At 35.2% G+C, this 57,671-nt stretch carries 62 protein-coding genes and 2 riboswitches (2 of these 64 running past the window's edge); of the genes, 52 read left to right on the forward strand and 10 right to left on the reverse strand.

All coding sequences use genetic code 11. The features are described from left to right. From IQI_RS04750 to IQI_RS04765, 4 genes are all read left to right on the forward strand, one after another. On the forward strand, nt 1–422 hold the final stretch of the coding sequence (locus IQI_RS04750; RefSeq protein ID WP_064091535.1) for a J domain-containing protein. It extends 805 nt beyond the left edge of the window; only the last 422 of its 1,227 coding nucleotides appear in the window; the start codon falls outside the window, past its left edge; the stop codon is at nt 420–422. 16 nt (nt 423–438) lie between these two features. Then, nucleotides 439–870, forward strand: a complete 432-nt coding sequence (locus tag IQI_RS04755) for a YHYH domain-containing protein (RefSeq protein WP_064091536.1) — start codon at nt 439–441, stop codon at nt 868–870. A 416-nt stretch (nt 871–1,286) separates the two neighbouring features. After that, a complete protein-coding gene (locus IQI_RS04760; RefSeq protein ID WP_328585729.1) occupies nt 1,287–1,952 on the forward strand; it encodes a potassium channel family protein in 666 nt (221 codons plus the stop codon). Nucleotides 1,953–2,143: 191 nt separating this feature from the next. Further along, nucleotides 2,144–3,082: a DNA/RNA non-specific endonuclease gene (locus IQI_RS04765; RefSeq protein ID WP_064091538.1), complete on the forward strand. Its 939-nt coding sequence runs from the start codon at nt 2,144–2,146 to the stop codon at nt 3,080–3,082. A gap of 239 nt (nt 3,083–3,321) precedes the next feature. On the opposite strand, the gene IQI_RS20520 is transcribed toward IQI_RS04765, so the two are convergent. Beyond that, a complete protein-coding gene (locus IQI_RS20520; RefSeq protein WP_156509838.1) occupies nt 3,322–3,918 on the reverse strand; it encodes an excalibur calcium-binding domain-containing protein in 597 nt (198 codons plus the stop codon). Between the two features lie 640 nt (nt 3,919–4,558). Here IQI_RS20520 and IQI_RS04775 point away from each other — a divergent pair. From IQI_RS04775 to IQI_RS04810, 9 genes are all read left to right on the forward strand, one after another. Beyond that, entirely contained in the window at nt 4,559–4,747 is a 189-nt protein-coding gene (locus IQI_RS04775) for a hypothetical protein (RefSeq protein ID WP_064091539.1), read from the forward strand. Between the two features lie 229 nt (nt 4,748–4,976). Then, nucleotides 4,977–6,527 carry a recombinase family protein gene (locus IQI_RS04780; protein ID WP_064091540.1) on the forward strand — a complete coding sequence of 517 codons (1,551 nt, stop codon included), beginning with the start codon at nt 4,977–4,979 and terminating at the stop codon, nt 6,525–6,527. Nucleotides 6,528–6,785: 258 nt separating this feature from the next. Beyond that, on the forward strand, nt 6,786–6,965 hold the full coding sequence (locus IQI_RS04785) for a hypothetical protein (RefSeq protein ID WP_064091541.1): 180 nt from the start codon (nt 6,786–6,788) through the stop codon (nt 6,963–6,965). A 10-nt stretch (nt 6,966–6,975) separates the two neighbouring features. Then, a complete protein-coding gene (locus IQI_RS20525) occupies nt 6,976–7,125 on the forward strand; it encodes a hypothetical protein (RefSeq protein ID WP_156509839.1) in 150 nt (49 codons plus the stop codon). A 76-nt stretch (nt 7,126–7,201) separates the two neighbouring features. Next, nucleotides 7,202–7,384 carry a hypothetical protein gene (locus IQI_RS20800; RefSeq protein ID WP_064091542.1) on the forward strand — a complete coding sequence of 61 codons (183 nt, stop codon included), beginning with the start codon at nt 7,202–7,204 and terminating at the stop codon, nt 7,382–7,384. Then, the gene (locus tag IQI_RS04795; protein WP_064091543.1) at nt 7,374–8,795 is read left to right on the forward strand and encodes a recombinase family protein; all 1,422 of its coding nucleotides are present in this window, start codon (nt 7,374–7,376) and stop codon (nt 8,793–8,795) included. Before IQI_RS20800 ends, IQI_RS04795 begins: the two co-directional genes overlap by 11 nt. A gap of 1 nt (nt 8,796) precedes the next feature. Continuing rightward, nucleotides 8,797–10,437, forward strand: a complete 1,641-nt coding sequence (locus tag IQI_RS04800) for a recombinase family protein (RefSeq protein WP_064091544.1) — start codon at nt 8,797–8,799, stop codon at nt 10,435–10,437. A 778-nt stretch (nt 10,438–11,215) separates the two neighbouring features. After that, the gene (locus tag IQI_RS04805; protein ID WP_064091545.1) at nt 11,216–11,992 is read left to right on the forward strand and encodes a hypothetical protein; all 777 of its coding nucleotides are present in this window, start codon (nt 11,216–11,218) and stop codon (nt 11,990–11,992) included. Between the two features lie 391 nt (nt 11,993–12,383). After that, nucleotides 12,384–12,593 carry a hypothetical protein gene (locus IQI_RS04810; RefSeq protein ID WP_064091546.1) on the forward strand — a complete coding sequence of 70 codons (210 nt, stop codon included), beginning with the start codon at nt 12,384–12,386 and terminating at the stop codon, nt 12,591–12,593. 393 nt (nt 12,594–12,986) lie between these two features. Here IQI_RS04810 and IQI_RS04815 read toward each other — a convergent pair whose 3' ends face one another. The 3 genes from IQI_RS04815 to IQI_RS04825 all read right to left on the reverse strand — a co-directional run bounded on the left by IQI_RS04815 (nt 12,987) and on the right by IQI_RS04825 (nt 15,307). Continuing rightward, the gene (locus tag IQI_RS04815; protein WP_064091547.1) at nt 12,987–13,529 is read right to left on the reverse strand and encodes a GNAT family N-acetyltransferase; all 543 of its coding nucleotides are present in this window, start codon (nt 13,527–13,529) and stop codon (nt 12,987–12,989) included. 579 nt (nt 13,530–14,108) lie between these two features. Next, the gene (locus IQI_RS04820; protein WP_064091548.1) at nt 14,109–15,059 is read right to left on the reverse strand and encodes a hypothetical protein; all 951 of its coding nucleotides are present in this window, start codon (nt 15,057–15,059) and stop codon (nt 14,109–14,111) included. Then, nucleotides 15,056–15,307, reverse strand: a complete 252-nt coding sequence (locus IQI_RS04825; RefSeq protein ID WP_064091549.1) for a helix-turn-helix domain-containing protein — start codon at nt 15,305–15,307, stop codon at nt 15,056–15,058. The genes IQI_RS04820 and IQI_RS04825 overlap by 4 nt, the downstream gene beginning before the upstream one ends. 1,314 nt (nt 15,308–16,621) lie before the next feature. On the opposite strand from IQI_RS04825, the gene IQI_RS04830 reads away from it, so the two are divergent. The 3 genes from IQI_RS04830 (at nt 16,622) to IQI_RS04840 (ending at nt 19,806) form a co-directional block, all read left to right on the forward strand. Continuing rightward, a complete protein-coding gene (locus tag IQI_RS04830; RefSeq protein WP_064091550.1) occupies nt 16,622–17,950 on the forward strand; it encodes a hypothetical protein in 1,329 nt (442 codons plus the stop codon). 226 nt (nt 17,951–18,176) lie between these two features. After that, nucleotides 18,177–19,145: a ComEC/Rec2 family competence protein gene (locus IQI_RS04835; protein ID WP_064091551.1), complete on the forward strand. Its 969-nt coding sequence runs from the start codon at nt 18,177–18,179 to the stop codon at nt 19,143–19,145. Nucleotides 19,146–19,209: 64 nt separating this feature from the next. Beyond that, complete coding sequence (locus IQI_RS04840) at nt 19,210–19,806, forward strand: hypothetical protein (RefSeq protein ID WP_064091552.1); 597 nt, start codon at nt 19,210–19,212, stop codon at nt 19,804–19,806. 718 nt (nt 19,807–20,524) lie between these two features. On the opposite strand, the gene IQI_RS04845 is transcribed toward IQI_RS04840, so the two are convergent. Next, nucleotides 20,525–21,016: a hypothetical protein gene (locus IQI_RS04845; protein WP_064091553.1), complete on the reverse strand. Its 492-nt coding sequence runs from the start codon at nt 21,014–21,016 to the stop codon at nt 20,525–20,527. Between the two features lie 364 nt (nt 21,017–21,380). Between IQI_RS04845 and comGC the strand changes: the two genes are divergently transcribed. From comGC to IQI_RS04880, 7 genes are all read left to right on the forward strand, one after another. Further along, the gene (gene comGC, locus IQI_RS04850; RefSeq protein ID WP_064091554.1) at nt 21,381–21,650 is read left to right on the forward strand and encodes a competence type IV pilus major pilin ComGC; all 270 of its coding nucleotides are present in this window, start codon (nt 21,381–21,383) and stop codon (nt 21,648–21,650) included. Continuing rightward, nucleotides 21,650–22,090, forward strand: coding sequence for a competence type IV pilus minor pilin ComGD (gene comGD, locus IQI_RS04855; protein WP_268874476.1), 441 nt, complete (start codon nt 21,650–21,652; stop codon nt 22,088–22,090). The genes comGC and comGD overlap by 1 nt, the downstream gene beginning before the upstream one ends. Beyond that, nucleotides 22,074–22,397, forward strand: a complete 324-nt coding sequence (locus IQI_RS20805) for a hypothetical protein (RefSeq protein WP_064091556.1) — start codon at nt 22,074–22,076, stop codon at nt 22,395–22,397. Before comGD ends, IQI_RS20805 begins: the two co-directional genes overlap by 17 nt. Further along, nucleotides 22,360–22,824, forward strand: coding sequence for a competence type IV pilus minor pilin ComGF (gene comGF, locus IQI_RS04865; protein ID WP_064091557.1), 465 nt, complete (start codon nt 22,360–22,362; stop codon nt 22,822–22,824). Before IQI_RS20805 ends, comGF begins: the two co-directional genes overlap by 38 nt. A gap of 157 nt (nt 22,825–22,981) precedes the next feature. Further along, nucleotides 22,982–23,173 carry a hypothetical protein gene (locus IQI_RS20530; protein ID WP_156509841.1) on the forward strand — a complete coding sequence of 64 codons (192 nt, stop codon included), beginning with the start codon at nt 22,982–22,984 and terminating at the stop codon, nt 23,171–23,173. Nucleotides 23,174–23,176: 3 nt separating this feature from the next. Beyond that, a complete protein-coding gene (locus IQI_RS04875) occupies nt 23,177–23,677 on the forward strand; it encodes a shikimate kinase (RefSeq protein WP_064091559.1) in 501 nt (166 codons plus the stop codon). Between the two features lies 1 nt (nt 23,678). Further along, nucleotides 23,679–23,915, forward strand: coding sequence for a YqzE family protein (locus IQI_RS04880; RefSeq protein ID WP_082892585.1), 237 nt, complete (start codon nt 23,679–23,681; stop codon nt 23,913–23,915). A gap of 49 nt (nt 23,916–23,964) precedes the next feature. Here IQI_RS04880 and IQI_RS04885 read toward each other — a convergent pair whose 3' ends face one another. Together IQI_RS04885 and IQI_RS04890 are read right to left on the reverse strand one after the other, a co-directional pair. Beyond that, nucleotides 23,965–24,756, reverse strand: coding sequence for a YqhG family protein (locus tag IQI_RS04885; RefSeq protein WP_064091560.1), 792 nt, complete (start codon nt 24,754–24,756; stop codon nt 23,965–23,967). Further along, on the reverse strand, nt 24,725–26,425 hold the full coding sequence (locus IQI_RS04890; protein ID WP_064091561.1) for a DEAD/DEAH box helicase: 1,701 nt from the start codon (nt 26,423–26,425) through the stop codon (nt 24,725–24,727). Before IQI_RS04890 ends, IQI_RS04885 begins: the two co-directional genes overlap by 32 nt. Before the next feature lie 173 nt (nt 26,426–26,598). Further along, nucleotides 26,599–26,689, forward strand: a riboswitch (glycine riboswitch). A gap of 3 nt (nt 26,690–26,692) precedes the next feature. After that, a riboswitch (glycine riboswitch) is annotated at nt 26,693–26,773 on the forward strand. Nucleotides 26,774–26,859: 86 nt separating this feature from the next. Here IQI_RS04890 and gcvT point away from each other — a divergent pair. Genes gcvT through gcvPB form a run of 3 tightly spaced genes read left to right on the forward strand, consistent with a single transcriptional unit; the run spans nt 26,860 to nt 30,790 of the window. After that, nucleotides 26,860–27,966 carry a glycine cleavage system aminomethyltransferase GcvT gene (gene gcvT / locus IQI_RS04895; protein ID WP_064091562.1) on the forward strand — a complete coding sequence of 369 codons (1,107 nt, stop codon included), beginning with the start codon at nt 26,860–26,862 and terminating at the stop codon, nt 27,964–27,966. Nucleotides 27,967–27,981: 15 nt separating this feature from the next. Beyond that, on the forward strand, nt 27,982–29,328 hold the full coding sequence (gcvPA, locus tag IQI_RS04900; protein ID WP_064091563.1) for an aminomethyl-transferring glycine dehydrogenase subunit GcvPA: 1,347 nt from the start codon (nt 27,982–27,984) through the stop codon (nt 29,326–29,328). Further along, a complete protein-coding gene (gcvPB, locus tag IQI_RS04905; protein ID WP_064091564.1) occupies nt 29,321–30,790 on the forward strand; it encodes an aminomethyl-transferring glycine dehydrogenase subunit GcvPB in 1,470 nt (489 codons plus the stop codon). The genes gcvPA and gcvPB overlap by 8 nt, the downstream gene beginning before the upstream one ends. A gap of 118 nt (nt 30,791–30,908) precedes the next feature. Here the strand turns inward: gcvPB and IQI_RS04910 are convergent, their stop codons facing one another. Beyond that, a complete protein-coding gene (locus tag IQI_RS04910) occupies nt 30,909–31,292 on the reverse strand; it encodes a rhodanese-like domain-containing protein (RefSeq protein WP_064091565.1) in 384 nt (127 codons plus the stop codon). 177 nt (nt 31,293–31,469) lie between these two features. Here IQI_RS04910 and IQI_RS04915 point away from each other — a divergent pair, with 177 nt between their 5' ends. From IQI_RS04915 to IQI_RS04925, 3 genes are all read left to right on the forward strand, one after another. After that, complete coding sequence (locus IQI_RS04915) at nt 31,470–32,306, forward strand: lipoate--protein ligase family protein (RefSeq protein ID WP_064091566.1); 837 nt, start codon at nt 31,470–31,472, stop codon at nt 32,304–32,306. Between the two features lie 349 nt (nt 32,307–32,655). After that, on the forward strand, nt 32,656–35,220 hold the full coding sequence (locus IQI_RS04920) for a vitamin B12-dependent ribonucleotide reductase (RefSeq protein WP_064091567.1): 2,565 nt from the start codon (nt 32,656–32,658) through the stop codon (nt 35,218–35,220). Nucleotides 35,221–35,326: 106 nt separating this feature from the next. Then, nucleotides 35,327–36,208 (forward strand): patatin-like phospholipase family protein, encoded by an 882-nt coding sequence (locus IQI_RS04925; RefSeq protein WP_064091568.1) that lies wholly within the window; start codon nt 35,327–35,329, stop codon nt 36,206–36,208. Between the two features lie 142 nt (nt 36,209–36,350). On the opposite strand, the gene IQI_RS04930 is transcribed toward IQI_RS04925, so the two are convergent. Continuing rightward, nucleotides 36,351–36,716 (reverse strand): SA1362 family protein, encoded by a 366-nt coding sequence (locus IQI_RS04930; RefSeq protein WP_082892586.1) that lies wholly within the window; start codon nt 36,714–36,716, stop codon nt 36,351–36,353. 311 nt (nt 36,717–37,027) lie between these two features. Between IQI_RS04930 and IQI_RS04935 the strand changes: the two genes are divergently transcribed. The 12 genes from IQI_RS04935 to IQI_RS04990 all read left to right on the forward strand — a co-directional run bounded on the left by IQI_RS04935 (nt 37,028) and on the right by IQI_RS04990 (nt 45,621). Then, the gene (locus IQI_RS04935; protein ID WP_064091570.1) at nt 37,028–37,597 is read left to right on the forward strand and encodes a YqhR family membrane protein; all 570 of its coding nucleotides are present in this window, start codon (nt 37,028–37,030) and stop codon (nt 37,595–37,597) included. A 93-nt stretch (nt 37,598–37,690) separates the two neighbouring features. After that, the gene (gene aroQ, locus IQI_RS04940; protein ID WP_064091571.1) at nt 37,691–38,149 is read left to right on the forward strand and encodes a type II 3-dehydroquinate dehydratase; all 459 of its coding nucleotides are present in this window, start codon (nt 37,691–37,693) and stop codon (nt 38,147–38,149) included. Then, complete coding sequence (locus tag IQI_RS04945; protein ID WP_064091572.1) at nt 38,139–39,203, forward strand: M24 family metallopeptidase; 1,065 nt, start codon at nt 38,139–38,141, stop codon at nt 39,201–39,203. Before aroQ ends, IQI_RS04945 begins: the two co-directional genes overlap by 11 nt. Before the next feature lie 40 nt (nt 39,204–39,243). Further along, a complete protein-coding gene (efp, locus tag IQI_RS04950; RefSeq protein WP_064091573.1) occupies nt 39,244–39,801 on the forward strand; it encodes an elongation factor P in 558 nt (185 codons plus the stop codon). Between the two features lie 628 nt (nt 39,802–40,429). After that, nucleotides 40,430–41,353, forward strand: coding sequence for a stage III sporulation protein AA (spoIIIAA, locus tag IQI_RS04955; protein WP_064091574.1), 924 nt, complete (start codon nt 40,430–40,432; stop codon nt 41,351–41,353). Continuing rightward, nucleotides 41,354–41,869 (forward strand): stage III sporulation protein SpoIIIAB, encoded by a 516-nt coding sequence (gene spoIIIAB / locus IQI_RS04960; RefSeq protein WP_064091575.1) that lies wholly within the window; start codon nt 41,354–41,356, stop codon nt 41,867–41,869. A gap of 54 nt (nt 41,870–41,923) precedes the next feature. Beyond that, nucleotides 41,924–42,130 carry a stage III sporulation protein AC gene (gene spoIIIAC, locus IQI_RS04965; protein WP_034758004.1) on the forward strand — a complete coding sequence of 69 codons (207 nt, stop codon included), beginning with the start codon at nt 41,924–41,926 and terminating at the stop codon, nt 42,128–42,130. Nucleotides 42,131–42,142: 12 nt separating this feature from the next. Next, nucleotides 42,143–42,535 (forward strand): stage III sporulation protein AD, encoded by a 393-nt coding sequence (spoIIIAD, locus tag IQI_RS04970; protein ID WP_156509842.1) that lies wholly within the window; start codon nt 42,143–42,145, stop codon nt 42,533–42,535. Between the two features lie 24 nt (nt 42,536–42,559). Beyond that, the gene (gene spoIIIAE, locus IQI_RS04975) at nt 42,560–43,753 is read left to right on the forward strand and encodes a stage III sporulation protein AE (protein WP_064091577.1); all 1,194 of its coding nucleotides are present in this window, start codon (nt 42,560–42,562) and stop codon (nt 43,751–43,753) included. 29 nt (nt 43,754–43,782) lie between these two features. Continuing rightward, nucleotides 43,783–44,406 (forward strand): stage III sporulation protein AF, encoded by a 624-nt coding sequence (spoIIIAF, locus tag IQI_RS04980; protein WP_064091578.1) that lies wholly within the window; start codon nt 43,783–43,785, stop codon nt 44,404–44,406. Beyond that, the gene (gene spoIIIAG, locus IQI_RS04985; protein WP_064091579.1) at nt 44,396–45,049 is read left to right on the forward strand and encodes a stage III sporulation protein AG; all 654 of its coding nucleotides are present in this window, start codon (nt 44,396–44,398) and stop codon (nt 45,047–45,049) included. Before spoIIIAF ends, spoIIIAG begins: the two co-directional genes overlap by 11 nt. 14 nt (nt 45,050–45,063) lie before the next feature. Next, a complete protein-coding gene (locus tag IQI_RS04990) occupies nt 45,064–45,621 on the forward strand; it encodes a SpoIIIAH-like family protein (RefSeq protein WP_064091580.1) in 558 nt (185 codons plus the stop codon). A gap of 101 nt (nt 45,622–45,722) precedes the next feature. Here IQI_RS04990 and IQI_RS04995 read toward each other — a convergent pair whose 3' ends face one another. Further along, on the reverse strand, nt 45,723–47,204 hold the full coding sequence (locus tag IQI_RS04995) for a methyl-accepting chemotaxis protein (RefSeq protein ID WP_064091581.1): 1,482 nt from the start codon (nt 47,202–47,204) through the stop codon (nt 45,723–45,725). A gap of 220 nt (nt 47,205–47,424) precedes the next feature. On the opposite strand from IQI_RS04995, the gene accB reads away from it, so the two are divergent. The 11 genes from accB to IQI_RS05050 form a co-directional block, all read left to right on the forward strand. Next, entirely contained in the window at nt 47,425–47,943 is a 519-nt protein-coding gene (gene accB, locus IQI_RS05000) for an acetyl-CoA carboxylase biotin carboxyl carrier protein (protein WP_064091582.1), read from the forward strand. A gap of 15 nt (nt 47,944–47,958) precedes the next feature. Beyond that, nucleotides 47,959–49,311, forward strand: a complete 1,353-nt coding sequence (gene accC / locus IQI_RS05005; RefSeq protein ID WP_064091583.1) for an acetyl-CoA carboxylase biotin carboxylase subunit — start codon at nt 47,959–47,961, stop codon at nt 49,309–49,311. A gap of 23 nt (nt 49,312–49,334) precedes the next feature. Further along, the gene (locus tag IQI_RS05010) at nt 49,335–49,745 is read left to right on the forward strand and encodes an Asp23/Gls24 family envelope stress response protein (protein ID WP_064091584.1); all 411 of its coding nucleotides are present in this window, start codon (nt 49,335–49,337) and stop codon (nt 49,743–49,745) included. Between the two features lie 331 nt (nt 49,746–50,076). Further along, nucleotides 50,077–50,460 carry a transcription antitermination factor NusB gene (gene nusB, locus IQI_RS05015; RefSeq protein ID WP_064091585.1) on the forward strand — a complete coding sequence of 128 codons (384 nt, stop codon included), beginning with the start codon at nt 50,077–50,079 and terminating at the stop codon, nt 50,458–50,460. Nucleotides 50,461–50,480: 20 nt separating this feature from the next. Beyond that, nucleotides 50,481–51,347, forward strand: a complete 867-nt coding sequence (gene folD, locus IQI_RS05020; protein ID WP_064091586.1) for a bifunctional methylenetetrahydrofolate dehydrogenase/methenyltetrahydrofolate cyclohydrolase FolD — start codon at nt 50,481–50,483, stop codon at nt 51,345–51,347. 208 nt (nt 51,348–51,555) lie between these two features. After that, complete coding sequence (xseA, locus tag IQI_RS05025) at nt 51,556–52,923, forward strand: exodeoxyribonuclease VII large subunit (protein WP_064091587.1); 1,368 nt, start codon at nt 51,556–51,558, stop codon at nt 52,921–52,923. Then, a complete protein-coding gene (xseB, locus tag IQI_RS05030; RefSeq protein WP_064091612.1) occupies nt 52,910–53,143 on the forward strand; it encodes an exodeoxyribonuclease VII small subunit in 234 nt (77 codons plus the stop codon). The genes xseA and xseB overlap by 14 nt, the downstream gene beginning before the upstream one ends. Nucleotides 53,144–53,147: 4 nt before the next feature. After that, a complete protein-coding gene (locus tag IQI_RS05035) occupies nt 53,148–54,038 on the forward strand; it encodes a polyprenyl synthetase family protein (protein ID WP_328585728.1) in 891 nt (296 codons plus the stop codon). Nucleotides 54,039–54,749: 711 nt separating this feature from the next. Beyond that, complete coding sequence (locus IQI_RS05040; RefSeq protein WP_064091588.1) at nt 54,750–55,382, forward strand: CNNM metal transporter family protein; 633 nt, start codon at nt 54,750–54,752, stop codon at nt 55,380–55,382. 21 nt (nt 55,383–55,403) lie between these two features. Then, nucleotides 55,404–57,296 (forward strand): 1-deoxy-D-xylulose-5-phosphate synthase, encoded by a 1,893-nt coding sequence (dxs, locus tag IQI_RS05045; protein WP_064091589.1) that lies wholly within the window; start codon nt 55,404–55,406, stop codon nt 57,294–57,296. Between the two features lie 2 nt (nt 57,297–57,298). Further along, nucleotides 57,299–57,671, forward strand: the beginning of a protein-coding gene (locus IQI_RS05050; RefSeq protein WP_064091590.1) for a TlyA family RNA methyltransferase. It continues 461 nt past the right edge of the window; 373 of the gene's 834 nt are visible here — the first part of the coding sequence; its start codon is at nt 57,299–57,301; its stop codon lies off the right edge, out of view.

The following is a 57,671-nucleotide window of genomic DNA, read 5'->3' on the forward strand; positions in this document are numbered from 1 at the left end:
GAGTAAGCACAGAAGTAATTGCAGAAGTAACCGAACAAATCGGAACGGAAGAGACTTCACAAGAACTAGCGGAATACTTTACCTTAGGCTCAGTTATTAATGAAGTAAAAATGGCTATGGGTAGCCCACCTGATGGATTAAGTGATTATTCACTTTCTTATGACTTATCTAGAATTTCTATTGAGGACGGGGTTGTCACTGGATGGAATAATATTAGCGATAATTTAAGAGTTCACATGCCCAAAACGCAAGAAAGTGACTATTTCGGACAAGGTAGTACGATTCAGGAAGTTATAAATGCGATGGGCACTCCAACAGGATATAGTGATTATTCACTTTCCTATGACTTATCTAGAGTTTCTATAGAGGATGGGATTGTCACTGGATGGAATAATATAAGTGATAACTTAAAAGTTCGATAGATTAAGGAGATTTAATTTGAAGAAAATAACTTTATTCTCGGTATTCTTTTTATTTTTATTTTTGGGTTCTACTACATCTGCCCATAGTGGAAGGACTGATAGCAGAGGAGGACACAATAAAACGGCTAATGGAACTTATCACTGCCATAGTGGAGAATGCTTAGAAAACGCAAAAGAAGAAGCATTTAATGTATGCTACCCCCTGGGAAGAAAAGATGGGCCTCAGAGAATAGATCACTCCAATGAGTTAGAGCAGAAAATTAATAAAAAATATGATAGTGACAATGCTGAATACTTAGTACCTTTTTGTTTAGATGCCTATGAGCAGGGATATGAAGAGACCTATATCCCGACATTTTGGGAGAAATATTATTGGATTTTCATTTTGGCTTCATTTGTTTCTATTTGTATTGGGGTTTTTATCAATCATAAAAAAAGGACAACTTAATTCAAGCTGTCCCTTCTTCATATGCTTTTCATCATTCCACAGTTACGACATTCTCTAAGAATTTGACAGCGGAAGTAATAACATTGCCTCCAGTTGGGATGGAGACTATTTGATATTTATGCAATGGAATGCTGTGCGTTTATCTTATATATCCTATTTTTCATTCAACATAATTAACGTTATATGAATTAAGCGGGAGTTTCTAAATCCGCTTTTTAAAATTTATGGATGAAGATCTTTATTGTTATTTAACTAAAGGGCCATTTAATGGAATAAGAGTATTGCTCAAAACTTCATAATTTGAAATAATTGGTATTAAGAAAAAGGATGGAAATGTGGGAAAAATACTATGTTAAATTCCTTCCTTTTTAGGGGGGATATTCATAAAGAAAAATATTGTCTATTTTACATATGAAATTGTAGTGGCAAGTTTAATCATTTATTCATTATTTGTTAAGCTGCCTAATGACCAGGAGGAGGTATTGTCTTGGTTTGTCTGGGGATTATTTTTAGTTGATTACACTGTCCGCTTAGTAGTTAGCAAAGATAAGTGGGAGTATGTAAAGAAACATCCATTAGAATTGCTGGCAATCATACCTTTCGATCAGGTATTTAGGGCATTAAGGTTGGTACGAATTATCAGATTACTAAGACTTGTAGTTTTGTTGAAAAGAAAAGATTCTTTTCTCGAGGTTTTAACACAAAAATACAAAGTAGATCGAATATTTGTAATTGTAATTGCTTTATTGTTTTTAAGTGCGATTTCAATGTACTGGATAGAACCGAGTTTTAACACGTTTGCAGATGCTCTTTGGTGGTCAATTGTGACCACTACGACTGTTGGGTATGGAGACTTGTATCCTGAGACAGCTGTGGGTAGGATAATTGCTTCTTTTTTAATGTTTGTAGGAATTGGGTTGATTGGTACAATCACCGGAATGGCGGCCTCTTTCTTTTCACAGAACAAGGAACTTCCAGAAGAACTAAGATATGTTAGAGAAAGAATTGATAATTATTCTTCACTTAGTAATGAAGAAATCGATTTGATAATCAGAAAGTTGGAAAACTTGAAAGTGAAATAGTGTTTAATTACTTTTGTTGGTATAGGGTTTCTCTTCGGTTTAAATATTGAGGAATTAAGATGTTAAGGATCAATAAATCGATCTGGCTTTTGCCCTTCTTCAATTATTGGGCAGTTTAATTGAATAGGTATCAAATGTTTATTAAACAAATTTTGGTAATCTTTATGAAACTATTATAGGAGAGTCCTAAAATGAAAAAGAAAATAAACTATTTAATCTTACTTTTAACGACCATCTTTATGGTCGGTTGTACCAACTTAGAAGATGCACCCATTACAGATAAAGAAACAGATCCACAAGTAGTAACCACAGTTAATACAAATAAGAATAGTGAAAAGGAGGAAGCTACCACTACGGTTGTTGATGAACCAGTAGTAGAGGAAGCCTCAACTGAAACAAATAATGACCCGTTCTCAGGGTACAAACTTATTGAAGTTGATGGTGGTGATTTGTCTGGATATCGTGAATCTAATGTCGCTGTTGACATTGGTTATGGGGATCGTAAATATTGGGCATTTACTAATGAATATGGGCAACTCGTACGTGTCATTGCAGACGAAATCATTTTACAAGATGACCGTAACGAACCTGTATTATCGTCTGGCAGATACTACTCTGATGAGGCAAAGGTTCCTGGTGTAGAAAGTGACGTTTTAGATGAAGGACATATTATTGCTGATTCTCTCGGAGGGGTATCGAATGCTTATAATATTACCCCACAAGAAAGTACGCTCAACCGATATGGTGATCAAGCTTATATGGAAGACGCAATCCGCAAGGCAGGCGGAGCCACTAATTTTGAAGCCATTATCACTTATCCAAATACGGAAACGCAGATTCCTTCAAGTTATCAGTATACCTATACTTTAATGGGGAATGAAATCGTCGATACATTTGACAATGTGAACCCTGATGAAGTAAACGAATCACTTGGTTTAACAGATAGTGAGCCTTCCAATTCAACGAGTTCTAATACAAATGGTGATATTTCTAGCATTGATACCAACGGTAATGGACAGGTGACCATTAAAGAAGCAAAAGCAGCTGGTTTCAGTATGCCAATAACGAGTGATCACTGGCTCTATAAATATATGGACGATCGAGATGGTGATGGACTAGTAGGTGAGTGAACATTTGCTGCGTAGTAAAAATATAATGTTGAAAAATTACGGAGACGATTGCTTAATAAGTAATCGTCTCTTCTTCATATATAACTAAATAATGTGCAGCAACTATTACTATAATTTTAGAAAATATTACTAACAATTCGTTCTCTTCTATTATGATTTAGTTAGAAGATATGTGATATTGTGAAGCTTCTTACTTAAACTAAAGGCAGTTTAGTAGTGAAAGATGCACTTGGTGATGTTTAATTACAAGCGATTCCATCTTTATTATAATCCAAACGATGATCTCCAAATCCAGCCGCTTTGGAAGCTTTCATAAAATTGGTTGCTTCTGTTGAATTGCTAAAATCACTACAATCCTTGTCTTCACTAAAGTCATAGATAGAAGTGCTTTTCCTTTCTTTATTTGTTTCTTTGGTGTCGTTTTTGTTTTTGGATTCTTTATCCTTTTCACGTTCTTCGTTAATTTTATCTTGGAGTTCCTTGTTTTCTTTCTCCTGATTCTCCATTCTTTTTTGTGCTTCCATCTCTTGTTGTTTAAGGTCTTCTTCTGATTCATTTACTATGTCTAAATGTGTTTCCCAAAGACAAGGGAAGACATTCCATATTAAAATTAGCGAGAGGATGAGAGCTAAAATGATTCCTATTGTAGAGTGTCTTTCTTTTGTTTTTCTTAAAAATGACCATACTATTATGCATAGGATAAGTAAAAAGACTAAGATGTTAAACCAAGAATGGATGATACATTGGAATAGTAAAAATAGTAGATAAAGAGCCAAGATAAAAACCATAAGCCTTTTAGAGTGTTTCTCTTCCTTGCTGGTGCTTTCTGTTGCCATTTATGTTGTTCCCCCGACCATCTTTTAATTCACGCTACTCTATTTTACTCTGTAAACGGACAAGGTTAAAGTAATAATGTAGAACCGGATGAATTGTTCCGTGTATATGCTTTATATGTTCTAGAGATTAACGATCTAATTGAAACTGTTTTTTGATTTTTGTAGTGCAATTCTTATTGATTAGCTCAGAAGGGCATTAGGGAGACTGTTTCTCCACTTGGCCACTTAGATGGAACAGAGAGAACCTTTTTTGTCTTTATTAGGGAAAAAGCTGAGATGTGAATTGGAATAATCAACACCTGATTTGAGTGCAGTATGACCATGTAGATTGAACAAGGTGTTAAAAGGGGAGAATTTCCTAAAAAGTGTTGTTTTTGCCCTCCAAAATAATTTGTTTGTATTTGTACTTGCAACTATTTTTCTGTTGTGATAATTTAATATTATCAAAGAAAAATACTATCAATTTAGCGAACTATAACTTAAAAGCTAATTAATTACATATAAATGCTTTCAGGAAGCACCTGGAACAAATAAGATTCCAAATTAGATTTATTCTAATTTACTGAATCTTGTTTGTTCTAGGTGCTTTTTTTGTTCTGCTAATGAAGATTGTATTAATCCATCTTATAGGAGTGTTGTTATGAACAAGCATCAGCTTCCAATTTGCCGAGATACATTACGAAAACGTCAAGCAATACCAATGAAATTAGCTCAGTTATCTTACACAAAACCCGATGCTGCAATTTCCTTCTTGAGATTATGGGGAGAGAAGAAAATCCCGATTTCACCTCTTTACGAGGAAATATTAACTCATTTAGAGAGTGAATAACATAGCAATTAGCAATCATGAAACTTATAAGTTTCATGATTGGTTTTCTATAAAATTAATTAGGAGCTGAAAATTAAAGGTGAAAGTAAGCGAAGAATAGATTTATAGATTAAAGCTTTAAATGCCCTGATTCATCTTATTTAGTACAACTATACAGAATGATAAAGAATGTTTAATAAAAAATATAAGTTGTAATAATGAATATAAATAATGTTAAGGGGGCCTAAGGTTGAGTGAAATTTTAAATGCAATTTTAAGAGTGATTATTTATATCCGCGTATCTACAAAGCTACAGGAGACTAAGTACTCTCTCTCTGCACAGAAAGAGGAATTGACTAAGTATGCTAAAGACCAGGGTTGGAATATTGTAGCAACATACAGAGACATTGAAAGTGGAGGGAAATTAGAAAAAGAAGGAATGGACCAACTCCTGAATGATGTTGAAGAAGGAAAAACTGATGTAGTTTTGGTTATGGATCAGGATCGACTTTCGAGACTTGATGTAGCAGAATGGGAATTTCTTAAGTCAACTTTACGAGATAATAAAGTGAAAATTGCAGAGCCAGGGAATATGGTCGATTTGGATAATGAGGATGACGAATTTATTTCCGACATCAAAAATTTAATTGCTAGAAGAGAAAAGCGAGCAGTTGTTAAAAGAATGATGAGGGGAAAGCGCCAACGAATGAGAGATGGAAAGGGGTGGGGAAAAGCTCCACTTGGATACATCTTTAATAAAGAAACTAAAGTATATGAAATTGATGATGATTGGGCATGGGTGATCCCAACTATTGATGAAATGTATCTGGAGAAAAATATGGGGATGAAGGCTATTGCTGATAAATTGAATGAAGTTTCTAAGACCCCTTCAGGGACTCATTGGAATGAAACGTTGGTATACAGAAGACTGGTATCAAAAGCCTTTCATGGAGTAATGGAGAAGAATTTTGCAAATGGTGAAACGATTGCTATTTCAGATATCTATCCAAAGTTGAGAACAGTAGAAACCTGGGAGGAAATTCAGGAAGAAAGAGAAAAGAGGGCAAAAGTATATAAAGCTGATCAAAGACAAAATGATAATATCCACATGTTAAGAAAGACGTATATTAAATGCGGTATGTGTAATCGGAAGATCCATGTAGCAAACCATGGTGGTAAAACAACACCAAGATATTACTTGAAACATGGGAGAAAGTTATGTCTAAAAGATAGATCAGTATGTAACATATCAATAAATACAATAAGACTTGATGATAATATTATCCGTGCTGTTAAAGAGATTTTGACAAATGAAGAGCTGGCTAAGAAATACATTATGATAGACATAGATGAAGAAGAAATTCCAAAGTTAAAGTCTCAAATTAAGAAAAGCCAAAAAGTCATATCTCAAATAGAAGAAAAACAAGATAGACTTTTAGACCTTTATCTAAATGGGGTACATTCGAAAGAAAAATTAGCAGAGAAAGATGAAGAATTTAAAAGGCAATTAGATCATCAGAAAAAAATATATAATCAACAAAAAGCCAAGCTGGAGACACTTGAAAAACAAGAATGGAATTATGATTTGCTCTATCAGTATTTAGAGATTGCAGAATCAATGGAATATGAACTAACACCAAACGAACGTGTTCAGATGATTGGTGATTTGTTCCCTGAAGCAATATTGTATGAAGATAGAATTGTTTTAATTGCTGAACTTCATTTGGGTTTTCCAATTGAAATAGAGGTGAAAATTGATGAAGACCCATATTTGTGGCACCATACGAAAGAGATGAGTTAGAGGTACCCTGAAAACCAAGTTTTAATGGTAGTATTTCATAAGCAAATTTTTATAATTATTTTGGGGAATAAGGCCCGCAAATATAGAAAAAGGAAGCACCGATTCTATATAAAGTTAAGCCTACCTACAAATATTAGCTAATAAATTAAAGTAAAACATAAGAAGAAGCACTTCTTGACGTTTGAGTTGTTACAGGTTTATTTCCTGTTTCAATTCTGGCGGCAAGAAGTGCTTTTTGCTTTATAAGGGAGAGGCGTAATGCGAAAAGTACTGGAACACAAAAATCAACCTCAAATTATGGAGAAAGAGGAAATTATTAAAGAGGACATTGCTGCAAATCATCCTTGGGTGCTTGATGTCCTTTCCAATTGTGAAGAATGTGAGATTCCTATCTTCACAATTCAAAGATTTATTAAATATTATTTGGGGAAAGAGTAGGCGAATTAAGATGATACCATTATTCAGACTCTTAAGAGAGATCGAAGTGGAAATTGATTCGGGAATTACAGCGGTGTCCCGTAATCAGGAAGATCATAATAATAGTGAAGTTTGTGAATACCAGGCAGAGCTTGATTTTGAGGAACTGCAGTCGTCCTAATCAAACTAATTGGTATAAAACTTTCCTTCTCTGTACATCATGTTATTACCAATTATGTACATAGGAGGAAATCTTTATGAGTAAAGTGAGGGTCGTAAGGTCTTCATATAATGAGCACTTGCAAAAAGAATCCTATTTATTTTTACAAAGATTAATTGAAAAGGCTTTATTAGATGAGCTTAACCTTAATCCAATTCAAAAAGGAGTGTTATTGGAGAGTACTGATAAGAAGGAGGAATTTAAACATTTTGGGAATTGATATGTCATTATTAAAGCGCATGAATCAATTATATGAAGATTTTGTTTATACCTATGCAAGAGTTAGTACAGCTTCGCAAGATATAGAGCAACAGACTATCAAAATCAAACAATATCTGAAGCGTAATAATATCCCCTTAGATAAAGTTAAGTTTTTAAAAGATAATGATATTTCTGCGAATAAACTCTCTTTAGATAAAAGACCAGGTTTAGAGGAACTTCGAATGCTCATAAAGCAAGGGAAGGTAAAAACGTTAATTGTGTATCATCGGGATCGACTCGCAAGGAATTTTTATGAATACGCTCTTCTTGTAAAAGAATTATATAAATACAATGTTGAAGTAATCTTTGTAGCAACTAATCATCCTGCTTTTTCAAAGGACTTTTTCACGGAAGCGGTTCATGGAATGTTAGCACAAAATAATGGTTTAACAATCAGTAGCCGAACTCTGGATGCTATGGAACAGTTTCCCGCAACACCCTGGTTAGGATATAGCAGAAAAGGTAAAAAATCAGAAACAAAATACTTTCCTGACCCCAAAAAGGCCCCTCAAATCAAGGGATTCTTTCATGAAGTGGCTAAAATTAAAACTGCTGAAGAATTAATCGAACTACTTTCTGAAAAAAAAACAGTGTTTCACGGTAAAAGATTTGATGAAATACTGAATTATTTATGCAACCCTTTTTATTGCGGCCATATAAGAAAAGGCGATCACTATTATAAACTTGACCACGTAGAGCCTATTATTGACTTGAATATATTTTTGAAGGTGGCTTCTAATTTAGAGAAGGTAAAGAGAAGAGTTCTAGATGCAATTAATGCTTCACTTGAACGTTCGAGCATCACACCAGTTTGCTCAAAATGCAAAACGCAAATGAAATTTAGGACCGGAAAATTAGGAAATAGTGGGTACTACGTTTGTTCAAACAAACACTATCAAATTAAGATTCAAGTTGATGAACTTAATGGAGATTTTGAGAAACATTTTAAAGAAATTATGCCTCGTCTTGACCTAGACCTATTAAGAAAAGAAATCAGAGTTATTCTAAATAGAAAAAAAGAAACATTAAAAAATAAATTCCAGAGCATAGAAAAAGTGATAAATAAACTTAATGATGATTTAGGTCTTTTATCACCTACTGAATCTGATCAAATTAAGTATTTATTTAATCGCATTGATATATTGAAGGATGAACTGGAACAAGTACATTCTTCCTTGACTAGAATAGATGATGCCTTTAGTGAGTTAAAACAGCTTTCTGTTCTGATAAAAAACTATTTAGTTGAGGAATTAGAGCAGTATGAACTCTATTATATGTACCAGTCTTTCATTGAAAAAATTGAGGTGGATCGAGATAAGATTATATATTTTAACCCATTTGCAAGATTTTTTCGGGAGGAGTTAGAATAGGATGAACAATTATTATAGAGTTGAAGATATCTATCTCATTTCAAGTTGCACTGAACTGAAAGGGATAAAAATTGACCATGTACCCTTTAATATCTTCAAAGACCCAATCAGAATTACTGTCGCATATATTCGTTGGTCAACTGCAGGACAAACCGATAAACATACTTTAAGTATTCAACAGAATGCTATCATATTAAAAGCTCGCTCATTAGGCTACAAAGTAATCGTTTTCTTTGTGGAAAAGCAAACATCTGCCTATCATGTAGAAGCTTCTAAGAGGAAAGAAATGAAGGCTTTAAAAAAGTTTGTTATTAGTAATTCTAACATAGAAAGTATTATTTTCTGGAAAGATAGTCGGGTTTCTAGGCTGATTTTTGATTTTCCTCTGGATATCTTGGCTCCGATAAAAAATGAACATCCGAACATAAAAGTTTATTCAACTGACATGGATGGAGAATGGGATGAAAAGAATCCACTCGTTCAATTACAACTAACCATGAGTAATCAGGAATCAGAAAAGAAATCTAATGAATCCAGACAATACCAAGAATCGAAACTTGAAAATCATGAAAGACCAGAAGGAAGACCTCCATACGGATATGATTTTAAAGATGGTAGAATGGTAAGGAATAAGTACAGTTCTGTTGTAAGGTTTATTTTTTATCTTTATAGTTTTGGGTATAGGGAAAAGAAAATTTGCGACATTCTTAACAAGACAGAAATTCCTACTCCTGATGAATATCTTGACCAAAAGAACAATAAGGATGATGTTAAATCATATAAATGGAATGAAAAGTCTATTGCTTATATTTTACAAAATGCCTGGTATGTTGGTGACTTTTTATTCTTTTCACGCATGAGTAGAGATAATAGTAAGAAGAAACCCCGTGAAGAAATAGAATTATTTAAAGTAGAATATGAAGCAATTATTCCCCTGTACTTGTGGGAAATCGTCACTTATTTGAGAAAAATAAAAGGTGATAAACGTAACAAAAGGAAATTATCTACTGATTTTATTTTGGAGGGTCTATTAAAATGCAAGAGCTGTGATAGTCCGTTGAAAACTAGAAACTCTACTCCATCCAATTCAAAAAGGGATTATAAGTATTATTTTTGTCCAAATTGTAAGAAAAAGTTAGACATCAAGGTAATCCATGCAGAAGTCCTTACTGACTTTAAAAAGAAATGGTCTCGCTCAATTCAGCAACACTCAAAAGAATCTTTGAAATTCTCAAAAAGTTGGATTAAAAAGCTGAAGATAAAAAAAGAAGAGATTAAGCAACAGATCCAAATAATTAAATATAACGAGAATATGCTTCATCAAATAGAGAGCGAATTTGAGAAAAAATTGAAACAAACCTATAAGTTACAGGTTCGAAACAAAAATAACCAGATATCAGAGATTCAGTTATTAATTGATCGAATAGAAAAGACTTTGACTCAAAACACTGATGAGTTGATAGAACGTTTTGTGCAGAATTTCGAGTCGTATTCGAACGAAGAATTGACTTCCACATTATTACTTTCTATTCAAGAAATCTTAGCAGACTTTGAGCAAGAAACTCCCGAGCTCTATATAGATTACCGATTAACCCCTTATGTTGAACTTGAGAACCAGTCGAATTATTACAATTCAATATAGTACATTAAAAGCTATTGTTCTTAGGAATGATAGCTTTTTATTTTCCCGCATATTTGGGGTGTGATTACAATACCGAAATAATTTTTAAGTAACTACCTATAACACCGAAGCTTTACTTTAATTATGTTTTAGAGAAAATATTGGTTTTTGCAAATCCCTTGATATCAAGGCTTTTCTTGGTTTTTTCTTAGGTATTATAAGTATCTAGCGATCGCTAGATGACTTTAACACCTAATGGGATATTACCTTTATAACCATAATACCTAATGTTTATACATTCTTCCTGTTAAATTTAAATTTTGTTTATAAAAAGTGGTTTACATGTTAGTTCCTTATATCAAACTCTTGCAAAACTCGCCAATCTTTATGTCATTAATGACAAGATCTGTAAAGCAATCAAAATTTGTTTTTTCTTTACTGATAATTACTAATTTTGCACCTTTATCTTTTACGATTAAGAAAATGATTTGGGGATATTACATTAAAGGATGAGATCAAAACAATAATAGCTCTTCCTTTCTTAGATTAGTCTAAAACAAAACGAAAAGATATTTCTGGCAACATTTCACTGAAAAATACATTGGGGCCGTGTCTTATTTTTAGGGCCAGATTGGGGAGTAATTATTCTATTGAACAGTAGACCTATACTGCGCAATAAATAACAATCGCTTTCTAAAATATCGGAAGTATAAAAAATGAAGTTTTTACAAAATTAATTTACAATTGGTTATAAGACGTCTATAGAAGAAGTGCTTTTTCTTATAAAAGGGGAATGTAAATGATACCGAATGATCATGCAGTGTTACTCTTTAAGTTTGGATCGCTAAAATGGATGGAAAAAATCAGAAAAGGAAGTATGAGCTTTTCTTGCCCTGGTAAATACATTGAGATAGCAAAGAAAACAGGAAATGATGAACAAGGTGATGTAAATGAAGGTGTTTTTGCTAGGTTAAGAAAAGGTGACAAGAAAATAAAAGAAATGCAAACAAAATTAAAAGATGATTTAGAGATAATTGATGATGGAGAATATGTAAAGTTAAGAAGGTGGTCCTCTTACTACATCCCAACATTTTGTTTTTATTCTTATCGAATAGCCGATATGTTAGATAATAGTATTACTGAAACCGGCTTTCAAACCATACATCATTATTTTGACGATAAAATGTATAACGAATTTGGTCCCAGAAGTGTTAGAAATGTTTTAAGTACAGATAACTCCCCTGCATATTTAATATTACAGGTCAAGCCGTTCATAGATAATCTCATGAAGAATCTGGCTTTAAATGCGATTGGTGCTGAAATCAGAAACATTAACTATAGTGAATTTCAGAAGGAAGAGTTTTTCATTTATCCAACCGAACGAAGGGATGAGCTGTTTTACAAGTTTCCGAAATATGCATATCAAAAAGAAGCAAGAGTCTGCCTTGTAAGAAGGCCATTAACAAATATACACGAAAGATTAAATATTAATATTAATCCTATGAATGAAAAAGATGCCTTTATCACAAATAATGAGTTTTATTTTGGTGTTACAGCAGATGTTCAAGAAGAATGAATTTATTTTATCTTTGGTAAAAGGATAAATTTTGCAGACCAATAGACAGGTCTATTTAATTCGCAGTATAACGATACTTTGTATAAAAAAGGCGGTCACTTTTTTAGTGTGATTGTCTTTTCGTATTAGACTGTATACTGCGCAGTAAGGGGTGGAATAATTTAGGCTAAATTAAAACCAATTTCTGTTATTTCATGATATTATTTTAGTGTGAAGATTTCTGATGTTTTGAATGTTTTCTCTTAATCTACCGGGTGAGTTTAATTGAAGATTTAAGTCATCAATCTTAATAGTTATAGACTCAAAAACCACAAGATAGAAGGAGGATAAAACTAAAAATTTAATGATATTTATTTTAAATTAAATTTAAAGTTGGACGGTGAATTTAATTATGAAAAGATTAGATATTGATGAATGGGATGATATTTTTTGTAATATGGAACACAAGGAAGGTTATTCTCATTGGGATTGGATTAAAGTTGTATGGGTAGATAATTCAAATAAATGGTGTATATGTTATGGCGATGAAATACTTGAAAATGGATTTAAAACAGAAATGCAAGCACTTGACAGATGTGAATATTTGGAAAGTATATTATAACTTATAAGACTCTGAATAAAATAAGGTTTTTATACCCTTCTTTAACTAAGCCCCCTTATTTTGAAAAAGCGCCCTTGTTTTAATTGGATTTCTTGTTGAGTAGTACAAATATACTAAAATGGAAAAGAATCCTTATAGGCGGTCACTTTAAAGTGATCGTTTTTCATACTTGACTATTATCGCGTTAGCTTGGACAGAAAAGGCTTACTGCTCCTTCCGTAATTAATATCCTTTTTTAAAGAAATAACATAACCCTTGGACCTATTGCAATATGTCCTATACCTGTATACCAAGTGGATTTTTGTATTGGAATGATTGCTAATTTTTATCTTATCAGTTGAAACAGGTCTATCGAGAAAGTAAAAATATTATGTTCATAATTTAAACCTAACATCAACCTTTAAAATTTAACTTATTGCCAATGTTTCTATATCTAATGTTTAATTCTAAATCTTTCTTAGGAAGTCTATTGTTAAATAAAAACATAGATGGCATTCCTGAATAAGGAGGCTTTTCTTTAAATGTGAAGCCCTGTTTTTCCCAAAAGCGTCCTGCACGTTCACTTTCAGCCTTTAATATAATCTTTTCGAATTTGGTTTTTCTGAGTGTTTCTAAAAATAGTTGTATTATTTTTGTACCTATACCTTCACCTTTGGGATAAATTAAGAAGTCATGTATGTCTACTATTGGGCAGTCAATGTCAAAACCACTTGCAGAATATTTAAAATTATGATTATGATCATGAAGGCTAAACCAAAGATGGCTGCCTCCAAAGTTACAATATACCATCCAATATTCTTCGTATTTTATAATGTTAAGTTCGGATTCTTGACTTACCTCTTCACTAATTGCGGCTCTGAATTCTTCAAAAATAGACTCTTTTGTATTTTTTAATACTGTAGTTAACTTTGGTTGCCAAATGTCCCAGTAATACATTTTTGACAATCCCCTTTCATCATACGTTTTTAACATTATATTTTTATAAAATTCCGCTTATTCTTCATATGATTTTTAAAAAAAACAGTTTGGTGTACTAAAACAACAAAATGAGGTTGATTGTTAAAAGTGAGGTTGTAGAATAGAGTTGAAAAAAGGAATAAAACTATGCAGGAGTAAGCTATTGACGATCCACGAGGATGTAAGGAAGGAAAACATGGGCCATTAGTATCAATGTTGGATACAGTACTATAAGAAAGGAAATTTAATCTTCCACAATTATGTGCTATTCTAAAAAAACTAATAAATTAATCATTGAATGCTGAACAGTACAACCATACTGTTCAATGAATGTCTTCTTTTGGTGTGAATTTATAAAAAGAATCTATCCTTATTTAGCTTGTGATGCAGGTTTCTTAAAATAAGCAAAAGTATAAACAAATACAAAAACCTTCCGATTCAGGAAGGTTTTTGTAATATTCAGTTATTATAAAAATAGAGTGTGGAAATTAAAGATTCTTCATAATTTTTATTGAATGAACAACTGTGTTACATGTGTTTCTATATTTTAGTGAAACCTTATTTATATGTGAATGGAGAAAAAAAGAAAATCATTTTAGAAAATATTTTTGAAGCATAAGAAAAGCATTCATCGTTGTTTTCAAACACTGGTAAATTGTATCTAATTGCGTTTTTCTTCAAAATAATGTTTGAATGAATTTTTTCTTTTAAAATAGGGATATCCTTTGTTATTTCTTCAAAGGTTTCAATTGCATTTTTCTCGAATACTATCTCTATAAACCCTCTATACTTATTATCACTTAATGAGAATTTATATTTGATATCTTCTTTCCCTGCTCCAATAGAAACAATTCTATTTATTATGTTCGAATTAGACTTAGATCTATGAAAATTTAAGAAGAAAGGTATGGTTTTTCTAAGATATGAAATAAATTGTCTGTTTTTCTTTTCATAACCTTCGTTACTATATAAATCAATTTTATTCATGAGGTGAAATACTTCTAATTTTTTTACAGGCATATCTACAATATGCTTAAAGACCAACTTATTATGAGGATGTACATCGCTGATACTATTTAGATTTGAATAAATATCTAATATATACAAGTTGTTTAGTTTTTTAACAGTTTCAATTACTTCTGGATTTAGTTCCAATGCATAGAAACATATATTCTTTCTATTACTATGAAGAGTTTCCTTTATAATTCTAAGATGTTTTTCTTGGAATTTAAGGGATTGCCATATAATAATACCTTCTTCAATATTATCTATAATATTGAGAATTCCTTCTAAATGGGTATTATCACTCTTGGTGAGTTGGTTTTCAAAATATACTTCTACACCTTTACTATAGTCAATTGCTAAAAGGTCAATGTATCTTCCAAATCTTTTAACTTCTAACTCAATATTCGTTAGTTTACTTTCAATAATATCTTCAAGCAAATGCTTATTATTTAAACTATACGTAAAGGTTAATATAAATTCTTTTATTGAGCCATTGATACTCATTTCCAACCACTATGTGTATTTACTTTCTTAACAAACTCTTTAACTTGCTCAAATGGATATCCATATGCATTTACAAGTAAAATTAGTTTTTTGATACTTGGGTTATCTCTGTTTCCTCTTTCGAGTCGATTAACATAAGAATGGTCGATTCCTGTTAAACCCTCTATAGCTTTCAATGACATTCCATTACTTTTCCTCTCCTCTTTTAGAAACTTCGCAAATTTTTCATTATCAAAGTATTCTTTCATAATTAATACTCCTCCTGTTTTTTTTATGAATTAGTAAGCTGTGGAGCTTGTTTATATTATGTTGTAGTAGAATTATTAAATTAGTGGTAAATAATTCCTTTTTGGTGCAACTACTTAGTTTGTGTAATTTAAAAAACTTTATGTAAAAAATTTTTTACCAAATCATAATTTCATATTGCTATTGAAAATTCTTATTCAGGATTATTAATAAACACCTACGGAATTAACTATAAATTGGAAAAATTTTAGAGTAGTTATCACTGATAACCATCTATAAGTTAATATGCAAAATATATTCCAATTTAACTTAATCCCTGATTTGGGAAAGCCTTGTTGAAATAAATCTTGACCGGCTGGAATATAGCCGTTATACATACTTAGATATACAAAGTAAAATATATCTAAGAGATGACTAATGGATCTAGCTAGAGATTAGATAGTAAAACATTATTAAAGGAGATAATATATTAGGTATTCACTTCATGAACAAGAAACTACTATCAATATTATCGAGGAGATGGGCGAGTTCATGATGTAATCTTGTGCGCCGCTATATTTAGAACAAATGATAGATGTAGTTAATTAATGGTTATCCAAGTGCGGCTAAGCATACAGAAAGTAACTATAAAATTATCAAATGGAACAAAGTTATTTTTACTTCAAAAAATAACATAATTAACGTTATATGAATTAGAGCGGAAGTTTTGTTAACTTTTGCTCTTTTTAATTTAAAGACAATATTACTATGTTCTAATTCTATTAATGGGCTAATATGGGAGTAATGTAATGTTAAATAAGATTTTTATTACCCTTGAAAACTAAATTTAGAACTCCCCTTACATTATTGAAAATAATGGAGAGAATGTAATGAAACAATCAGAAATAAACAAACAATATTACAAGAAAAAATGCATAATCTACAACATGAACAAGCAAAGGCAATGCTAATTTTATAATTGCCCTCTCTTCCATACCTGGACATGGGGAAAAAACAAAAATATTACATCTATTTCTGAAATTAGACAAAAGAAAAATAGCGAACTGCTTGATTTTTAAGCTTAACTAGATAGATGTTCATTTTTCACTTTTCTAGTTTTACTTTTTGATTATCTGCTTTTTTGTTGGAAATAAGATATTAAATGGTGTTGATAAAAGAAAGATTAGTTATTATCATGAAGATTTGAATTCGAGATAAAATCATAAAAAACACATACAATTGAGTATAAAAATATTCAATAAAAGCTGTACATAAATTGTATTTTTAAACAACTTTACAGCACTACACATGTTAAAATATGGGTAGGGAGTGTGGTTATGAAAAATATAATTGATGTGGCTGAATTGAAACAGAAAATCTTATATGGGAGTAGTGCTTTTTTAACTGGTAATGGATTTAGTATTAATTTTGATAAAGATTTCTTTAATATCTACGGTAATCTTTATTCTGCTCATAGAAAAGTCTTGAAAGAATCCCAATATAAGGTTTTATCAAATAAAGCTTTTAAAAAAAGATTTAAGGATAATTATAAATTTGTATTAAATCATGTAGTAAACTTCAAAGAAGAGGACTTAATGAACATATTTGAAGAAGGTTCTCAATTTGCTATTTCTATTATAGATAACGAGGAATTAATCGCATTTTTAAAAGAAAACAAAGTGATTTCTGAATTAAGCTTTGGAGTAGGGCATTTGGAACCACTATATCAAATATGTAAAACCTATAATGAGAATGGTATTAAGTCGGTAAATGTTGAACATTGGACAATATTGATTTATTTTTATGTTGCTATAAAAAGATTGAAACCAAAGTGCTATATCATGCCAAGTAATAATTTATTCTTAACCTTATTAAGGCAAGGTGATAGAAGCCCTATAAGACTATTTTCTGAAAGTGAATCTCTACATACACATCTCCATAATGATGTTATTTCAAATGGCTTTACAACTTATTTTAGAATGCTATTCTCAATAGCAATATTATCAAATGGTAAATCGGTAAACCTCTTAGAATTAGAAAACAAATCTAAATTGAACGTTACTAATATATGTGCATTTCTTAACAATTTTGATGTGTTAATATCACTCAACTATGATCGAATTTTAGAAGAAGTGTCAGGCGGAAGAAAAGTTGAACATATGCATGGAGAGTTCGTGGTTGATAAAGAGGAATATGTGTACAATCAAAGTTTAGGAGTTAGAATTGGTGACACTTATATAAGCTTTTCAGATATTCTCATTGGAGATTACTTTGTTTTTAAATCGTTTCTTCCAAATGTGAATAATTTCAGTTCTAAGAAGAACCGATTTAATAAACAGACCTCACATTTTTCTCAAAAAATGAACAATATAATTCATAGGCATTCAATAGATACAGTATTGATATTTGGTATGAATATAGAAAATGACTTTCACGTTTTAAGGAACTTAATGCTTGAATTTCATTCTTTAGGTGTAAATACCCCTCAAATAATTTACAGTTATTTTAATGAAGTTGAGAAACGAGAATTTATTGAAACCTATGATAAAGTCATTACATTTAGAGAAGACGTAAACAAATATTGCAGAGAAAATATTAAGCTTAGTTTCATAAAAACTCAAGATATCCTAGAAGCTCATTTCAAATCAGATTCAGAATCAGAATGAAATGACAGCAACAATGTTCTACAGTCGAATATATTTTAGTGATATTAATAAGAAAACAATTTTTCATGTTAAGGGCACACTTCAGGAAGAAGGGTGTCTTTCTTTCTGCCTTGTTCCAGATTGTGAAGTAAATCCCAAAGAAGTCAAGATAAGTGAAAATCCTTACTAACCATAATATGGAATTGTGGTATGATAGTACTAGTTATTATTTTTTGGGGGGATTTTTATGTTGAAAATTCATTTTTTAAATGTTGGACACGGTGACTGTACATTAATAGAATTTCCAAGTGGTAGGACAACCTTGATTGACATAAACAACTCTAGAGTAGTTGACGAAAAAACAAAGGAAGAACTATTATCAACTTCTGGTACATATAGCCTATATGAGTCAATAGGCTATCAAGGAATAGAGCTATTGGAAAAAAGTGTTACTGATTTTGTGGCTCCTGTAGACCCTATAGATTATATAAACGATAATTTAGCGGATTCAGATAACATTTTTAGGTTTATTTTGACCCATCCTGACATGGACCATATGAGCGGTTTATACAGATTAAAAGATGAGAAAAAAAGCATTATGAATTTCTGGGATACAGATAATAAGAAAGATGTAAAAGAAAGTGAAGTTTCGAGTAGGTTTGATTATAGAGACTGGGAAACTTATCAAGAGTTAAGGAAAACAACGGAAAATCCGAAAGTTCTGAAAGTTTTAAAGGGTGAGCAAAGAGACTTTTTTAATGAAGATAGCATAAAGATACTTTCTCCATCTGAAGATATCATTAAGAGGGCGAACGAAAAAGGAAAATGGAACTTACTCTCTTATATTCTATTGATAGAATATGCAGGGCATAAAATAGTTCTAGGTGGAGATGCTGACACAGAGATATGGGATGAATTAGCAGAATCAGATGATGATCTTCTTAATAATGTATCTATCCTAAAGGCTCCACATCATGGTAGAGGTTCAGGTTATAGCCAAAAAGCAGTGAGTATTATGAACCCTGATTGGACAATTTGTTCAGTTGGAAAAAAACCTGCACAGGACTCATCTAATAAATATAGACATTATACTAATAAAAAAGTGCTCTCTACAAGGTTTAGAGGGAATATAGTAGCTGAAATATCAAGTAGTGGTGATCTGAAAATGTACTGTGAGGATAATTATAGTGAAGACGATGAACTTTATCCGTTATAGTAAACGTACTCTCTTTAATTAATAATCTATACATCTTGCATACGGCTATTCGTGGAGGTCAAAAATGGGGAATTTGAAAAATTATAATGCAACTCTTTTCTCTTTTGTGATTTTAAATTTATTATTAGTAGGATTGGATAGTTATTTAGCTTTAAGTATGGAGAAGTTGAATGCTGAAACGCTAATTAAATTGCTCCCTGTGTCTTCAATCGTTATATTATCTACAATCATTTTAAATGGATTTTTATCAAGCAATTTTAAATATATGTTAGTATTTATGAGGATGAATAACCCTCTTCCTGCATCTCGATTACAAGAGACATTAAGAAATGACCACAGAGTTTCAATTGATCAGGTTTCAGAAAAATTTGGTCCGATACCTAATGAACCAAAACAACAGAATATATATTGGTACCAAAAATTATACAAACCTAACCAGGATTCAGAAAAAGTGCGTGATATCCATAAAAAGTTTTTAATGACTAGAGATATGACTGCAATCTGTTTTATGATTTTGATCTTTTCTATACTAAATACATTATTGCTGACTGGTACTTGGTTACACATCTTTATTATTTTAGGTGAGTATTTAATTATAAGATTAGTGGCTACTAATTATGGGAAACGTTTTGTGGCCACTGTTGTAGCAGAGTCTATTTAATAAATTTCCAATTATTGTTTACCTATGGAATCAAAATTAATTCTACCCTATGCTGCACAATCGGGCGCGATCATGCAAAAAGAAAAGGATTGTATTTTAAAAATGGTTTGAACTTAACTTATTAAACATTTATATATGTACATTTTCTTAAAAATCAACTCTACTTTCTAACATAGCCAAATAAATTTACACCTCTTATGATTATTAGGATGTTTTGAGCAAAATCGAATAATAACAAAAAGGTGAAAAATGAGCGTTCTTAAAAAGTTGAATGTCGGTGATGGTGTCGAGGTAACAGGAACCGGAAATGATATTTATGTGGGGACAATGGTTGAAATTGATATTGATGCCAAGGGTTTTTGGTTGTCGCATTATACATAATTGAAAGGTATGGAGGAATGGGCTTTCAAAAAAACTACCTGCTTTTATGAGGTTGATATTGCTAGATTAATATCACATTATATAGTGTGAATAATTAAAAAGAAAATGGTTTGGTAAGTTGTATGGAAATTGTTAAGATGAAATAGACCATAACAAGTTCAGAACATAAGACTACACATCAAAATATTTTAGAAAGACGGGTTAGGATTTTTCGTAAATCCAAATCCGTCTTTTTTAAATACTATATATATTTTTATCAACTGTTTTTGATAAGAATAAATATAGTATTTATTTATCAACGTTTTAGTGATTTTTATCAATGAATTTTTTAGTATAATCAGATATCTATTTCTGTATGATTACTTGGAATGTGAGGTTCAAAAATACGATCATTCCAGATCCTAATAACATTAACTTCTGTTAGGTACTGTAATGACTTCATTATTCTTGAAGGATTATACATATGAGTATCTGAAATATATCTTGTTTCTGCAATGCTTCCTCCCTTGATTTCACCATTCAACAGCAAGACTTCCTGACTCTGGCTGTCTAAAAGATTAAGATAATTATCATATAAGTCTGGTCTTTTCTCTAACAAAAGTTCAGTGACATTATTAAAGAAGTATTTATCTACAGTCGATAGGGCAAAATAAGGAGTTATGGTTCCGTCTTCTGGATTCACATAAATGTGATTTAAGAAATCGATATCAACAATACAACCGTGTATTGTTCCAGTGCCTCCAATTTTTTTAATATAATCAGAGATAGATTTTAGTGTTCCATTGTATCCTTTTAATAACTCTCTGATGACATTTGAATAATACAGCATTCTCTCAAAGTAATAGTTGAGAGAATGGTGTTCTAATTTAATGATTTTACCGCCATTTAACAGATGTTTTTTACCTGTGTTCGGATTTTCGTGTATAAAACAGTATACATTTAATTAATTCGCTCTTTAATAGCTTCCCGAGGTAGTGGTCAACAATAACATGACTTAATTATCATTATGTATAGCTAAAAAAACGCTAAGGCTTAATTAAGTAATTGTTAATGCTTCTAAGAGATATTTTTAAAATAAGCCAAAATATCATAGACAAATCCAAAAACCTTCCGGTTAAGGAAGGTTTTTATTATATTCAGTTATTGAAAAAATTAAGTGTCGAAAGTAAAGGTTCTTCATACTCTTTATTGAAATGATGATTGTGTTACTTGTCATTTCTGTCTTACTTTTCATTACCATTCCAAATGTAACCGATCAAAGCAATACAATAAACTCTAAAGGATGTGAGGCGTTTATCCACATGGTAGAAGGGCAAATTGAAGCATATAAAATGGATAAAAATGCTGCTCCTGATAGTATTGCTACTTTAGCCACTGAGGGTTATTTGAACGAAAGCTACCAATCGTGTCCGGATGGAAGCTCATTAACGATTGACACAGAAGGTAAGGTGGTGAAGAACTGATTAAGGATTATACTCAAGGAGGCTATACCCTTATTGAGATGCTCATTGTCCTCATGGTGATTACTACTCTTCTTTCCTGGGTGATTTTTTCTATTGTCCCGTTGCAGGTGCAAACGGATAAACACTTATTTATTACACAACTACAAGCGGATTTGTATAAAATTCAAAGTCATAGTATTCATCATGAAGTAGCAGTAATCTTAACCTTTTATCCAGTTTCTAATAAATATGTGGCACGAAGCTTAACCGGAGAAATTGTTGTTTCAAGAAATGTTTCTTCTGCCATTCAATTTGACCAAGCGGGGACAATAAAAGAGATTGTCTTCCTTGCATCCGGTAATACAAATCGATTTGGAAGTGTTCATTTTAGGACGGAGGATGTCTTGATTAAATTGACGTTTCAAATAGGTCAGGGGAGGTTTTATGTACAAGAATTCTAAAGGCTTTTCACTTCCGGAAACCTTATTAGCATTTAGTTGTTTTACTGTAATGGCAGGGGTTTTTCTACCATTTCTTATTCGATATTCTATCCAACTTCAAGTGCTGCTTTACGAAGTGAGCGCTCTACAATATCTTGAAGAAGGCTTGGAGAAAGCGCTTGTGACTCATGAATTCACTTCTCAAATTCGTTATTTCAAAGGAGTTAGGTATGAACTGGAATGGAAAGAAGGGAATGAGGTATGTGTTCAATATGAAAGAGAACCTCAAGGTGCAAAAGAAATCTGCGTGTCTAAAAGAAAACCATAAAGGGTACACCCTTTTAGAAGTACTTCTCTCGTTTATGGTATTTAGTATGATTTCTTTTTGCATTCCCTTTTTTATGAAAGGCTTTGACACTATAAAAAATGAAATGGTTCCACCTTACTATTACGAATGGACATTATTTACACAAAGTTTAAAAAGGGAGTTATGGAATGGGAAAGATATTGTTATTGAGCCAAATAAAATATCTTTTACTATTAACGATGAGCAAATTACTTATGAGAAATATCAACAGTCTATTCGAAGAAGGGTGAATGATAGTGGCCATGAAGTGGTTCTTCAATCAGTTAAATACTTTTCACTCTCTCCTCTTCCCCAAGGGATGCATATTGAATTGGAATTCATTAATGGAGAAAAAGTGGAAAAAGAATTTTTTTATTATTATTATCAAACAGCAGAAGAACCCCTTTAATAATAAAGGATTTATTTTACCGTATACTTTAATGTTACTTATGGTAGTGATAGTGTTCTCCATTGCGACTAAAGAGATTTTTGTAAGTAAATATCATTATTTAACGAATATAATGAGTCTCTCGGAAAGAAAGATAAGCGTCTTACAGGGCGTATTGATGCAAATGGAAGAAAACTCCATATCTTCGCAGCAATACGAAGGGAGCTTTGGTGAAATCACCATGAATACCCAAGTGGTAAATGATAAGGAAATCAAAATTGAAGTTCTCTTTAAACAGGAGGATGAGGTTTTTCTTCCTGTCACAGTTGTGTATAATAGTGAAACGAAAAAGATTATAGATTGGAAGTAGATTATGAAACCAATATTCTTCATCGGATTTATGGGTGTCGGTAAAACAACGATTGGAAAACGACTGAGCGAGGTCATTCAGTTACCCGTTATCGATATGGATCAGTATATTGAAGAAAAAGAAAAACAATCCATTAAAGAGATCTTTGATCAAAAAGGAGAAGCATATTTTCGTGACCTTGAGACAAAAGCGTTAAATGAATTGTTGGTGGAAGAAGGGATTATCACAACAGGTGGAGGCGTTATCGAGAGGGAAGAAAATCGGAAACTCCTTGCTGGTAACCCATTAGTGGTTCATTTAACTTGTCCTTTTGATGTACTTTGGGGTCGTTTACATGGGGATGAAAATCGCCCATTAGTGAAAAAAAATTCACAAGAAAATTTGAGAGCGCTATACAATCGTCGTATTCCTTTTTATACAGAATCTAGCATGATTGAAATTGACACAAAAGACAAGACCGTTGAAACAATCGTAGAGGAGATACTTCTACAATTGAACCCATAACATGTTTATTAGCATTATTTTTGGACATACTGAAAAAAGCAAAGGTGGTGCTTTTTTGACAGTAAATGATTATGTTAAATTTATAACACAAACATTTGTCCAGCATTATGATAAATCACCTCATGAACGAAAAACAATGAAGAAGCAAAGGAAAAATGAAAAACCTCCATTTCTTTTTAGGTGGTTCGGTATCGTTCCTTATGCTCTCATGTTCTTTTTAAAAAAAAATAAGAAATAGCTATTAGAGACAAGGCCAAATCCTTTAAGGATTTGGCCTTTATCCTTTATTAATGTGTCTGTTGCAGATAAAAGATTCCACCATTAATAATATCGATTGAAACCTTTGGCTCGTATTGTTCCTTTAGTGCCTGCTGCTCTAAATAATACGATTCAGGCTTTTCCTCTTGATCACCATAGAAATGATTTAATAAGCGTAAATCTTCATCCCATTTTTTTCGTGCTTCGTCTGCCCATTCATAGGTCTCTTGCTTTAGCCCTTCATGTAAATAGCTTTGGATGCGATTAATCCCGCTTTTCGGTTTAATAATTGGTGTTAAGGTAAAAGTGAAATCGGGTATTTTGGGTGTGAGACTTTTCGATAATAAAAAGGAATGAAAATCCTCTTGTATTCCACCATTAATTAAATTTAATCCAATGCTCCGAATGCTGTCTTTTTTTCGGTTACATTGATAGGAAAGTTTAATATTAAGACCTAACCAAGGCTGAAGGGGAACCCCTTGCCCATTGGTAAAGGGCTGATTCTCATATAACCGTATATATCCTGCTAAGGTTCTCGTTGAATGAAAGATTTGGTGTAATCGAGGAGATCCAAAGTGAATCAGTTCTCCTTTGAAATCATCAGGAGCATTTTCTTGATTCGTCACCAATGATAATGTCATGGGATTAGGGGTGCCACCGGTTTTCTCAAGATAATGCCAATAAAACGGCCGGTTCATCAGTTCTTTGTCTAAATCAACCGTAAGCTGGACGGTCATATATCCATTCCCATTTGCTACAAGGTCACAACCATTAGCCACAAAGTACCGTTCAAGAAATCGATGTATTTCGTGCTGCTGCATTTGCTCTTTCCTCCTTTAATTCTTCTGCAAATTGAATCATGCTCGTAAGGTTTTCCATTTTAATTTTCATTTCGCCCTCGGATTTGGACTTGGAGAGGATGTCTGTCATATGCTCTTCGAAATCAGAGAATTCAAGGCGGGTTAAAATGTCATCCAATTGGCCAATCACTCTTTCAAAAAGATTTATTTTTTCATATAAAAGTTTTAATATATGCTCTTCAACTGTATCTCTTGTGGCGAAATTATATATATGCACATCCTCTGTTTGCCCTAAACGATGTACCCGTCCAATTCGTTGCTCAAGCCTCATCGGATTCCAGGGAAGATCGAAATTAATGACATGGTGACAGAATTGAAGGTTGATACCTTCTCCACCTGCTTCTGTGGCAATTAGAACTTGGGCATGCTTTTGAAAGAGCTCACGCATCCAATCTTTCTTTCCTCGTTTAAAACCACCTCTAAAGGGAACAGAGCTGATTCCATGCTGTTTTAAAAACCATTGTAAATACAGCTGAGTGGCTCTGTATTCCGTAAAGATAATCACCTTATCATTGATGGATTGAACCAGTTCCAATGCTTTCTGAGCTTTAGAATTCATTTTGACATTTTCTACTTTTTTCATGAGAGTACCAATGGTGTTTTCAAATGCTACTGTTGGCGCTTCCTTTTTTTCTAGCATGTTTTTCAGAGTATAGAATACAGCTTCACGACTACTACATGCCTCTCGTTGAAGAGTGAGCAAGGAGAAGGAGCTGGAAGATACCCACTCGTCATAGCTTCCTTTTAAAAGCTCTATGCTATTATATAAATCTCTTTCAGCCTCATTAAAATCAATCAATATGGTTTTTACATGGCGTTTGGTCCATTCAATGCCTGTATCACTTCTTCTATTTCTAATCATCACTTTATTGATCAGGTTTTTTAAATGTTCGTCTTCTTGAAGACTACGGTCCCCTTTTTTATAGCGATCTGTAAATCCTGATTCATTACCAAGATGTCCTGGTTTTAAAAGGGAGACAAGGTGGAAAATTTCTTCTACTCGATTTTGAATAGGAGTTGCCGTTAAAAGTAGACAAAACTTTTTCTTCAAGTTTTGAACAAACTCATAGTTTTTTGTTTTATGGTTTTTGAGTTTGTGAGCTTCATCAATGATGACTAAATCATAATCCTGTTCATATACCTTTTCCCGGTGAGGACTTCGTTTTGCTGTATCCATAGAGGACACAACAATATCACATTGCTCCCACACATAACTTTTTCTCTGAGGTACAGCCGGAATGAAAAACTTACTGTTTAATTCATATGCCCATTGAGAGACAAGGGAGGCTGGTACCAAAATCAGGACTTTTTTTACTAACCCTCTAATCATGTATTCTTTTAATATAAGTCCAGCTTCAATTGTTTTTCCTAGTCCCACTTCATCTGCAAGTATAGCTTTTCCGTTCATTGTCTCCACTACCTGTTTAGCGGCTTCGAGTTGATGAGGTAAGGGAGTCACATTAGCCAAATGTTTTGGCGCTTGTAGACCTTCAAAGTTCGGAATTGCAAGGTGTTGCTCAAATTCAATGGCAAGCTTGTACAGCTCCCAGTTCCCCCATGGACCGTCGTTATGTATTAACGAATCGAGACCTTCGCCCCATTGGTTGTCAAATAAAACATCAACATTCATGTGAAAAACATCTCCTTTATTCATACAAAAATGATTGCTCAAAATGAATAATTAATGGTAGGATAAAAATAGATTTACTAATGTTTAAAAAATTTAAAAATCCGAACATTCACATCTGCAACATTACTTCTGTATATTCTAGTATGACCAAATGTTACAAGGAATATTGGCGAATGATAGCAAGGGGAGAGACTGTAGATACAGCGCCGAAGGAGCAAGCATCATAAGTGTGAATCTCTCAGGCAAAAAGACTCTTGTTGGACGCAACTCTGGAGAGAGTTTCCTATTATGGAAACCACCAAAGGGGAAAGCCGGTTTTTCGGTAAACTTTCAGGTGCAAGGACAGAGAAACTTCTTTTATAAAAAGGGGTTTTTCTGTCCTTTTTCGTATGTTTAGAAGGATGTAGTGTGATGAAGATAAAGGGGGAAAAGTCATGTCAGAGCTAAAACAAACACCACTATACGAAGTGTACAAAGAGTATGGAGGAAAGACCATCGACTTCGGTGGCTGGGCTTTACCAGTTCAATTCTCAAGCATTAAAGAAGAACATGAAGCGGTTAGAACTCGGGCTGGACTATTTGATGTTTCTCATATGGGAGAAATAGAAGTAAAGGGTGAAGGGGCCCTCGATTATTTGCAAAAAATGCTTACGAATGATGTTTCTAAAGTGAAAGACGGTGGAGCACAGTACACCGCCATGTGTTATGAGAACGGTGGAACCGTCGATGATTTATTAGTTTATAAAATAAAAGATCACGACTACTTATTAGTTGTGAATGCATCAAATATTGATAAAGATTTTGATTGGTTAAAGCAACACGTGACTGAGGATGTAGAAGTGAATAATATTTCAGAGCATATGGCTCAACTTGCATTACAAGGTCCCCTTGCAGAACAAATCCTGCAAAAACTATCTGAAGGTCATGTCTTAAGCGATATAGGCTTCTTTAAATTCCAAACTGAAGTGAAAATAGATGGAAAGCATGCACTTGTTTCACGAACAGGCTATACAGGAGAAGATGGATTTGAAATATACTGTGACGCAAAGGATGCTGCTCACATGTGGAAAGCAATCCTTGAGGCTGGAAAAGAAGAAGGAATTCTTCCGTGTGGACTTGGAGCGAGAGATACCTTACGCTTCGAAGCTAACTTAGCTCTTTATGGCCAAGAATTATCTTCAACGATATCTCCTATTGAAGCTGGAATAGGTTTTGCAGTTAAAGTGAATAAAGAGGTTCCATTTATTGGTCAAGATGCACTAAAGAAGCAAAGGGAAGAAGGGGCATTAAGAAAGCTGGTTGGAATTGAAATGATTGACCGTGGAATTCCACGTCATGGATATAAAGTATTTTCTGGAGACGAAGAAATTGGAGAAGTGACAACGGGTACACAATCTCCAACCTTAAAGAAAAATGTGGGATTAGCCCTTATAAACAAAGAATTTACTTCTTTGGATACTGAGGTTTTCGTTGAAATAAGAGGAAAAAAAGTAAAAGCAACAGTAGTTCAGACACCTTTTTATAAAAGAGCAAAGAAATAGGGAGGGATGACGGTCATGAAGCATCGTTATTTACCAATGACAGAGCAGGATCAAAGGGAAATGTTAGACAGCATTGGAGTAAGCAGTGTGAATGATCTATTTGAAGATATTCCTGAAAAGGTACGTTTTCAAGGGGATTATAATATCAAGGCAGCTAAATCTGAAACAGGCTTAGTAAAAGAGCTTACGAAATTAGCAGCGAAAAATGCAGACTTAAAAAGTCATTCATCCTTTTTAGGTGCGGGAGTTTATGATCACTACATGCCGATTATTGTTGATCATGTATTATCTCGTTCTGAGTTTTATACAGCCTATACACCCTATCAACCAGAGATTTCACAAGGGGAGCTTCAAGCGATTTTTGAGTTTCAAACGATGATTTGTGAGTTGACAGGCATGGATGTTGCCAATTCATCTATGTATGACGGAGGAACTTCTTTAGCAGAAGCAGCCATGCTAAGTGCAGGTCAAACACGTCGTAAAAAAGTATTGGTTTCAAGCACTGTCCATCCAGAATCAAGGGATGTCTTAAGATCATACGCAAAAGGTCAATATATCGATGTTGTAGAAATTCCACATACGAATGGAGTTACAGACGTTGAGGAATTAAAGAAATTAATGTCAGATGAGATTGCTGCTGTCATCGTACAATATCCAAACTTTTACGGTCGAGTTGAAGAGCTAAAAGCGATTGAAGAAGTCACTCATGCACAAAAAGCAATGTTTGTTGTATCTTCAAATCCATTAGCATTAGGCGCACTAACACCCCCTGGTAAATTAGGAGCAGATATCGTTATCGGGGATGCACAGCCATTTGGTATTCCTAGCGCATTCGGTGGCCCTCACTGTGGTTACTTTGCTGTTAACAAAAAGCTTATGCGTAAGGTTCCAGGTCGTCTTGTTGGTCAAACGGTCGATGAAAATGGAGTGAGAGGGTTTGTTCTAACCCTTCAAGCGCGCGAGCAACATATTCGTCGTGATAAAGCCACGTCAAATATTTGTTCTAACCAAGCACTAAACGCACTCGCTGCATCAGTAGCCATGACAGCTCTTGGAAAAAAGGGAGTTAAGGAAATGGCCTTGCAAAATATTCAGAAGGCTCATTATGCAAAAGAAGCCTTTAAAGCAAAAGGATTTACTATTGCATTTGAAGGACCATCCTTTAATGAATTTGTCGTTAAAGTAAATATGCCGGTTAAAACAATCAATCAAAAGCTCTTAGGAAAAGAAATGATTGGTGGATATGATTTAGGTCTTGTAGATGAGAGCTTGTCACAGCATATGCTAGTTGCTGTTACTGAACTTCGCAGCAAAGAAGAAATCGATGCATTCGTAGCAGAATTGGGGGATTGTCATGAATAAGCAAGATCAACCTCTTATCTTTGAATTGTCAAAAGAAGGCCGTATAGGATACAGCTTACCGGAATTAGATGTACCTCAAGTAGAGCTTTCAGACTTAATTCCATCTGATTATATTCGTACAGAAGAACCAGATTTACCAGAGGTTTCAGAACTTGATATTATGCGTCATTATACAGCATTGTCAAAACGTAACCACGGTGTTGACTCTGGGTTTTATCCATTAGGATCTTGTACGATGAAATACAATCCTAAGGTAAATGAAAACGTAGCTCGTTTAAATGGTTTTGCTCATATCAATCCTCTTCAGGAGCCTGAAAGTGTTCAAGGCGCATTAGAATTAATGTATGATTTGCAAGAACATTTAAAAGAAATAACCGGAATGGATGAAGTTACACTACAACCAGCAGCAGGAGCTCACGGTGAGTGGACTGGGCTGATGATGATCCGTGCCTATCATGAAGCAAATGGTGATACCAAGCGTACGAAAGTCATTGTTCCTGATTCAGCTCACGGAACGAACCCGGCCAGTGCAACAGTTGCAGGATTTGAAACCGTAACGGTTAAATCAAATGAAAATGGTTTAGTGGATTTAGAAGATCTTAAGCGTGTAGTTGGGGATGACACAGCCGCATTAATGCTGACGAATCCGAACACTTTAGGATTATTCGAAGAAAATATCCTTGAAATGGCTTCTATCATACATGAAGCGGGCGGAAAGCTTTATTATGATGGAGCTAATTTAAATGCTGTTCTTTCAAAGGCACGACCAGGCGATATGGGATTTGATGTTGTCCATTTGAATCTTCATAAAACCTTTACAGGTCCTCACGGAGGCGGTGGACCAGGTAGTGGACCAGTAGGTGTTAAGGAAGACTTGATTGCCTACCTTCCAAAACCTATCCTGGTGAAGAATGGTGATCAATTTGAATTTGATTATAATCGTCCTGACTCGATTGGTCGAGTGAAGCCTTACTATGGGAATTTCGGAATCAATGTTCGTGCGTATACTTATATCAGAAGCATGGGCCCTGACGGTTTAAGAGCTGTAACAGAGAATGCCGTATTAAATGCCAATTATATGATGCGCCGATTAGCTCCATACTTTGATCTTCCATATGACCGTCATTGTAAGCATGAGTTTGTTATAAGTGGTAAGCGTCAAAAGAAACTGGGTGTTCGCACGTTAGATATTGCTAAGCGTTTACTTGACTTCGGCTATCATCCACCAACCATCTACTTCCCATTGAACGTAGAGGAATGTATGATGATTGAACCAACGGAAACAGAATCCAAAGAAACGCTAGATTCATTCATTGATGCTATGATTCAAATTGCCAAAGAAGCAGAAGAAACACCTGAAATCGTCCAAGAAGCTCCTCACACCACCATTGTGAAGAGAATGGACGAAACCCTGGCAGCGAGAAAACCAATTCTGCGATACACGAAAGAACCCCAAAACTAATAAGAAAAAAAGAGCCCGCCCCTTTCTAAAGGGGCGGACTTTTTTTAGGGACGGACCTGTGTAGACTCAACTTTAATCTCAATGAAAAAGACCACCCAGCAGGGTGATCTCTTTTCGATTATTTCTTATGCTTAACCTTGCCTGTCCACTTTTTAAATCCACCCTGTAACTGATGAATGTCTCGGTAGCCTTTTCGGTGAAGCATTTGAGCTGCTCTTCCACTACGTAATCCATTCTGGCAATAAAAGTAAACCGGTTGATCTGAACGGATTTCTTTTTGTCTCATTTTAATTTGAGACAGAGGAATATTACGTGCTCCTAGAATATGTCCATTTTCAAATTCATTTGCTTCACGAACATCTATCAATTGAGCCTTTCGATATCCTGCTCGAAATTCTTCTTCAGACAATGTGTTCACAATTCTCTTTTGATAGAAGAACGTGAAAAGGGAATAAGCAATTATTCCACCTACTACGACTAAAAGAAAATATAATCCTTCCATCATTCATGCTCCTTTCTACAAATGCACTATCTTCTATTATATTCATGATTTACTGCAGAATCAAAAGAAATTTATAAATAACTATTAAACAGTTTCCAATCTGTTTTTCTTTGTTTTTTTAATCGTATTTGATAGACTAGTAACGGATTGAATCGACGTATAAACGAGGTATGATACATGAAGAAAGAAACGTGGAGATTTATTGACTCAGGTAATTGCTCACCTTCATACAATATGGCCCTTGATGAGGCTTTACTTGATTGGCATAGTGAAGGGAAAATTCCACCTACTATTCGATTTTATGGCTGGGACCCGGCTACATTATCCATTGGGTATTTCCAAAAGGTAGAAAAAGAAATTAATCTGGAAGCCGTTAAGGAACATAAGCTGGGATTTGTAAGAAGGCCAACTGGAGGAAGAGGTGTCCTTCACGAGCATGAACTAACCTATAGCGTCATTGTTTCTGAGGAACATCCTGAAATGCCAAAAACAGTAACGGAAGCATATCGTGTCATTTCAGAAGGTATATTAAAAGGATTCCAAGGTTTAGGTCTTGAAGCTTATTTTGCTGTCCCTAAGACAGCTGAAGAACGGGAAGGATTAAAGAATCCACGTTCAGCTGTATGCTTCGATGCACCAAGCTGGTACGAATTAGTAGTGGAAGGTAGAAAAGTAGCCGGCAGTGCTCAAACTCGTCAAAAAGGAGTTATTCTACAACATGGTTCCATTCTTTTGGATTTAGATGAAGATAAACTATTTAGTTTGTTTAAATACCCTTCAGAGCGCGTAAAAGAACGTATGCAAAAAGCGTTTAAAAATAAAGCGGTTGCTATGAATGAAATAAGCCATCATCCAGTGACGATGGAGATGGCAAAAGAAGCATTCAAAAATGGTTTTGAAGAAGGGTTGAACATCGAATTGGAACCCTATGTTCTAACAGAAGAAGAAACACAATATGTTGTGGATTTAGCAAAGAGTCGATACGAATCAGAAGAATGGAATTTTAAAAGGTAAAAAAATATTTGTAGAAAAAAAGCGACCTTTGTCGCTTTTTTCCTATTTTACCAACTATTACACTCAATGAAATTATATCAACCTTTAAATTCATAGATATCAATCATATTTTAGATTGTTTGCTTTTGTATCCTCCTTTTTTCTATGTATATTAGCTTTTTAGTGGTTTGACAAACAAAAGACCTATTGACCTAAAACACAATATATGGTGTGTCGAATAATATTTTGTACACAATATGTTGTGTTTTAATATTGCTTTTCTACTTTCCCTATGATAACGTAATATTTGATAATACACATCAAAGTGAAAACATATATAGAAACATTTACGATTGAAGGAGTTGTCTTTATGGCTGTTGCATTGAAAAAACCAATGAAATTAAACAAAGAAAGATTAAACCAGGATATTGGATTATTCCCCCAAGTACATCCCATTACCCCAGATATGATCACTACACACAAAGGTGTATCCCGTCTAGTAATGATTGATCGTTATTCTTTTAAAGACACTGAAAAGATTACTCTTTCACAAGGGGACTTTGTCGTTTTAACCATTAAAGAAGACCCAAAATTCCCTGCTCGAGGTTTAGGTTACATCACCAATATTGATTGGGAGAATAAAAAAGCAGATGTTTGGATTGAAGAAGAATACAGAAGTGCAATTGATAATCCGAATGAGACTGATCTTGGTATTGTTACTAGGACATTGGATGTCATTGAAAAACCTCTTGAAATTTACTATGAACAAATTGCAAAACGGAATGCAACAGGCTTAGCCGAGGTTGAGGAAACACCGGAAAAGAGAAAAGAATGGTTTGAAAAATTTTATCATGAATTAGTCCATTTAAACTTTGTTCCTGCCGGTCGTGTTTTATATGGAGCAGGAGCAGGAACGGATGTAACCTATTTTAATTGTTACGTAATGCCTTTTGTTCAGGACTCTCGTGAAGGGATATCGGAACACCGTAAACAAGTAATGGAAATTATGAGTAGAGGTGGAGGAGTTGGAACGAACGGATCCACACTTCGACCACGCAACACGTTAGCAAAAGGTGTGAATGGGAAATCTTCAGGGTCCGTTTCCTGGCTAGATGATATTGCAAAACTGACTCACTTGGTTGAGCAGGGCGGATCACGACGTGGAGCCCAAATGATTATGCTTTCAGATTGGCATCCGGATATTGTTGAATTTATTATCTCTAAAATGCAAAACCCACGTATTTTACGCTACTTACTAGAAAATACGAAAGATGAAACCATTAAAAAGGTGGCCCAGGATAAATTAAAATTCACTCCTTTAACTGAGCAGGAAGAAGCTATGTATCAAGGGATATTAAATTATAAGCAAATTCCAGGGTACGGTGGATTTGATGAGAAGATCCTTAAAAATGCAGAAGAAAAATTGCGTACTGGTGGAACCTACAGTGTGCATAACTCAGAGTTTTTAACTGGGGCAAACATTTCTGTCTGCTTAACAAGTGACTTCATGGAAGCTGTTGAAAAGGACGAGAATTACGCTTTACGATTCCCGGATGTTGAAAGCTATGATGGCGAGGAAATGAAATATTACAATGAAGAATGGCATAAAATTGGCGATGTTCGTGAATGGGAAAAGCTAGGATATAAAGTAAGAACTTACAGAAAAATTAAGGCGAAAGAGCTGTGGAATCTTATTAATGTATGTGCAACCTACTCGGCAGAGCCTGGCATTTTCTTTATTGATAACGCCAATGATATGACGAATGCAAAAGCATATGGTCAAAAAGTAGTCGCAACCAATCCATGTGGTGAACAGCCTTTAGCACCTTATTCAGTTTGTAACCTGGCTGCAGTTAATCTAGCTCAGTTTGCTAATAAAGAAACAAAATCAGTTGACTTTGAAAAGCTAAAACAGACTGTAGAAGTTGGAGTTCGTATGCAGGATAATGTTATTGATGCAACGCCATACTTCTTAGAGGAGAACAAAAAGCAGGCTCTGGGAGAACGTCGTGTTGGCCTTGGTGTAATGGGTCTAGCCGATTTACTTATATACTGTGAGAAAGAGTATGGAACTGAAGAAGGAAATAAACTGGTGGATGAAGTTTTTGAAGTGATTGCAACCACAGCTTATAGAGCTTCCGTTCAGCTTTCAAAAGAAAAGGGAAGCTTTCCGTTCTTGACAGGTTCAAATGAAGAAGAGACCAATCGCTTAAGAAAAGCGTTCATTGAAACAGGATACATGAAAAAAATGCCAGAAGATGTTCGTGAAAGCATTTTATCCCATGGAATACGTAACTCCCATCTATTAACTGTTGCTCCAACAGGTTCAACAGGAACGATGGTTGGTGTTTCCACAGGATTAGAACCATACTTCTCTTTTACTTATTACAGAAGTGGCAGATTAGGTAAATTTATTGAGGTGAAAGCTGATATTGTGGAAGAGTATTTAAGCAGAAACCCTGATGCGGACCCGAATGATCTTCCAGAATGGTTTATTTCATCCATGAGTCTGGCACCACAAGCACATGCAGATGTTCAATGTGTTATCCAAAATTGGATTGATAGTTCTATCTCCAAAACGGTTAATGCTCCTAGAGGATACACGGTAGAACAAGTCGAAAAAGTATATGAGCGTTTATATAAAGGAGGAGCAAAAGGAGGAACGGTTTATGTTGATGGAAGCCGTGATTCACAAGTCCTTACTTTAAAAGCAGAAGAAAACAGCTTTGATGATGACCAAGAACATGTTGAAGCCCCGAGAGAAGCTAAGCCTATTGTTTTAGTAGACACGATTCAGGATGTTCGTTCTACAGATGTAACAATTGGTTCAGAAGTAGGAAACACTTGTCCTGTTTGTCGAAAAGGAACAGTGAAAGACATGGGTGGTTGTAATACATGTACGAATTGTGGCGCACAACTTAAATGTGGTTTGTAATAACACGTAAAAGGTAGGAGAGGACTAGTTCCTCTCCTATTTTGTTATTCTAAAATCCTTCATTGTGAATTAAAGATGTAATATACACGTTGAAGGAGTGGAGCCTATGGACATCGATGGAGTATTTTCGGGTGGAGGCATAAAAGGGCTCGCGATGATAGGTGCATATGAGGCGATAGAAGAAAAAGGCTTAACATTCAAACGATTAGCGGGAACCAGTGCAGGGGCAATTGTTGCGGCATTAATTTCAGCGGGGTATTCTAGTCGGGAGCTGTTGGGGATTATGGAAGAAGTTGACTTGAAGAAATTGTTGGATTCAAATGCCATTGTGTCTTTTCCTTTATTAAAATGGGTTAGAATCTATTATCGTTTAGGTTTATACAAAGGAATTGCACTTGAAAATTGGATAGAAGTGAAGCTGAAAGCGAGAGGTATTTATACTTTTGCTGATCTTCCTAAACATTCACTGAGAGTGATTGCTTCAGATCTTTCGAATGGACGATTATTAGTCCTTCCTGATGATTTAGTGAAATATGGTATACCGATTGATACATTTCCTGTGGCAAGAGCGATTCGAATGAGTGCGAGTTTACCGTATTTTTTTGAGCCAGTTAAATTACGCTCTCTAGACGGGACGAATTTAGTAGCGGATGGGGGAATATTAAGTAACTTTCCCATGTGGTTATTTGATAAAGAAAATGTAAAAAAAACGCGACCGGTTCTCGGAGTGAAATTAAGTCATAATCTAAATGAAAGACCAAAGAATAAAATTCATAATGCAATAGAATTGTATGAAGCTCTCTTTCAAACAATGAAGGATGCTCATGATTCTAGATATATTTCAAGAAAACATGAAAAAAACATCATTTTTCTCCCAACAGAAGGTGTTCTCACGACTGAATTTGAATTAACTGAAGCGAAGAAAAGGGAACTAATACAATTCGGAAAGAAGCAGGCAGAAGATTTCCTGAAGAAATGGACATATTAAAAGGCTACTCTCATAAGATTGTTACTAATTCAAAAAAAGTAGTAGTTGATTACAGCGAGCATCCTGCAGAGGAAATCAACTACTACTTTCTCATCAAAAATAGCAACATTATTTACGTAAAAAGAAAAAAACAATCGAGCCTCTAAAAAGAAGCTCGATTGTTTTTTTTATTCTTTTTTCCCTCAATAACTGTAAGGTTTGCATTGGATTTTTTCCGTATTGAACGTTTCTTTGAAACAGAAGTTCCTTGAGCTTTAGCTTTGCTCGTTGGTTGTTTCTTATGTCTCTTTTTTGATTGTTTGGCTGCTTTAAGAAACGCCCTTTGCTCATTACTACCTGCCCGTCTTTGGCTAAACCATCTTCGGTAAATGAAATAAATGATTCCGATGACAGCCGCTGATACAAGTACCTGTCTAAGAAGTCCCAGGGGATTTTCAATTAGCCATGAGCCTAAACCCAAAATAGCTAATAAAATTAAAGTGAAAACAACGATAATACGAGCGTTCAACAAAGCCACCTCCTTACGGTCCAATCGTTCTTTTAAAATCACGGTTTCCTATATTTTAGACAATTTCTTTTTAATTTAATCGCATTTTTACATGGTTTTCTAATCTTTCCAATTTTTCATAGGAAGAAACAGAGCTTGAAGAAGAAATTCCATCTCTGTGTTAATGATAATGTATCTTTATCTTACTAAAAAAAGAATAAAAGCACTAGGGGTACTACTTCTATAATTGATTATATATAACGAATTCAAATCACTAAAATGAATGCAAGTGTTTACCTGAATAGGACATACTACAAATGGAGGTGTTACAGATGGCGGAACAAAAAGGTCAGCACGAAAAAATTCAAGAAGGATCAGAAGAAAGTAAAAGAGATCCCAAACTCGAACAGAATAAAGGAGAAGCCCCACTCTCGTTTATTTCAATGGTCATTCTTACGGGTTTCATTGGAGGTGTGTTTTGGAGTGCAATCTCTTATTTATGTTACTTTTTTTCATTTACAAAAATTGAACCGAACATTATATTCGAACCATGGGCTGTTGGAAACTGGAAGGAAAAATGGATTGGGATTATTTTGTCTATCGTTGCATATGGGATTGTTTCCATCGGAGTAGCTCTCATTTATTATGGATTACTAAGAAAGTTTAAGTCTATGTGGGTTGGAGCTGGATACGGTATTGTTTTATATTTAGCTGTTTTCTTCGTTCTTAAACCTTTATTCCCAAGTATAAAATCGTTTACTTCGATTGATTACCATACCCTCATAACAAGTTTATGCTTGTATGTTTTATATGGTGTTTTTATTGGATACTCTATATCATACGAAGAAAACGAATTGAGGCATGATGAACAAAAGGAAAAGTCTGGAGAAGTTGTTCAATAAGCACTCGCTATTTTCAGACAATTTTGTAGGTATAAATATAGGGTTTATGTTAGAATGTTCATGATGAACATTCTATTTTTTTAGGAGTTACATATGGGAAAAATTCTATTGCTAAACGGTCCTAATTTAAATCGATTAGGTAAACGTGAACCAGACATTTATGGGCGGGTTACTCTAGTCGAGTTGGAACAAAAACTTGAGAATGCAGCAAAGAAAAAAGGCTACCAATTAGTTTCGGCTCAGTCCAACCACGAAGGGGAATTAATTGATTCTATACATAAGGCAGCAGACGATGAATATTGTGGGATTATCTTTAATCCTGGGGCATTTACTCATTACAGTTATAGTATTAGAGACGCTATTGCTTCTGTCTCAATACCAGTTGTTGAGGTCCATATTTCAAACATTCATAAGCGGGAAGCCTTTAGACATCAATCTGTCCTTGCAGCCGAAACAATCGGACAAATTGTCGGTTTTGGACTATTTGGATATGAATTAGCCTTAGAAGCACTAGTTAATTACATAAAGGGAGTGGAACTGGATGAAGATTGATCGATTGAGAGATACTTTTTCAGAAAATAACGTGGATGGAATATTGTTAACAAGCAGTTATAACCGCCGATATATGACCAATTTCACCGGCTCATCAGGGGTGGTATTGATTTCAAAAAACAAAGCCCTATTTATTACTGATTTTCGTTACATTGAACAAGCTACTGAACAAGCTACTGAGTATGAAATTGTACAACACACTGGACCTATTCATGAAGAAGTTGCGAAACAAGTTCAGAATTTGGGGATTAAATCTTTAGGGTTTGAAAAGAACTATATGACGTATAATGCATATGAAAGCTACCGTGAAGTCATAGAAGCTGAACTTGTTCCTGTATCTGGTCTCGTAGAAAAGTTACGCTTGATTAAGACACCTGAAGAGATTAAGATAATTAAGGATGCGGCGGATATTGCCGATGCAGCATTCAAACACATATTAGATTTTATTAAACCGGATGTTACAGAGTTAGAAGTTTCCAACGAATTAGAATTCTTCATGAGAAAAGCAGGGGCAACGTCTTCTTCATTTGATATCATTGTTGCATCAGGAAAAAGATCTGCACTTCCTCATGGTGTTGCCAGTGATAAAGTGATTGAAAAAGGTGATTTTGTCACGTTAGATTATGGTGCATACTATAAAGGATATTGTTCTGATATGACTCGTACAGTATCTGTCGGGGAACCGAGTGATAAATTAAAAGAGATTTATGATGTTGTACTACAATCACAGCTTCTAGCAATGGAAAAAATCAAGCCTGGTATGACTGGGAAAGAAGCTGATGCGATTGCTCGTGATTACATAACAGAAAAAGGTTATGGTGAGTATTTCGGACATTCATTAGGGCATGGAATTGGTCTTGAAGTTCATGAAGGACCTGGTTTATCATCCCGCTCTGATGTCGTGCTAGAGCCTGGAATGATTGTGACAGTAGAACCAGGAGTATATGTTCCTGGCGTTGGCGGAGTGCGTATAGAAGATGATACGATCATGACGGAAAATTCCAATGAAACCCTAACTCACTCCACAAAAGATCTAATAATTTTACCACTTTAGTCCTAACAACCAGGACTAATACACAATAGGAGGAACATGCATGATTTCAGTTAATGATTTTAAAACAGGATTAACCATTGAAGTTGACAACGGTATTTGGCGCGTTATTGATTTCCAACACGTTAAACCTGGAAAAGGGGCAGCTTTTGTTCGCTCTAAACTTCGTAATCTTCGCACAGGTGCTATTCAAGAGAAAACCTTCCGTGCAGGTGAAAAGGTAGGAAAAGCTCAAATCGATAACCGTAAAATGCAATACCTTTATGCAAATGGAGATATGCATGTGTTCATGGATAATGAGAACTATGAGCAAATTGAATTACCAGCGACTTCAATTGAATATGAATTAAAGTACCTTAAAGAAAACATGGAAGTGTCTATCATGATGTATGGTGGAGAAACGCTTGGAGTTGAATTACCTAATTCTGTAGAGCTTGTCGTAACAGAAACAGAACCAGGAATCAAAGGAGATACTGCTTCTGGTGGTTCCAAGCCAGCGACTGTTGAAACAGGATTAATCGTAAACGTACCTTTCTTCGTCAATGAAGGGGATACATTGGTTATCAATACAACCGACGGTTCTTATGTTTCACGCGGATAATATATAAAATGATAGTGAAAAAGCCTAAACGAATTCTCGTTTAGGCTTTTTTGTGTCTATTTTTGGTTCATTTCACAAAGATAAGTGTTTTATAACATGTGTCTCTTAAAGACCCTGTAAACCAGTTTATGCTAGTTGGTGAGGGGAACTGCTCCGCTTTCCACGGGTGTCGGCCGAGCCTCATCAGCTTCGCTTCCGGGGTCTCGGCACATTTAAAAAATGTTGTTTTCTAAACGAGTAAGCCATTTATATTAGAAAATATTAAGAAACTCACGCTCCGCGGAAAGCGAGCACCTGTAACGGAAATCAACTACTACTCGCATGCAACATAGCTTATCAAAACAGCCTTTAACAAAGGTCTACCTGTGCTCTGTTAATTAAAGGTGTGTCTGAATAGAGACAGTGTATTCGTAAAATTATTACCTTCTATCAAACTTCAATATCATTCTAAATCCTTCTAATTAGTCTAAAGATCAATCCACAATGAAGAACATAATTACTCTACTCTCTTTCACAACTCAACTGTCATAATCTCTTTTCAAAAGAATACATTGTATTATCAGGAAGCTTGTACGATGAAATGATCGTCTTATTCTGAATAAGTGGAATTAGAGTAGGAGGTACAATGATGCAAGAAGTTCTCACATTACTACCCGGCACTATATCTGAAAGAGTCCTAGCCCTTCCACAAGATCTGGTAGAAAAAATAGAGGAGATAAGAGTACGTACGAATAGAGTGTTGGAGATTACTGCTCGCGGAAAGCCATACTTCATTTCCTACACTGTTACAGAGGAAGATAGTGAGCAGTTAATTAATAAATTGTCCCGCCATTCTTTCTATACATTAGAAGAAGAACTAAAAAGAGGTTATATCACAATAGAAGGTGGTCATCGTGTTGGATTGGCCGGAAAGGTAATATTAGAGGCCGGAAAGGTGAAAGGTATACGTCACCTTTCCTCCTTCAATATACGAATTGCCAAACAAAAGATTGGCATAGCAGAGTCCATTTTTCCATATGTTTATGAAAATGGCTGGAAGCATACGATGATTATCGGTTCACCTCAGACTGGAAAAACGACTCTGTTAAGAGACCTTGCCCGCATCATCTCTAGTGGAATACCTGATAAAGGAATCCCTCCATTTAAAGTGGGGATTGTAGACGAGCGATCGGAAATAGCCGGTTGCGTCAATGGCATTCCTCAATTGGAATTCGGACCAAGAGTGGATGTTTTAGATGCCTGTCCAAAAGCAGAAGGCATGATGATGCTGATTCGATCCATGAGCCCGGATGTCCTTATCGTTGATGAAATTGGACGATTAGAAGATGGTCAAGCCATTCAAGAAGCCGTAAATGCAGGTATCACCCTAATCATGACAACACATGGTGCCAGCTTCATGGAAGTGAAAAAAAGACCAGTCATGAAGGAAGTTATTAATCTCCAAACAATCGAAAGATTTGTAGAACTTAGAAGAGGAGAGGAGCCGGGTTTGGTTCATCAGGTATGGGATCATCAAGGGCAATCTCTTCTGAACAAAGTGAGTGTGACGTAAATGATTAAAATTATTGGCGCAGTATTTATTATCCTATCTACATCATGGGCAGGGTTTGAAGCTTCTAAATATTTAACAGAAAGACCTAGACAGCTCCGGTTACTAAAGGTTGCCCTTCAATCACTGGAAGCTGAAATCACATATAGCCATACTCCATTACATGAAGCGACGAGAAAAATATCTAAACAGCTGCAAAAGCCTGTTTCATGGTTTTTTGAGTCGTTCTCAAAGAAACTCACTGAGCAGGAAATATCAGTCAAAAGAGCTTGGGAAGAAAGCTTAGATGAGGTATGGAAATTAACAGCTTTTAAGTCTGGTGAGTATGAAATTTTAAAACAGTTTGGTGAAAACCTTGGGAAACATGACATGATGACGCAGCAGAAACATATTCATCTAGCTCTAAAACATCTCGATAGAGAAGAAATAGAAGCGATTGAAAAGCAAAGAAAATATGAAAAAATGACCAAAAGTCTTGGTTTTTTATCAGGGCTCCTGTTAATCATACTGCTGCTTTAGGTTAGTTTGCCTTTATACTGTTCGATGCTTTTTGAAACCAGGAGGGAATTGAGTATGGGAATTGACGTGGATATTATCTTCAAAATTGCAGGTGTTGGGATCGTTGTTGCCTTTTTGCATACGATTTTGGATCAGGTTGGGAAAAAGGAATATGCACAATGGGTAACACTATTTGGCTTTATCTATATATTGTTTATGGTTGCCTCCATTGTGGATGATTTATTTCAAAAGATTAAGTCGGTGTTTTTATATCAAGGATAGGGGGAGTCTGCCATTGAGATTATTCAAATTGTTGGTATAGCACTGGTTTCTACTTTTTTAGCATTAATCGTTAAAGAGCAGAAACCAAACTTCGCCTTTTTACTCATCGTGTTTGTTGGGTGTTCCATATTCTTATTCCTAATTGACCAAATCTACACCATTATCCACATGATTGAAAAGCTGGCAGCCAATGCAAATGTAAATCTCGTTTATGTAGAAACCATACTAAAAATTATCGGCATTGCTTACATAGCAGAATTCGCTTCTCACATTACGAAAGATGCCGGTCAAGGTGCGATTGCAGCAAAGGTTGAACTTGCTGGTAAAATCTTGATTTTAGCCATGGCTGTTCCAATTTTAACTGTGATTATTGAAACAATCATCAATATGATACCGACAGGATAAAGAGATGGTTAAGAGGTGGGAAAATTGTTGCAAATTCATAGAGTTTTCGTCATAGCACTCGTTCTATTTTTTTTAGGAGCCTCTATTGGACAAGCAGAAGATGGTGATGATCAGTCTGCGGCCACGATTCAAGAGAAAATGGTAAATCAACAGATAGATAACTTAGGTATAGAAGAGCTTAAACACTTTTGGGATAACATTCTCGATCAGTATGGAGGGTATTTGCCAGAGAGTCAAAAAGGCAGTCTCTTTGATTTCATTAAAGGGGAAAAAGAGTTTTCATTTAAGGCTTGGTTTAGTGGGATTTTTAAATTCGCCTTTCAAGAATTAGTTATGAACGGAAAGCTCCTGGGAACCCTTATTATGTTAACAATCTTCAGCATGTTTTTGCAGTCCCTTCAAAATGCCTTTGAAGGGGGAAATGTAAGTAAAGTAGCGTACAGCATCATTTTCATGGTGTTGATCATTATTGCTTTAAATAGCTTTCATGTAGCCATTGACTATACCCAGGAAGCCATCGCAACCATGATTCACTTCATTATTGCTCTCATTCCTCTGTTACTTGCATTAATCGCAGCATCAGGAGGAGTTGTATCAGCTGCCTTTTTCCACCCAGTCATTATTTTTTTAATGAACACAAGCGGACTCCTCATTCAAAATGTAGTGCTACCACTATTATTTTTATCAGCTCTCTTAAGTATTGTAAGTACTCTTTCTCAACATTATAAAGTCACCCAACTAGCTCAATTACTTCGGACTTGGAGTATAGGATTACTAGGGGCTTTTATGACTGTATTCTTGGGTGTTATTTCTGTCCAAGGGGCAACGACGGCTGTGACAGATGGAATCACGATAAGAACGGCAAAGTTTGTCACAGGAAACTTTGTACCTATAATTGGAAGGATGTTTACAGATGCGACGGATACCGTCATTAGTGCCTCTGTATTATTAAAAAACACAGTCGGAATTGCCGGAGTAGCCATTGTGTTAATAATAGCGGCATTTCCAGCCATAAAAGTCCTCATGATTGCCTTCATATATAAATTAGCAGCAGCGCTTCTTCAGCCCCTCGGTGGAGGACCGGTTATTGACTGTTTAGACACGATTGCAAAGAGTGTGATGTATGTGTTTGCAGCTCTGGCTATTGTGTCCTTTATGTTCTTTTTAAGTATTACAGTCATAATCGCAGCAGGAAACATTACGATGATGATGCGTTGAGATCATGTAGAAAAGGGAGGAGAGTGACCATGTCATTCTTAACGGAATGGATTACAAATATTATTGTGTTTGTCTTACTGGCCACTGTTATTGACATGCTTCTTCCAAGCTCGAATATGCAAAAATATGCAAAAATCGTTACAGGCTTGTTGCTAATTACTATTATCCTGACTCCGTTACTAAAATTATTGACTTCTGATTTTGATAAAGTCATGAATTCAATCAATATAAATAGCAGTTCTCAAAATAATTCAGTAGAAAATTCAATAGAAATGAAGAAAAAAGAAATACAAGCATCACAACGTGCATATATTTTAGAACAGATGGCTGTCCAAATGAAACAACAAGCTGAAAAGGAGATGATAAATGAATACGGAAAAGTCATTGAAAGTATTCACTTAGAAGCCAATGATACCGAAAACATTCCAGACAGTATCACAAAAGTAACGGTATATGTAACGGATAATGAAGACAGTAACTCAGTTGAAGCCGTTCAAAAAGTGGAGATCGATACGGGGAAAAAACATAAAAATGATGAAACTGATGACCAAACGTCCCAAATGGCCTCCTTACTTGCCAAGCAATGGAATCTTACTCCAGACCAAATAATCATTTCAGTCGAAGGGGGGATTGGGAAACGAAATGAACTTTAATAAAGGTCCATTTAACTTACTTAAGGAATGGTTCTCAAAAGAAAATGCAAACTCACCACCTAAGGACAAAAAAGGAAAGAAATATCAATACTTTCTCGTTGTGCTTCTCCTTGGTGTTGCTTTCATGCTTATTAGTGATCTTTGGAGCAAAGATGCGAGTATAGAAACGACCAAACCCTATGAAGAAAACATAGAAAAAGATGTACCTGCTTTTGGATCGAATCAAAAGGAAACAAATGGTTCCATGAGAAGCTATGAAGATCAATATGAGAATCAACTAAAAGAAGCTCTTGATCAAATAGTTGGAGTGAGTGATGTATTAGTAGTGGTCAACGTAGAAGCGACAGAAGCTAATGTATATGCAAAGGATGAATCTACACAAACTCAAAATACCAATGAAGAGGATAAAGAAGGCGGCAAACGTTCGATAGAAGAAAGGTCCTCTGAAGGCAAAACGGTGATTATCAATAATGGTGATAAGGAAGTCCCCATTGTGATTGAAACGAAAAAGCCTAAAGTCAGCGGTGTCCTGGTGGTAGCCAAGGGAGCCGATAATATACAAGTTAAAAGTTGGATTAAGGAAGCTGTTACTCGGGTGTTAGATGTTCCTAGTCATAGAGTTTCAGTAATGCCTAAACAATAAGGGGGATACGATAGATGTTATTAAAAAAACAAACGGTTTGGTTATTAACAATGCTAAGTCTTGTGATTGTGCTTTCAGTATATTACATTACTTCACCTACTCAACAAGTTACTGATATGGCGTATGAGGAGCAAGAGGGAAAAGAGCAGGCAAAGGATGGAGAAAATAAAGAAACAATGACAAATGGAGATGTAGAGGTCGTAACAGATGCAGCTGGAAATGAAGTGTTTGAAGCATTAAGAATGGAATTACTGGATCAACGTGAGGAGCTTCGTGAAGAATTAACTGCAAAAGTTGGCGACCCGCAAATTTCGGCAGAAGAAAAAAGTGCAGCTTATGAACAGATGGAAAATCTCCGCGAATTAGCTATGACTGAATCCGTATTGGAGTCATTAATTAAAACAATTGGCTACGAGGATGCATTAGTAACAGCCAATGGAGATAATATTCGTATAACGGTTAAATCTAGTAAAGAACATTCCAAAGCAGATGCAAATGAAATCATTCGCTTAGTAATGAGTGAAGTTGGTCAAATGAAACAAGTTGCAGTTGAATTTCAGCCTGTGAACTAAATAAAAACGAGCCCCTGTGAGGATTTTCCCCTCACAGGGGCTCGTTTTATTAAAATATAAAGAGCTCGTATTAATAACATTCTTTTCGAATAGAGCATTACTTATTGATTTTGTATTTTTGTCAGATTCTCAATTGCTTCATTGGCCCCAATAATAGAATCATTTAATGAGTAAAATTGTTGAGTTTGATCATCGATGGTAGAAGCTAATTCTTCTAAAACACCAGAAGCCTCTTCCATCAATGATTTAAATTGGGTCAATTGGGATTCGATGGAATGAACAGATTGACTCACACCTTTTGAAAATACTTCATAATTAATAATTTCATTTGAGAGTTCATTGTTTTTGTGATCAATATCAATAAATGATGCTTCTGCTTCAGACATTAGTGATTGATGATTTGTTAACTGATGAATCGCTTCATTTACATCCTTATAGATATCATTGGTTTCTTCAGTAACCTTTGTAAGGTTTTCAGTAATTTGAACTGCAGTTGTATTCGTCAGTTCTGCTAAATTTCTCACTTCATCCGCCACAACGGCAAATCCTTTTCCAGCATCACCTGCTCTTGCGGCTTCAATAGAAGCATTTAGGGCAAGTAAGTTGGTTTGTTTTGCTATGTTTTGAATCGTTAAGGCAAAGTGTCCCACCTCTTCATTTTGTTTTGTTAAATGAAGGAGCTGGTTGTGTAGCAATCCCATCACATCCTTAAATTTTGTTAGTTCAGTATTTGCATGGCTCATACTTTCTCTGCCACTATAAGATGAAGATATGGCGTTTTGAGATAGGTGTTTAATACCGTCAATAATGGTGAGCATTTTTGTAATATTCTTTGCTGAATTCTCTAATGCCCCCGTGATATCTACGACTTGTTCAGATTGTTGTTGAATCCCGCTAGCAATACTTGCAACGCCTTTGTTCATCTCATCAGCGGCATGAACAGAGTGAGAGCTATTGGTTTTCATTTGATGAAGCAGGTGTGATAAGGAAATGATACTTTTAGAAACGGCTTCCTTCGTCATGAGCTCTCTTTGACTAAGTGAAGCTGTCTCATGATTTAATTCATGAAGATTTTCTTCCATCTTCTTTGAGATATTTTGTTGGAAGAATAACAGTAAAGAAACTAATCCGAATAAAAGGAAAATAGTCACATAATTTTTAGGCTCTAAAGGTAATTCACTTGAATGCAAGAACGTGAAGGCAATAATAATGATATAACCGAGAACAGTGCTCATTAGTAATATGCTCTTTTTCATATAAATGGCAGACAAAGCCAGGATAAAAAAGGTTAAAAAATAAGAAGTGACGGAAAGACTATTTTCCATAATGATATAAATGACTGAACTTACAATGAGTGTTGTAATGTAAGGAATCATTGTGACCCACTTCTTCAAAAAGTAAAGAGCAGCAACTAATGCAACACCACTCCCTCCTCCAATAATAATCGATAATACAATAATAAGATCCTTCCCCATAAAGTAATCCACTAAAGTAGCCAGCAGGACAGATAACCCACTTGCTTTTAATACGAGGCTGTTCTTTCGATTTAAATCCTCTTCTTTAATTCTTTCGACTGTAATCATGTTCTTGACCCCTTTTTTTGTCTTTTTTTACATAATTCCCTAGAGATAGACAAAATCCCTTTGAATTATTTTATTTTTTTTGAAAAAAGGACTAGAATAGAATTAAAGTTGTATGCGCTTTATAGATTGGTAGGAAACGCATATTGAATTTATACTAGGTATTATCGTATGATATTAGTAGTTAGTCTTAATTAGTTAAACTTAAAGAGGGGTGTCAAACGTGTTAAAAATTCAAGAAATTCGTGAAATAATCAAACTCGTAGATCAATCCAGTGTTGATGAGTTTTCATACGAGCATGAAGGTTCAAAAATAAAACTTAAAAAACATAATGGGGTGACTGTTTCAGGACACGCACCACAACAAGTTACTCAGCCAGTAGATGAGGTTAAACAACCTGCTGTTCAAGCTGTACAACAAGCACCTGCACCTGTACAGGCAGAAGCTACTCCTAGTGCCGAGACAAAAGAAACACCGGAAACAAGCGTAGATGATTCAAACTTACATAAAATTAGTTCTCCAATGGTTGGAACTTTTTACGCATCATCTTCCCCGGAAGCGGATGTTTATGTAAAAACAGGAGACAAAGTCGATGAAAATTCTGTTGTTTGCATTGTTGAAGCAATGAAACTATTTAACGAAATTGAAGCAGAAGTAAAAGGTGAAATTGTTGAAATCTTAGTAAAAGACGGTCAATTAGTTGAGTATGGGCAGCCGTTATTCTTGGTCAAACCTGAATAAGGAGCGATAAACAGTATGATAAATAAAGTATTAATAGCTAATCGAGGAGAAATAGCGGTCAGAATTATTCGTGCATGTCGCGATTTAGGTGTTGAGAGTGTGGCTGTTTATTCAGAAGCTGATAAAGAGGCCTTGCATGTTCAATTAGCAGATGAAGCTTATTGTATAGGACCAACAGCATCTAAAGATAGCTATTTAAACTTCACAAATATTATTAGTGTGGCAAAATTAACAGATTGTGATGCCATTCACCCTGGTTATGGGTTCCTGGCAGAGAACTCAGACTTTGCAGAATTATGCAGAGAATGCAATATCACTTTTATTGGACCATCGCCTGAAGCCATATCAAAGATGGGAACCAAGGACGTAGCTCGTGAAACCATGAGAGAAGCGGGTGTACCAATTGTTCCTGGCTCAAAAGGAATTGTAAAGGATGCAGATGATGCCGTAACTCTTGCAGATTCTATGGGGTATCCTGTCATTATTAAAGCTACTGCAGGTGGTGGAGGAAAAGGAATCCGTGTAGCAAAAACAAAAGAAGAGCTGATTAAGGGTGTTACTATTACTCAACAAGAAGCTATGACAGCGTTCGGAAATCCAGGAGTATACATCGAGAAGTTTATTGAAGATTTTCGACATGTTGAAATCCAAGTACTTGCAGATAACTACGGAAATGTTATTCACCTTGGAGAGCGAGATTGTACTATACAGCGAAGACTTCAAAAACTATTAGAAGAAACACCGTCTCCAGCGTTAAACGAAGAAATTCGTGCTAAAATGGGAGATGCAGCAGTAAAAGCAGCCAAAGCAGTTGATTATACTGGTGCAGGAACGGTAGAATTTATATATGATTACATTAATCAATCTTTCTACTTTATGGAAATGAATACTCGTATCCAAGTAGAGCACCCTGTAACGGAACAGGTGACGGGTGTAGATTTAATTAAAGAGCAAATTAATGTAGCATCAGGGGAAAAGCTCACCCTTACACAAGATGAAGTAACCTTCACAGGCTGGGCCATGGAATGTCGAATTAATGCTGAAAATCCTGAAAAGAATTTTATGCCTTCAGCTGGGAGGATTGATATGTATCTTCCTCCAGGAGGAATAGGCGTAAGAGTGGATTCAGCCGCATATCCTGGTTACATGATCCCTCCATATTATGATAGTATGATTGCTAAAGTCATCACATATGGAGCGACTCGTGAAGAAACCATTTCGAGAATGAAACGTGCTCTAAGTGAATTTGTGGTTGAAGGAGTGCACACAACCATTCCGTTCCATCTAAAGTTATTAGAACATGAAACCTTTGTTGGTGGAGAGTTTAATACAAAATTCTTAGAAAAGTATGAAGTAATGAAATCCTAGTGTGAATTCAGGAGGTGCCTTAAATGGCGGAAAATCAAAACCTTTTACAAATGTCTCATGGCAAAGACGGCCTTGGGAAAGTAGAAATCGCACCTGAAGTGATTGAAGTAATTGCTGGTATTGCTGCTTCAGAAGTTGAAGGTGTATCACAAATGCGTGGAAGTTTTGCAACGGGTGTTGTAGAACGTTTAGGGAAAAAGAATCATGGTAAAGGTGTAAAAGTGGAATTAGCCGAAGAGGGTATTATCATTGATGTTTACTGCATCATGAAGTTCGGTGTATCGATTCCTACCGTAGCACAAAAAATTCAAGATAACATTCGTCAAACTCTATTAAATATGACTGCTTTAGAAGCAGATGAAGTAAATGTGCATATTGTAGGGGTTCAATTTGAGAATCAAAAATATGAAGCTGAAATTGAAGACGAAATGTAATACCTATATGGGATGAAGGAACGGCCGTTTTGACGGCCGTTCCTTTTTTTGCAGGATTTTAGGATTTTATTTGCGAAATTTTAATTATATTGAGTGAAATTTTGGATATATTTGCGCTATCTGAACTATATCAAGCGAAAAGTGAAATATATTTGCGATATACTGATTTTTCGATAATAATCGACATTATCAAAAGATTTTTTAATGAACACTCCTTCGCTATTCAATTCAGAATATTGATTTTTTTACATAGACGTGCGTATTGCCCTTGGTTTGTGCTATTATCAAAGGTATGAAAATTGACATTGGATATTAAAGGAGTAATTATAAAATGAAAAGAAGAGTTGCCCGTGAAAAGGCATTACAAGCATTATTTCAAATAGATATGAGTGACATCGAACCAGAAGTAGCCCTAAGGAACGTTCTAGAAGAGGAAGAGATGGACGCTTATCTGCAACAATTAGTATTAGGATTCATTGAAAATCAAGAACGTATAGATGGAGAAATCAGACAAAACCTTGAAAAGTGGTCATTTGACCGTTTAGCTAAAGTTGATCGGAATATTTTAAGACTTGGAGTGTATGAAATCCATTTTGTAGAAGATGTACCAAATAATGTTGTAATAAATGAAGCGGTTGAAATTGCTAAAACCTTTGGAGATGATCAATCCAGTAAGTTTATCAATGGAGTTCTTTCAAAGGTAAGTCAATCCTAACAATGATAGGGGGCAATGGTATGTCAGGTGAAATTATTGACGGCAAGCTCATTGCAAATTATTATCGTGAACAATTAAAAGAAAAGATTTCTGACCTATCTACTAGTGGAATCGTACCAGGGCTTGCGGTTATTCTAGTAGGTGATAATCATGCTTCTCACACCTATGTAAAAATGAAGAGGAAAGCATGCAGTAAACTAGGGATTCATTCTGAGTTATATCAATATGATGATGGTTTAACCGAAGATCAACTCTTGGATAAAATTAGAGAGCTAAATAATCAAGACCATATACATGGAATCCTTGTGCAGTTACCTCTTCCTAAACAGATAAATCCTATCACTGTTATCGAAACGATATCGCCTTCGAAGGATGTAGATGGGTTTCACCCTGTATCAATTGGGAAAATGGTGACGAACCAAGACACCTTTTATTCCTGTACTCCCTTTGGGATAATGAAAATGTTGGAGTATGAAAATATTTCAATTGAAGGAAAGCATGTAGTGATTTTGGGAAGAAGCAATATTGTTGGAAAACCATCAGGTCATCTCTTCTTGAATCGAAATGCTACGGTCACCTTCTGTCATTCGAAAACAGAAAATATTCCATACTATACAAGACAAGCAGACATACTTGTTTCTGCAGTAGGGAAAGCAAATTTAATTGATGCTGGTGATATAAAAGAAGGGGCAATTGTGATTGATGTAGGGATGAATCGTGACGACGAAGGAAATCTTTGTGGGGATGTTAATTTTTCTAAAGTAAAAGAAAAGGCGAGTAGAATCACTCCGGTTCCTGGAGGTGTTGGTCCTATGACCATCACGATGCTCCTTTATAATACGGTGAAATCTGCCGAATGGGCCCTTGCCAATCGCAAAAACGGGTAAAAAATAGTACAATTAACATAGCTTAGCCAGAAAAGGGACAGCAAATTGAGCTGGCCCCTTTTCAGTATTTAATTTTGGATGTTTTTGTAAAGGTTATTGTTTTCTTAATAGGATTTTGTGCAATCAACTAAGCCTTTGGTTACAAAAAGAGTCTAATGAATATATCGATTACATAATGAATTTGGACGGAACAAAGGAGTCAATAAGTATGACACTTGATCAATCACGTTACTTAACGGTCCAAGCCCTAACGAAATACATAAAGAGAAAGTTTGATAAAGATCCTCATTTGAGCAATTTATATGTGAAAGGTGAAATTTCTAACTTTAAACAACATTCTAGTGGGCATATGTATTTTACCTTAAAAGATGATAAATCTCGAATTCTGTCTGTCATGTTTTCAAGTAGCAACCAAACATTAAAGTTTCGACCTGAAAACGGTATGAATGTATTAATTCGAGGGGATATATCTGTTTACGAATCTGGTGGGCAATATCAAATCTATGTAAAAGAAATGCAGCCAGATGGTATTGGTGAACTCTATTTAGCTTACGAACAGTTAAAAGAGAAGCTTGAAAAAGCGGGTTACTTCGAACAGAGTCGTAAACAGGTGATACCTAAATTTCCGAAACGCATAGCTGTAGTTACTTCACCAACGGGTGCGGCTATTAGAGATATTATCACAACAATAAAGAGAAGGTATCCGATTGGGGAGATTCTTGTTTTCCCAGCACTTGTTCAAGGTGAGCAGGCAGCAGGTTCTATTGTTAAAGCTATAAAACAAGTGAATGAGCGAGGGAATTGTGATGTATTAATTATGGGTCGTGGTGGCGGTTCCATTGAAGAGCTTTGGGCTTTTAATGAAGAGGTAGTAGCAAAAGCAATAGTAGAATCAGAAGTTCCCATTATTTCTGCAGTAGGCCATGAAACGGATTTTACCATTGCTGATTTTGTAGCGGATTTAAGAGCACCAACTCCTACAGCGGCAGGAGAGCTGGCTGTTCCGAATATTGATGACTTACTTGAAAGAATAATGAATCGTCAATTACGATTGATCAAAGGGTTTAAAACAAAACTTCAAGGTGAACGTCACCGATTAAATAGTTTATCAAAGTCCTATGCCCTTAGAAATCCACACCTCCTTTATCAACAAAAAGTTGAACATGTGGACAGACTTACAGATCAACTACAAAAGAGTATTACACTTCATGTGAAACAACAAAGTGATCAATTACATCAAATTCAATCAAGGCTTCTTCGAGTACACCCTTCTCAAATAATAAAGATTCAGCAAGAGCGTGTTTTATTTTTGCAAAATCAAGTGGGAAAACAATTCAAGCAGGTATTAAAAGAAAAAGGGCATCGTTTTCAGTCTGCTGTTTCAACACTGCATGCACTAAGTCCTTTAAAAATAATGGATAGAGGATATAGCCTTGTTTATGGAGACGAAGGAAACCTGATAAAATCATCGAGCCAGGTGAAAACAGGTGATCGAATTGAAATAAATGTTAAAGATGGAAAAATACAATGTGAAGTAGAATCTGTTGAGGAGCGTGAGAATGATGGCGAAAGCTAAAGAAGAATTATCATTTGAATTAGCTATGGAACAATTAGAAGAAATTGTTGAAAAATTAGAAGAGGGGGAAGTACCTTTAGAAAAGGCGTTACAGTTTTACCAAAAAGGGATGGAACTTTCTAAATATTGTCATGACACTCTTCAAAAAGCAGAAAATCAATTAACAAAAATGATGACTGATGAAGGGGAAAAAGCCTTCGATATTGAAGAGGAGGAATGATTCAGTGAATCCTCAATCTGATTTACAACAATTTCAACAACATTTTGGAAAAAAGATAGAAGAATGCATGATTCATTCTGTGCAAACTTTAAATATTCCAAATACATTAAAAGAATCCATGATTTATTCGCTTCAAGCAGGTGGAAAGAGAATAAGACCAGTTCTTCTATTAGCTACCATTCAAGCATTTAATAAAAATCCAATGCATGGATTGAATATAGCAGCATCCCTGGAGATGGTTCATACGTATTCATTGATTCATGATGATCTTCCTTCAATGGATGATGATGATCTGAGAAGAGGTAAACCTACTAATCATAAGGTTTTTGGAGAAGCCTTGTCCATATTAGCAGGCGATGGATTATTAACATACAGCTTCCAGCTAATAGCACAAGATCAACATCTTTTAGACGAACAAAAGATTCACCTTATTGACTTGCTGGCTAAAAGTGCAGGACCTGAGGGGATGGTCGGTGGACAAGTTTCAGACATTGAGGGAGAGAACCAAACATTAACCGTTAATGAACTTCAATCTATTCATGAAAATAAAACGGGAAAATTACTTACATTTAGTGTATTAGCGGGAGCGGTGATTGCTCAAGCGTCTTTGAAAGAGATGGAAAAGCTTCAACAATTTGCCTACCATATTGGTTTAGCCTTCCAAATCCAAGATGATATTCTCGACGTTGAAGGATCTGAAGAATTAATCGGTAAACCTGTTGGAAGCGATGAGTCCAAACATAAAAGTACCTATCCAAGTCTCTTGACTATGCAAGGGGCTAAGGAAAAACTGCAATTTCACTTACAATCAGCATTAGATTCTTTAGAATCAATTAATATTGATTCTACAATACTCAAACAAATAGCACAGTTAATTGCTGATAGAAACCACTAAACCGTTTCAATGTTTGAGGTATTTATTTAACATATGTTATAATACTGTTATAATAAACATTTGGGTGGTGCAGTATTCTAGTCAACCCACCGATCCTGAAGGTGGGCCTAAAAATCCACTAAAGGGCACATCGATGAAGTTCCTGGAATTGGCTTGAGGCGCCCAGCTTTGGGTCATATCTGGGAGTAAGGCTTGAGGGCGATCCACAATGGCATGTGGGCGTTGACCCGCAAGTCGCGGAGGCTCTGTTTCTTACGCTGGCAAAAGCATGTGCAATAAGAACAGAGTATGAACCTGTGATGTGATTCGTTAAGTTTCACTAGCAGCGTAGCCTGCCTTGAGTGAAGAGAGAGGGGATTATGGTTACAGGGTACACATCAGTTGGCCATTGATATGTGCTTTTTCGCCCATATGAAATCCTCTTTGCAAAAGAGGCTAAGGATTGTGTTAAGGGTTGTTGAGGAAAACTCCTAGACTGTTCAAAATCGGACATATAAAGAGGATTATAGTGCGGACTAAGTGGTAATCCAGTCTAGCTTGTGGTGACGCAGCTAAGTCGGGTTTAAAGGGAAACCGCCGGTATGGCAACATCCGGTACCTGATTGGGAAAACCTACTGGACCTAAGCTGCAATTTTTACTCTTTATATGACCATCCAATTACATAGAATCTTCTATAATTTTCACAATAGAAACGGTGTGTTTAAACGATAATGAACGAAACAATGAAAAACTCAATAAAGTGGAGTGTCAGCATTGCCGTTATCACATTTGTGTTAGCGGCTATTTTTTCAGTCTCTTCCAACATGGTATTAAATGGAGTTGCTTGGTTTACTGGACTTATAGTTGTCTTAATAATTGTTTTCATAGGTATCTTTTTTGATATGCTTGGAATAGCTGCAACGGCAGCAGATGAAACCCCCTTTCATGCCATGGCAGCTAAAAAGGTGTATGGTGCGAGGTATTCCATCAAGATTGTTCGAAATGCTGACCGTTTCGCAAGCTTCTGTAACGATGTAATTGGAGACATTTCTGGTATCATAAGTGGAACGGCCTCTGCCATTGTCATTGTTCAATTAGCCGTTTCCTTTCAGCTTGATGGCGGCTCCTTAAAAGAATATATCGTTAGTGTAACCTTAACGAGTATCATAGCCTCATTAACTGTTGGAGGCAAAGCTCTTGGGAAAACGTTTGCGATAACGTATTCTAAGGATATAATATTTAAAGTTGGAAAAGTTCTACAATTCTTTGAAGACCGATTTCATATTGTTATCATACAAGATAAAAAAGATAAGAAAGATAAAAATAAAAAAAAACGAAATAAGCCAGTGAAACAAAATTTTTAGTCATGAAAGTGAGTGGACCCCATGGATTTATTATCAATAAAAGACCCCTCTTTTTTAAAAAATATGTCTAATGAACAGTTAGAAGAGCTTAGTCAAAATATTCGCCATTTCTTAATTGAAAATTTATCAAAAACAGGGGGGCATATTGGTCCAAATTTAGGTGTCGTCGAATTAACGATTGCTCTCCATAAGCATTTTTCAAGTCCAAAGGATAAGATTCTTTGGGATGTAGGTCATCAATCGTATGTTCATAAAATTCTGACGGGTCGCGCTTGTCAATTTGATACATTAAGACAATATAAAGGGTTATGTGGTTTCCCAAAACGAAACGAAAGTGAACATGATGTATGGGAAACAGGTCACAGTTCTACTTCTCTTTCTGCTGCTATGGGTATGGCAATCGCCAGAGATGTAAAAAAAGAGGATTCATTCATCATTCCTGTTATAGGAGACGGTGCATTAACGGGTGGTATGGCTTTAGAGGCTTTAAATCATATTGGTCATGAGAAAAAAGACATGATTGTTGTCTTAAACGATAATGAAATGTCCATCGCACCAAATGTAGGGGCGCTTCATAGTGTGTTAGGACGTCTTCGTACAGCTGGAAAGTATAATTGGGTAAAAGATGAAATGGAATATATCCTAAAGCGTATACCAGCTGTTGGTGGGAAATTAGCTAGCACGGCTGAGAGAGTGAAGGATAGCCTGAAATATTTATTTGTTTCTGGTATGTTCTTTGAAGAATTAGGATTTACGTATCTTGGACCAATTGATGGTCATGATTATAATGACCTATCTGAAAACATTCAATATGCCAAGAAGACGAAAGGTCCTGTTCTTCTTCACGTCATTACGAAAAAGGGAAAAGGATTTCATCCTGCCGAATCAGATACTCAAGGAACTTGGCACGGTACAGGTCCATATAAAATTGACACTGGTGATCTAATCAAACCAGTAAACGCTCCTCCATCATGGAGTGGACTTGTAAGTGAAACAGTCCGAAAGATTGCACGTGAAGATGAACGCATAGTGGCTATTACACCTGCAATGCCTGTTGGGTCAAAACTGTTAGGTTTTGCAGAAGAGTTTCCAGAAAGAATGTTTGATGTTGGAATTGCCGAGCAACATGCAACAACAGTAGCAGCCGGCTTAGCTACTCAAGATATGAAGCCATTTTTGGCAATATACTCCACATTCCTGCAAAGAGCTTATGATCAAGTTGTACATGATATTTGCCGGCAAAACCTAAATGTTTTCATAGGTATTGACCGGGCAGGTTTAGTTGGAGCAGATGGAGAAACGCATCAAGGTGTATTTGACATCGCTTTTTTACGACATTTACCGAATATGGTCATCATGATGCCTAAGGATGAAAATGAAGGACAACACCTTGTGAATACAGCTCTTACATATAATGAGGGGCCGATTGCTTTACGTTATCCAAGAGGAAATGGATATGGAGTTCCAATGGATCCAGATTTAAAGACAGTCCCAATTGGAAGCTGGGAAGTATTAAAGCAAGGTGAGGATGTTGCGATCCTTACATTTGGAACAACGATACCTATGGCTTTAGAAGCAGCTAACGAACTTGAAAAACAAGGAATTTCTGTTCGAGTGGTAAATGCCAGGTTTATCAAACCGATGGATGAAGAAATGCTAACATCCATACTTCAAGATGAACTCCCAATCCTCACCATTGAAGAGGCGGTATTACAAGGGGGATTTGGAAGTGGTGTTCTAGAGTTTGCTCAAGAACACGGTTTTAATCATAGTGTCATTGATCGAATGGGTATTCCGGATTATTTTATCGAACATGGAAGTGTGAAGGAATTACTGATAGAAATTGGAATGACGAAGGAAAATGTCATTGATAAAGTATTAACTATTACTCCAAAAAAACAAAAAAGGGCTTGAACATGAAAGTAAAAAAACAACGTTTAGATGTACTTCTAGTCGAAAGAGGACTTATAGACACAAGAGAAAAAGCAAAAAGAGCTGTGATGGCTGGTCTTGTTTATTCGAAAGAAATGAGATTAGACAAACCCGGTGAAAAAGTAAGTGAAGATATTCCTTTAACGATTAAAGGTAAGGTACTTCCATATGTTAGTCGTGGTGGCTTGAAATTAGAAAAAGCCTTGAAAGTCTTTGAGGTATCGGTTCAAGATAAAGTCATGATTGACATTGGGTCTTCCACAGGTGGATTTACAGATTGTGCCCTTCAAAATGGGGCGAAGATGTCCTATGCCCTTGATGTGGGTTATAATCAACTGGCTTGGAAACTTAGACAGG

Source organism: Rossellomorea aquimaris TF-12, from assembly GCF_001648555.1.
Classification (GTDB): domain Bacteria; phylum Bacillota; class Bacilli; order Bacillales; family Bacillaceae_B; genus Rossellomorea; species Rossellomorea aquimaris.

Bases quoted from the DNA above. Each gene is read 5' to 3' on its own strand.
- gcvPB (WP_064091564.1), top strand. From the start codon at position 29,321: ATGAATAAGCAAGATCAACCTCTTATCTTTGAATTGTCAAAAGAAGGC.
- spoIIIAG (WP_064091579.1), top strand. From the start codon at position 44,396: ATGAACTTTAATAAAGGTCCATTTAACTTACTTAAGGAATGGTTCTCA.
- IQI_RS20805 (WP_064091556.1), top strand. From the start codon at position 22,074: ATGTACAAGAATTCTAAAGGCTTTTCACTTCCGGAAACCTTATTAGCA.
- IQI_RS04810 (WP_064091546.1), top strand. From the start codon at position 12,384: ATGAAAAGATTAGATATTGATGAATGGGATGATATTTTTTGTAATATG.
- IQI_RS04885 (WP_064091560.1), bottom strand. From the start codon at position 24,756: ATGCAGCAGCACGAAATACATCGATTTCTTGAACGGTACTTTGTGGCT.
- IQI_RS04805 (WP_064091545.1), top strand. From the start codon at position 11,216: ATGATACCGAATGATCATGCAGTGTTACTCTTTAAGTTTGGATCGCTA.
- aroQ (WP_064091571.1), top strand. From the start codon at position 37,691: ATGGGAAAAATTCTATTGCTAAACGGTCCTAATTTAAATCGATTAGGT.
- xseA (WP_064091587.1), top strand. From the start codon at position 51,556: ATGACACTTGATCAATCACGTTACTTAACGGTCCAAGCCCTAACGAAA.
- IQI_RS05040 (WP_064091588.1), top strand. From the start codon at position 54,750: ATGAACGAAACAATGAAAAACTCAATAAAGTGGAGTGTCAGCATTGCC.
- IQI_RS04775 (WP_064091539.1), top strand. From the start codon at position 4,559: ATGAACAAGCATCAGCTTCCAATTTGCCGAGATACATTACGAAAACGT.
- spoIIIAB (WP_064091575.1), top strand. From the start codon at position 41,354: ATGATTAAAATTATTGGCGCAGTATTTATTATCCTATCTACATCATGG.
- folD (WP_064091586.1), top strand. From the start codon at position 50,481: ATGTCAGGTGAAATTATTGACGGCAAGCTCATTGCAAATTATTATCGT.
- IQI_RS04820 (WP_064091548.1), bottom strand. From the start codon at position 15,059: ATGAGTATCAATGGCTCAATAAAAGAATTTATATTAACCTTTACGTAT.
- IQI_RS04880 (WP_082892585.1), top strand. From the start codon at position 23,679: ATGTTTATTAGCATTATTTTTGGACATACTGAAAAAAGCAAAGGTGGT.
- IQI_RS20525 (WP_156509839.1), top strand. From the start codon at position 6,976: ATGATACCATTATTCAGACTCTTAAGAGAGATCGAAGTGGAAATTGAT.
- IQI_RS04990 (WP_064091580.1), top strand. From the start codon at position 45,064: ATGTTATTAAAAAAACAAACGGTTTGGTTATTAACAATGCTAAGTCTT.
- IQI_RS20800 (WP_064091542.1), top strand. From the start codon at position 7,202: ATGAGTAAAGTGAGGGTCGTAAGGTCTTCATATAATGAGCACTTGCAA.
- comGC (WP_064091554.1), top strand. From the start codon at position 21,381: ATGATGATTGTGTTACTTGTCATTTCTGTCTTACTTTTCATTACCATT.
- IQI_RS05010 (WP_064091584.1), top strand. From the start codon at position 49,335: ATGGCGGAAAATCAAAACCTTTTACAAATGTCTCATGGCAAAGACGGC.
- IQI_RS04830 (WP_064091550.1), top strand. From the start codon at position 16,622: ATGAAAAATATAATTGATGTGGCTGAATTGAAACAGAAAATCTTATAT.
- IQI_RS04765 (WP_064091538.1), top strand. From the start codon at position 2,144: ATGAAAAAGAAAATAAACTATTTAATCTTACTTTTAACGACCATCTTT.
- spoIIIAA (WP_064091574.1), top strand. From the start codon at position 40,430: ATGCAAGAAGTTCTCACATTACTACCCGGCACTATATCTGAAAGAGTC.
- IQI_RS04925 (WP_064091568.1), top strand. From the start codon at position 35,327: ATGGACATCGATGGAGTATTTTCGGGTGGAGGCATAAAAGGGCTCGCG.
- IQI_RS04995 (WP_064091581.1), bottom strand. From the start codon at position 47,204: ATGATTACAGTCGAAAGAATTAAAGAAGAGGATTTAAATCGAAAGAAC.
- dxs (WP_064091589.1), top strand. From the start codon at position 55,404: ATGGATTTATTATCAATAAAAGACCCCTCTTTTTTAAAAAATATGTCT.
- IQI_RS04920 (WP_064091567.1), top strand. From the start codon at position 32,656: ATGGCTGTTGCATTGAAAAAACCAATGAAATTAAACAAAGAAAGATTA.
- IQI_RS04840 (WP_064091552.1), top strand. From the start codon at position 19,210: ATGGGGAATTTGAAAAATTATAATGCAACTCTTTTCTCTTTTGTGATT.
- IQI_RS04785 (WP_064091541.1), top strand. From the start codon at position 6,786: ATGCGAAAAGTACTGGAACACAAAAATCAACCTCAAATTATGGAGAAA.
- xseB (WP_064091612.1), top strand. From the start codon at position 52,910: ATGGCGAAAGCTAAAGAAGAATTATCATTTGAATTAGCTATGGAACAA.
- IQI_RS04875 (WP_064091559.1), top strand. From the start codon at position 23,177: ATGAAACCAATATTCTTCATCGGATTTATGGGTGTCGGTAAAACAACG.
- spoIIIAF (WP_064091578.1), top strand. From the start codon at position 43,783: ATGTCATTCTTAACGGAATGGATTACAAATATTATTGTGTTTGTCTTA.
- IQI_RS04835 (WP_064091551.1), top strand. From the start codon at position 18,177: ATGTTGAAAATTCATTTTTTAAATGTTGGACACGGTGACTGTACATTA.
- IQI_RS04915 (WP_064091566.1), top strand. From the start codon at position 31,470: ATGAAGAAAGAAACGTGGAGATTTATTGACTCAGGTAATTGCTCACCT.
- IQI_RS04825 (WP_064091549.1), bottom strand. From the start codon at position 15,307: ATGAAAGAATACTTTGATAATGAAAAATTTGCGAAGTTTCTAAAAGAG.
- spoIIIAC (WP_034758004.1), top strand. From the start codon at position 41,924: ATGGGAATTGACGTGGATATTATCTTCAAAATTGCAGGTGTTGGGATC.
- IQI_RS04890 (WP_064091561.1), bottom strand. From the start codon at position 26,425: ATGAATGTTGATGTTTTATTTGACAACCAATGGGGCGAAGGTCTCGAT.
- IQI_RS04910 (WP_064091565.1), bottom strand. From the start codon at position 31,292: ATGGAAGGATTATATTTTCTTTTAGTCGTAGTAGGTGGAATAATTGCT.
- IQI_RS04800 (WP_064091544.1), top strand. From the start codon at position 8,797: ATGAACAATTATTATAGAGTTGAAGATATCTATCTCATTTCAAGTTGC.
- IQI_RS04845 (WP_064091553.1), bottom strand. From the start codon at position 21,016: ATGCTGTATTATTCAAATGTCATCAGAGAGTTATTAAAAGGATACAAT.
- gcvPA (WP_064091563.1), top strand. From the start codon at position 27,982: ATGAAGCATCGTTATTTACCAATGACAGAGCAGGATCAAAGGGAAATG.
- accC (WP_064091583.1), top strand. From the start codon at position 47,959: ATGATAAATAAAGTATTAATAGCTAATCGAGGAGAAATAGCGGTCAGA.
- IQI_RS20530 (WP_156509841.1), top strand. From the start codon at position 22,982: ATGCAAATGGAAGAAAACTCCATATCTTCGCAGCAATACGAAGGGAGC.
- nusB (WP_064091585.1), top strand. From the start codon at position 50,077: ATGAAAAGAAGAGTTGCCCGTGAAAAGGCATTACAAGCATTATTTCAA.
- efp (WP_064091573.1), top strand. From the start codon at position 39,244: ATGATTTCAGTTAATGATTTTAAAACAGGATTAACCATTGAAGTTGAC.
- IQI_RS04945 (WP_064091572.1), top strand. From the start codon at position 38,139: ATGAAGATTGATCGATTGAGAGATACTTTTTCAGAAAATAACGTGGAT.
- gcvT (WP_064091562.1), top strand. From the start codon at position 26,860: ATGTCAGAGCTAAAACAAACACCACTATACGAAGTGTACAAAGAGTAT.
- IQI_RS20520 (WP_156509838.1), bottom strand. From the start codon at position 3,918: ATGGCAACAGAAAGCACCAGCAAGGAAGAGAAACACTCTAAAAGGCTT.
- IQI_RS04935 (WP_064091570.1), top strand. From the start codon at position 37,028: ATGGCGGAACAAAAAGGTCAGCACGAAAAAATTCAAGAAGGATCAGAA.
- IQI_RS04815 (WP_064091547.1), bottom strand. From the start codon at position 13,529: ATGTATTACTGGGACATTTGGCAACCAAAGTTAACTACAGTATTAAAA.